Origin of the sequence: Tenacibaculum sp. SDUM215027, assembly GCF_050566205.1 — a bacterium.
Classification (GTDB): Bacteria; Bacteroidota; Bacteroidia; order Flavobacteriales; family Flavobacteriaceae; genus Polaribacter.
On record NZ_JBNXUE010000002.1, the window covers coordinates 1 to 57671 of the forward strand.

Here is a 57671-nt window from a genome sequence, read left to right on the forward strand (position 1 = left end):
CAAAGTTTAAATGGTGTGGCTCCTAATATTTTTAACCAAAAATGTCAACGAATTAGTTAACCTTTACAGAAATGACATCTTATTCTTGTCATTTTGAGTGGTAGCGAGAAACCGTAAGGTTCAGCGAAGCTAAATCTCACGAGGAGAGTAACGCTTTATCTTTCAATAACCAACTTCCTCCAAGTATCTTTCCATCCTTTGTTTGTAACCCTATTACAATACGTTGTTAAATCAAAATTAGGAGTAGGTTTTACCACGAGGTTAAATAAATCGTCTAAGCCATGTGGAGCAATAAATTCTATTTGATTGTTTGTGTTTAACTGAACAGCAATCGCAGTTGCTGTTTCGGGCCAGTAAGAAATAGCTTCGTAACAACTTTTATAAGGTGAATGACCATTTCGAAGATGCATCCTTGCTTGATTTTTAACCGACCAGTTTACAGAGGGGTTAATAGCTTTGAGTTGTTCTTCAAGCGCTAATTCACGTTCTTTAGTTAAGTTGTTTTCATCAAAATAAATAACATCAATGTCGTTTAAAGAAGTTCTTCTACTATTGTGTTTGTAATCCCAAATTTTGTTTCTCACAAAACCAGCACCAATCCAACAGTCGGGAAGGTGTAGGCCACGAACGGTTTCAAGAATATGTAGCATCCAAGCGTCGTTTTCAATAATGCTTATGAATTCAGTGGTAAAATCTGCTTTCATAAAACTTATTGGTATTGAGGGATATCTCTTAAAAACACATAGGTTTCTTTTTCTTTATCGAGCATACAAAAAAAGTGTTGCAGTCCGTTGGTTACGATGAGGTAATCGGCATCGAGCTTTAAGTTATACCTTGCAATCTGATCAAATGTATCTTGGGTAATTTTTATATGCGGAGCTTTGCATTCCACAATAATATTCGGATGTCCGTCCGAGGCAAAAACCACAATATCGGTACGCTTTTTTAGGTTGTTGATAACCAATTGTTTTTCAATAGCGATCAATGAAACAGGATAGTTTCTTTCTTGAATCAACCATTGCACAAAATGCTGACGTACCCATTCCTCGGGAGTTAAGACCATATATTTTTTTCTCAAATTATCAAAAATAAGCGTCTTATTTTCGTTACTTTTGAGCTTGAATGTATAGCTAGGAAGGTTGAGCTTTTGCATAACCCAAAAGTAAGAAAATTATAAGTTGTTTCTTCGTTGTTTACTGTGACAAAACATTATTGTCATCTCGAACTGAAGCAGTGCGGAATGTGAGAGATCTTAAACACAGGGGTTACTTCGTTGAATGAGATTTCTCAGTCGTAACCTCCTTCGGAGTGATATTATAGTAATTGTCATTCCGAACGACGAAGGAGAAACCGTCATTGCGAGTGGTAACGAAGCAATCTGTTTGTCGAGAAAGAGGTAGCCACGTCGTTTTCACTCCTCGCTATGACGTTTCAGTTACCGTCATTGCGAACGATAGTAAAGCAATCTTTTTCTCGAAGAAAAGAAGCCACACTCCTCGCTACAACATTTAAAATAACAACACCAAAAGAAGGCAGAAGAAAGACACATGAACGAAATTAAATCTATCATATCCGATATAAAAGGAGGGAACATCAAACCCATTTATTTTTTAATGGGGGAAGAACCGTATTACATCGATAAAATCTCAGATTATATTGAAGATAATGTGTTAGATGAATCTGAAAAAGGATTCAATCAAGTAGTCATGTATGGTCGTGATGTGTCGATAGAGGAAATTGTGTCGTCGGCAAAACGTTTTCCGATGATGGCAGAAAAGCAGGTGATTATTGTTAAAGAAGCACAAGATTTAAGCCGTTCGATTGATAAAATAGAGTCGTATGCTGCCAATCCACAACCGAGTACCGTATTGGTGTTTAATTACAAATACAAAAAGCTCGATAAACGTAAAAAGGCTTATAAAGCGATTGCCAAAAGCGGACTCATTTACGAAAGTAAAAAACTATATGATAATCAAGTAGCCGATTGGATTCGTCAGGTGTTGGGCGGAAAAAAGTTTAATATCGAACCGAAAGCTTCCCAAATGTTGGTAGAGTTTTTAGGAACCGACCTCAGCAAGATTAGCAACGAATTAGATAAACTGACTTCAGTATTGCCTGCGGAAACCATTATTACCGATAAGCATATTGAAGAAAACATAGGGATTTCTAAGGATTTTAACAATTTTGAGTTGCGTAAAGCAGTAGGACAGCGAGATGTGGTGAAAGCGAACAGGATTATCAATTATTTTGCGCAAAACCCAAAAAACAATCCGTTGGTAATGACCATTTCCTTACTAAATAGTTTTTTTACACAGTTATTAATGTACCACGGATTAAAAGACAAATCGAAAGCTTCGGTTGCTAAAAACTTAGGGGTAAACCCATATTTTGTGGACGACTACGTAAACGCAGCTCGTAACTACCCGATGCGAAAAGTATCTCAAATTATTGCCTTATTACGCGATGCTGATGTAAAAAGTAAAGGAGTAGGAGCCAACCAAACCCATGCCGATATTTTAAAAGAATTACTATTTAAGATTTTGCATTAATGATGTTTATCAATTAGGATCAAACCATTTTTTAGATTCTATCACATCTAAAAGATGATTAAAAGAAAACTGTCGTTTAACTCTGAAATACTTATAGTTTTTCTGTATTGTTTTTTTAAAACTAAATGTTTCATCACTAAAATATCGGTCGAAATCGAAAGAGGACATATCAATATTAAACTCACAAGCAAATTCTTTAAAAAAATGTTCAGCATCTAATCCATCAATTCCTACCTCTACATCAAAATTTAAATTGAAGTTTGTAATAAGGTAGCCTGTTTTTTCTTTTATAAAATTTGTAATCTTCATTTTCATTTAAAATCATTGTATAAAGAAGTTCCTCCTATTGATATTTGGATAACAGCTTTTTTGTAAGCGCTGTTTAACATTTGGCGCCCAATTGTAGTTGCTTGACTTGTATTCATTAAAACTCTCCACTTTAAACCATTAAATAGCCTAGGTACATTATTATGAACTTGAACCCAAAAACCAGCTGAATGTCTTGGGACAGTTTTAGATAAAGAGTAGCCCATTTCTATTGCTTTATTGGTAAAATAAGAAGAATTTTTAGAGGCTCCTCCAACTATGCGTGATTTTGGAACTTTTTGAAAAATCCTGAATATTGTTTTAGTAGCTTGCCCAAGAATTATTAAATCGAAAAAAATATTATTCTTTTCTATTCCTTTTTCTGCATACACAGTTGTTTGGTTTGTTAGTGGATTTGTTAAAATAACTCCATTCAAATCTTTTGAACTTAATTTTAGATAGTAATTTAATATATCATCTGTTTGATAATACATATTTTTTCTACAAATTAAATCTGTTTGTATTACATCAACAGCAACTAAATCATTATTAAAATTACCCAATAAAACAACGGTTTTTCCAGAGTATTGGCCAAATTTAAAATTTAAATATTGGATTTTACCTTCTCCAACCGAACTGACTTTTTCTAATATACCGTTAGATTTTACGTTCCATTCACCTTTTCCAAAAGTGATATTTTCTAACTTTGATTTTAGCATTTTATTATAATTGAAGATTAAAGTACCATACTTTTTTCTTACCAAAGAGTTACTTTAAATATTTGTTAATATTGTATTTGCTCTATACATTTTTAATGACAGCTAACTCGTTATACACCGATTTTAATTCTCTTATTCTGATGTTAGAATGTGATATAATGAAGTTTTAGCAATTTTAATCCCAAATATAGTAAAATAAATAAAGTGTTTAAGTAGAACTTTTAACAAGCTTATCCATAGTTCCACTAACTCTTTACTCAAAATTATTTGTATAATTATGATAGATTAATTAATGTCTGCGGAAAAGTGGGCTTGGTGTTACCAACCAAACTCATGCCGATATTTTAAAAGAGTTACTATTTAAGATTTTGCATTAACAGTGTTGTGTACAAATCTTATCATTAAAGAAGTAAAAAACTACGAGTAAAAATGTCGTAAAACGATATTTTACAAACAAAATTCTAATAAAGAGGCAATCAAATTAAGTTAGCTACTCTCTCTTTTCATAAGTAAACGTATCAAATAGACAACTGCTCTAATAAAAGGGCAAAAAAAGACGTACTACTTTGTGGCTTTTTAAGTACATAAAATTGTATGTATAAGTACAAGTTACGTACAAACAAAGTTGGTTGTTCTTAAAAGACAGTGTTTTACGGTAAAAAGCTTAAAAATCAATACACTAATTGTATAATTTTGAAGATATTTTATATCTTTAACTCAAAAAATTGTACCACCCCTAAAAAAAATCTATGAACATAAAAGCAAAGCTTTTTGTATGTGGTGAGGAACGAGAATTGCTTACTACTAACTTAAATTACAACAGACTTACTGATTGGAACGGTAAACCTACTTCTGCCTTAATGGGAGGAATTATCTCAGTAACTTTCGAATCACAAATGTATGATGACTCTTTTGCAGAGTGGATTAAAGCAGATAGAACTGAAAACCAAAAAATAGCATATCCTTTTGACTTATATCAATTAAGGGATGGTAAAATCGTTTTTTACGAAGATGATTTTGACGGATTAGAACTTTTTGAATATAACTTTCAAGATGGTACCCTTATAAATTATCATGAAAAATTTTGCAACCAAGAAGGTATGCAAGTTACCCTTACTATATCTCCTGCTATGCAAGACTATCGTTTTTTTAATAATAGTACAGATTGGAGAAGAAAAAGTCCTACTCGCTATATAAAACACTGGCAAGAAAGTTTTATACCGCCTATAAAAGATACTCCTTATAAAGCGAAAGAAGCTAATAAGTCAGAAAAAAAGCCTTTTAAAATAATAGTAGAGGCTGCTAGAAGCCGTGATATAAAAGACGGAGTTTTTGGTTTTGATAGCATTCCTAAAGAAACTATAGTAATATCGGGTTATGAAAAATTAAAGAAAGAATACAAACCTCTTTCAGAAAAAATTTTAGATGAAGAGTATATACCAAATTGGATAAGTATAAGAAAAAACCAAACAGTAGAATTAAAACTAGATTGGGATACTAAAAAGAAGGCTAAACAATATGAGAGCATAGCTTTTGAAGAACATCCAGACTTTAGTTTTGAACCTAAAAACTTAAAAGGCGTAAAAGAGGTAAAAATTACATGTAAAAACAACAATGCAATCCCTGCACAAATCCTTATAAAAGCAGATAATAAATTAACCGTTGGAGCTCTTAATATATACTACCCAAAACCTAAAGCGATAGACTTAGAATGGTGCTTTGTGGAGATTCAAGGGAATGGGAAAGATAAACGTAACTTGGAAAGAAAAATCAAAAAAGAAGACTTAGAGGCTTCTCTAAAAAAAGGATTAAACCCCGCTTTGATTGATGTTACTATTACAAATAATAGCCCTAAGATAGTAGATTTTACTGAATATTCGCAAAAGCTAAAAACACGAGGTTTCTTGAAAACACATCCTGTCGTAGAAGTTGGAAACTATATTGAAAGAAGTAGAAAACACGTTGTTTTACATTACATTGGTGAAACACATAGTAATCGAGATGTAAATAAAATAACAGTGTATTTTATCAATCAAAAGTGTATTAACGAAAAAGATATTAAACCTGATGGTAAATATAAAACATCGGGAGGAATATCACCCACAGGTGATGGAATAGCCTATTTGGTGTTAGACCCTGATGGAAAAATAGCTACAGAGAATATTATACACGAAGTAATGCATGCTTTAGGTCTAAGGCATACCTTTAATGAAGGTAAGGTTGATAAGACTAAAAGGGCTAAACACCAATTTAAAGACAATAAAACTGACAATTATATGGATTATGAAAACAACAAAAGACATACCTATAAGTGGCAGTGGGAGAAATTACACCAATATTCTAAACTAAAATAAGATGCGTTACTTTTTAATATTTTTTACACTTGTTTTATTTGCTAACTGTTCTTCTGTTCCTAAAGAGTATTTGATAAACGATGATACCTGTCATTATAATAATCCTATTTTTAAGATTTCTAAAGAAGAGTTAATAATTGATGAAAAAATTCTTAATCTTTTGCAAAAAGAAAAAAGAAGTATTGTTATAGTTGATGACGATGATTATAAAAACGAATATTGGTATTCTAAAGATGAGATAACAAACAAACAAACAAACAAACAAACAAACATAAATAAATATTTATACTATAATAACAAAGGAAAAATAAATTTTTCAGCTTTCACATATAATAATATTTATACATTAGGTAAAGAAACCAACTATGATAAACAAGGAAATATTACTAAAGTAATAGACTATGAAAAAGGTTATAATATTTGTTGGGCAGAGGCTATAGCAATAGTAAAAAAAATAGCAAAAAAAGAAATTGAAAAATATGAAATAACAGAGTTTTATGCTGTTCATAACAACTTAAATGAATTTCCAGAGGTAAAACCTATTTGGTATATTGGTTTATTAAAAGGAAATGAAAACTACAAGAATGAAGTTAACAAAAAAGGAACGCTTCGATTTCGTATAGACGGAATTACTGGAAAAGTATTAAAAAAATATAGAATTCAAAGTGGGTTTTAGTGTGAGACTCCTTACTCTTTATTATTAAATACACACTTAATAAATGGCAATGGGAAAAATTACACCAATATTGTAAACTAAAATAAGATGCGTTACTTTTTAATATTTTTTACACTTGTTTTATTTGCTAACTGTTCTTCTGTTCCTAAAGAGTATTTGATAAATGACGATATCTGTCATTATAGTGATCCAATTTTTAAGATTTCTAAAGAGGAGCTAATAATTGATGAAAAGATTCTTAATCTTTTACAAAAAGAAAAAAGAAGTATTGTTACAGTTGATGACGATGATTATAAAAACGAATATTGGTATTCTGAAGATGAAATAACAAACAAACAAACAAACAAACAAACGAACATAAATAAATATTTGTACTATAATAACAAAGGAAAAATAAACTTTTCAGCTTTCACATATAATAATATTTACACATTAGGAAAAGAAACAGACTATGATGAACAAGGAAATATTATTAAAGTAATCGACTATGAAAAAGGCTATAATATTTGTTGGGCTGAGGCTATTTCAATAGTAAAAAAAATAGCAAAAAAAGAAATTGAAAGATATGAAATAACTGGGTTTAATTTATCACATAATAATTTAAATGAGTTTCCTAAAGCAAAACCTGAGTGGCAGGTTACGTTAGATGGAAATGAAGAGTACGAGTTAAAAGACGTTAAGGTATATAGAATCGATGGAGTTACTGGTAAATTTTTAAGAACTACAAAAATTACAACTTCTTATGATTAAAGACTGTATTATTAAACAGAGTTATTCTAAAACTTAAAATAAGATGCGTTATTTTTTTATGTTTTTTACACTTGTTTTATTTGCTAATTGTTCTTCTGTTCCTAAAGAATATTTGACAGATGATGACACTTGTTACTATAACGACCCAGTTTTTAAGATTTCTAAAGAAGAAATGAAAATAAAAGTAGATAAGTATTATAATGAAAAAAATCCTATAGGTACTATAACTGTTTTAAATAATTCTTTTTTAAATAAAAGATATATAAGATGGGAAAAGAAAGGCTATATAACAAACAAACAAACAAACAAATAAAAATTGAAAAATGGCTAAGGTATAATCCTGAAGGGTATTTAAGTAGAGTCAAATTTCAATATTTAAATGGTAATTCAAATGTTTATAAAGAAACTCACTACGATAACCAAGGAAACATTACTAAAATAATCGACTACGAAAAAGGTTATAATATTTGTTGGGCAGAGGCTATTGCTATAGTAAAAAAAATAGCAAAAAAAGAAATTGAAAAATATGAAATAACTGGGTTTAATTTATCTCATAATAATTTAAATGAGTTTCCTAATGCAAAACCTGAGTGGCAAGTTACGTTAGATGGAAATGAAGAATACGAATTAAAAGACGTTAAGGTATATAGAATAGATGGAGTTACTGGTAAATTTTTGAGAATTACAAAAATTACTACTTCTTATGATTAAAGGCTGTATTATTAAACAGAGTTCTCCCCAAAATTTAAAATAAGATGCGTTACTTTTTAATGTTTTTTATACTTTTTTTATTTGCTAACTGTTCTTCTGTTCCTAAAGAATATTTGGTAAATGATGATGTATGTTACTACAATGACCCAATTTTTAAGATCTCTAAAGAAGAGTTATCTCTTGACAAAGAATTTCTTTTTTTATTAAAAAAAGATACCATAATGATTAATAATAAATCTTTTAAAAGTGAATTTAGGTATTCAAAAGATGAATACATAACAAACAAACAAATAAACAAATAAATATAGCTAAATATATAAGATACGATCATAGAGGTAAAATAAAATGGGTTGAGTTTAAGTATTTAAATGGTTATAAAAATATATTTAAAGACTTTGATTATAATGATAAAAGTGAAGTTTCTAAGATAATCGACTACGAAAAAGGCTATAACATTTGTTGGGCAGAGGCTATTGCAATAGTAAAAAAAATAGCTAAAAAGGACATTGAAAAATATGAAGTAACTGGGTTTAATTTATCACACAATAATTTAAATGAGTTTCCTAAAGCAAAACCTGAGTGGCAAGTTACGTTAGATGGAAATGAAGAATACAAGCTAAAGGATGTTAAGGTGTATAGAATAGATGGAGTTACTGGTAAATTTTTAAGAACTATAAAAATTACAACTTCTTATGATTAAAGGCTGTATTATTAAACAGAGTTCTCCCCAAAATTTAAAATAAGATGCGTTACTTTTTAATATTTTTTATACTTGTTTTATTTGCTAACTGTTTTTCTGTTCCTAAAGAATATTTGGTAAACGATGATGTATGTTACTACAATGACCCAATTTTTAATATAACTAAAGAGGAATTAATACTTAATTCAAAGACTTTAAAACAATTACAAAATAAAGAAGATGATTTGATTTTAATAGATGATGGAAAGTTTAAAAATAGGTATTATAAATTTTCAGATGGGGAAATCACAAACAAACAAACAAACAAACAACTGAATATAGGTAAATGGATTCGGTATAGAAAAAATGGCACTATTAAAAGAGTGAGGTTTATTTACCTGAATGGTACAAGAGATATAAAAGAAGAAATCCACTACGATAATCAAGGAAATATAACTAAAGTAATCGATTATGAAAAAGGTTATAATATTTGTTGGGCAGAGGCTATTGCAATAGTGAAAAAAATAGCTAAAAAGGACATTGAAAAATATGAAGTAACTGGGTTTAATTTATCACACAATAACTTAAATGAGTTTCCTAATGTAAAACCCGAGTGGCAAGTTACGTTAGATGGAAATGAAGAATACAAGCTAAAGGATGTTAAGGTGTATAGAATAGATGGAGTTACTGGTAAATTTTTAAGGACTACAAAAATTACAACTTCTTATGATTAAAGGCTCTATTATTAAACAGAGTTACCCTAAAATTTAAAATAAGATGCGTTACTTTTTAATATTTTTTACACTTGTTTTATTTGCTAACTGTTCTTCTGTTCCTAAAGAGTATTTGATAAACGATGATACCTGTCATTATAATGAACCTATTTTTAAGATTTCTGAAGAGAAGTTAATAATTGATGAAAAAATTCTTAATCTTTTACAAAAAGAAAAAAGAAGTATTGTTACAGTTGATGACGATGATTATAAAAACGAATATTGGTATTCTAAAGATGAGATAACAAACAAACAAACGAGCATAAATAAATATTTGTACTATAATAACAAAGGAAAAATAAATTTTTCAGCTTTCACATATAATAATATTTATACATTAGGGAAAGAAACCAACTATGATGAACAAGGAAATATTACTAAAGTAATCGACTATGAAAAAGGTTATAATATTTGTTGGGCAGAGGCTATTTCAATAGTAAAAAAAATAGCAAAAAAAGAAATTGAAAGATATGAAATATCAGAGTTTTATGTTGTTCATAACAACTTAAATGAATTTTCAGAGATAAAACCTATTTGGTATATTGGTTTATTAAAAGGAAATGAAAACTATAAGAATGAAGTTAACAAAAAAGGAACGCTTCGATTTAGTATAGACGGAATTACTGGAAAAGTATTAAAAAAATATAGAATTAAAAGTGGGTTTTAGTGTAAGGTCTTCTACTTTTTATTATTAAATATATTATACTTAATAAATGGCAGTGGGAAAAATTACAAGAATATTCTAAACTAAAATAAAAGTACAATATGCATATATCATTTCTAAAGACTCTTTTTAAATTCTATAATTCTAAGTCTAAAATCTCTTTGTTTAAAATAATGTTCTTGATTTTAATTATGTCTTCTTGTAAAAGTAGAATGATAAAAGCACAGGAGTTTTACACTACATGGGGAAATAATTCTATACCTATTTTAGAAGAAAAATTAAAGAGTCTCAACAAGATAGACCAAACAATATACGTCCTCTACGAAAGATTTCTTGATTCTGTAGGTAGTGGAAAAAACAGACTGTTGTCCAGTGTGAAATATTTAGTTATAGACCAATCTGTAAATGTTGCTATTTGTGATTCAATAATTAAAACAAAAGATAATTATGGAAGAGTTTTTTTTAAGCCTATAAACAAGAAAAAATCAAATAAATACATTCTTTATCCACGCTCTAGAAATACTGAGCGTACATTGCTTTATTATAATGAAGAGTATAAAAAAATAATAAATAAGAGAAAGCGATTTGCAACTGCGTCTGTTTATGGGTTAAAAAAGGATAAAGATGTTCTAGCTGTTTTTAGGGGGGTAGCTTATTACCCAAGTGGAAAAATCAAATATAAAAACTTACTATTTGAGCTTAAAAGTATAATTATAAGTAAGGACTTGAAAAGTGCTATTTTACAAATAGAGACTGATTTTGGGAGTGAACAAATTTACTTTAAGTTTGATAGCAAAAAGGATTTTTGGGTAGCTCAAGTATTTGATGAGTGGAGTGAAAATTAAATTTCTAAATCAATAGAAATACTAAATATAAAAACTTAAAAAAACACAAATTACATGGGAGAATTTTACAAAAAATTATTATGGATATATTAAAATATAATGAAGTATTTAAATATTATACTCACACTTCTATTAGTTTCATGTACAACAACTAAAGAAATTACTGTTACAAGTAAAGTGTCTAATAAACATAAAGTTATCGTTTGGTATGATAAAGAGCAGAAAGATATTTGGGCTTTTAGTGTTCCTATATATTTAGAAGTTGAAAATAAAAGTTTTCTAATACCAGGTGAGTTCATATCTCATAAATATATTTATGCAGATAAAAACAGTGGTACACATACATTTTTGTATGAGTTAGAAGCAAATGGAAAATTAAAAAAGAAAAAGAACTTCGGTAGAAAAAAAATAATACCTAGTACAAAGAAAAAATACATTATTTATTCTAAACATTTAATAACAAACAAGAAATATTCCGACCAAATATTGCACTCTTATAGAAATAGAGAGTTTAAAAGTGATTCTATAGTACTCGACTTTTTTAATGGATTTAAAAACAAATTACCGGATTTAGCTGAAAATATATTGGTAAAAGACAGTTTGTTCTTAAGTTTTAACAACGAGGATAAAAAAAGTAAACTATCTACAAAAAGAATTAAAGTACCTATTAAAATTAACTAATTAATGAAGTTAACTATTTACTTGTTAATTTATAATACTCTTAAAAAGTTTATTAACAGAGTAAGTAATTGTTTTTCTATAGATGAATTTTAATACCACGGATTAAAAGACAAATCGAAAGCTTCGGTTGCTAAAAACTTAGGAGTAAACCCTTATTTTGTGGAAGACTATGTAAACGCAGCTCGTAATTACCCGATGCGAAAAGTATCACAAATTATTGCCTTATTACGTGATGCCGATGTAAAAAGTAAAGGAGTAGGAGCCAACCAAACCCATGCCGATATTTTAAAAGAATTACTGTTCAAGATTTTGCATTAACGCTCTAGGTGTATGGCGTGTGAGGCACAGCCTCATGAGGAGCCATAATTGTGCCTCATTCGTTATAGCATCGATGAAAAAGCAGTAAGTCGAGTATCTTTAAAGTTCATCAAAACAATAAAAGATATGAACACTCAAATTACTGCCCCATCTAAATTATACATAGGAATTGACATACACAAGCGAAGTTGGAAAGTTCATTGTGCTACGGATTTATTTTCAGGCAAGACCTTTACTATGCCCCCAAAACCAGAGTTGTTGGAAAGTTATGTTAACAAACATTTTTCGGAGTATGAAGTTACCACCGCTTACGAAGCAGGATGCTGTGGTTATTATGCACATCGCAGTTTTGAGAGCTATGGATGGCGTTCATTGGTGGTAAACCCCTCAGACATTCACAGAAAGGGAAAAGAACGATTTACTAAGACTGATAAGATCGATGCTCAACTGATAGCAAGAGAGTTTAAAGATGGTCGTCTTGATGGTATCCATGTTCCCGAAGTAGATCGGGAGCAACTGCGAAGTCTTTTTAGGAGGCGCAATGACTTGGTCAAGGATTTTAGACGAATAAAAAGTGTTATAAAGATGCAGTTGCTCTACTTTGGAATAAAAGTACCAGAACCATACGATAATGACCATTGGAGTCATGGTTTTCGAGGCTGGTTAGATGATATGGTTTTTCAGTATCCTATAGCTAAAGCAAGTTTAGATAGTCGTATGCGTTATTTTCGGTTTGTAGATGAAGATTTACGTTTAGTTAGTAATCAGTTAAGGGCCTATTGTCGTAAGCATTATAAAAAGGATTATTACTTGTTGCACAGTATTCCTGGAATTGGGGGAATAGTTGCAAGTGGTATTATCTGTGAACTTGGCGATTTACGGAGATTCACCAGTATAAAACATTTGGCAGGTTACGTTGGTCTAGCTCCAGGAGTTCATCAAAGCGGCGATAACCAAAAACACAGAGGTATCACTATGCGAGCACACTGTTTGATGCGTAGCTATTTTATAGAGGCTTCTTGGCAAGCCATACGCACCGATCCCATAATGCAGGCTTATTATCGTAAGCATGTAGGTAAGAACGTAAAAAGTGTTATCGTTAAAGTAGCTCGTAAATTATTAAGTAGAACCCTAGCAGTAATAAAAACAGAAACACCTTATGTTATAGGTGTTGTAGAATAATATAAACCAATAACCAAGCTCACAAAAAGTAGAAAAACCTGTATCACAAAACACCGTAGGTGAACCTTATTAATAAGGTATCACACATTTATAGCAAGTGGCCAGGTTTATTATAATTTATAATCATACAGATGCTGGTGACCGTCAGATAAAAGAATGGATCACATATAGGATGCTGAGCAAGTTATTTAAAGGGCATTGGAATATTGATAATCCTATCGGAATTATCAACATTCCAACACCACAGAATCATCATTATGAGATAATTAAAGAATAAATATTAACTTTGGAGAACTAGGCTAGTGCTTTTCATAGGACACGGTGTTCTACGCAGTTTTTATTCAACATCAAAATGTTCTGCTATCAACTTACCATTACTATCAAACACATAAGTTTCAGGTAGACCTGCTAATTGATAAGAAATTGCACTACGATTTGAAACTTCAATTGGGTTGAAATTCAATCCTTTTTTTTCATTTAGTTTAATTACATCTCCATAAGAACAACCATAATATATTGGAACGAAATTCACTTTTTGTAACTTAAGTTTTTTTCGATTTGACTCAACCTGTTCAAGTTTCTCAACACAAGGCGCACACCATGTTGCCCAATAATAAATGACCGTTTTATCATAATCTTTAAAAATATCCGAATTTACAGTATTTCCGTCCGACAATTCGATAGGAATAAAATCAGAAATATAACTAATATCGTTTTGTGGTTCAAAGACAGTTTTATTAAGTTCTTTAAAACCTGTTTTATTTTCAATTGAATATGTTATCTCATTATGATTTAGTGTACTCGTTTGCTCTAAAAGAGATAATATAGGTCTTCTTTTAAAGGGTGATTTCACACCATAATAATCTATTCCTATTTCGTTGTAAATTCCATTACCATTCCAATCTATTAAATACCATTCTGTTTGATTAGCACGTAGTTTAATTCCGTTTTTATTTTCATACTGATATAAGTATTCATCTACAAAAATTGGTTCATTATCATAAACAGCAAATTCAAAACTTTCAGTAATATTCGGTTCTGGGTTTTTGCAAGAGATGAAAACTTGAAAAAATATAAATAGTATGATTAGTGCTTTTTGCATAATTGTGGGCAACGCTCTAGGTGTATGGCGTGTGAGGCACAGCCTCATGAGTAGCCATAATTGTGCCTCATTCGTTATACATTTTGTTGTTTATAGTTTCGTGTGTAGTTCACGAAGAAGGCTAAAGATACACAATATAGTTGTTAGAGGAGCAATTAACCTAGAGCGTTGGTAATAATTAGTAGAAAAGGAGTGTTTGTTAAAACACGGTTTCTACGTGCCGCAGGCAATTATTACCAACGTGTTTGTATATGGTTTGTTGCGTGTTTAAAGCACTAAAGTTAGTAAATAAAAACTGAATAGAAAATCCGAGAGGATTTTCGTAAGTAGGCTAGAACTAGCAATAAATTATATACGTCTTAAGTTAGCAATTCATTAAATTTAGAAATATAAATCAGAAATAAAAAAGCGTAGAGTAAGGTTATGATATACGTTGAAACCTAGATTTCGTCAACATTGATAATCCCTACGCTTTTACTACTTCGAATTCGTTCAGTTCTATGAGACCAAGATCTCGTTTTCAAGTTGTTGAATTGTTGGTAGTGTTTTCTTTCCAATCCTTTTTTCTTATGAGTAAAAATAAACAATTTTTAGGAATCGATGTTAGTAAAGAAGTCTTAGATGTGTATGATAATCAAGGCAATTGGAGTCAATTTACAAATGATGCATCAGGCTTTAAAGAGCTGTTGTTAATCACAAGCAGCTTAACTCATTGTATAATGGAAGCAACAGGATATTATCATGTACGATTAGCCTATTTTTTATTAGAAAAAGGAATTTTGGTATCGGTGGAAAATCCGTTGAAGGTAAAACGATTTATTCAAATGAATTTATCAAAAGTAAAGACGGATATAAAGTTTTGGAAAATTTACTTGTTTTTTACCTCAGTTCTTTGTTAGCATTAGTTTTTTATTTTTTCTACAAAATTATTGCTTATCCAGCCTCTCAATTTTTGATTTTTAAAATCATAGTTTATTGGATTATTACATTGCGTATTGTTTAAACTATTGCTGTCAATTTCAACAAACAGCCAAATCCGTTCTTCTTTAATAACTTCTGCTAAAACCTTTGTATAACAGTCTTTTTTTAATTTTCCAATAATATTAGTATTTGTTTCACACGCAAACATAGATTCATCTTCATCATATTTTCTAATATTTGGTGAAAACCTAACGTTATAATTGTTGTTAAGAACTTTTACTTTATAAGTAGATGATAAATATGAATTAGGTTCTAAAAGTTCGTAATTATCATTAAAAATCACATAATTTTCTTTAAGAAGTATTTTATCCAAATTAAAATTAAAAACTCTATTAGAAGTAAAAGGACTTTCTCCACAGCAATGATTTTGTTTTATTACTAAATTCTTGTTTCTCTCATTATATAAATTGTAATTATAACAAAACTCTGATATTACTCTTTCTAATTTTTGATTAACATTTAAGTAAACTTCTATGCATTTCGGTTCAGCACATTGATACAGGTATATATAATCTAAATCATTATCGTTATCCAAGTCTATTTCAAGTTTCTGAAAATCAGACATACTATTTGATTTAATATTCTTTTCTATTATTTCTATTTGTGTTTTCAACTCATTCTGTGAAAAGCTAAAAGAAATAATGAAAAATAAAAGAATTGTAATTGTTTGTCTCATTGTTGATTCAAATTAATGCTAACGTGATTGTGTATGATTTCGTTGCATGTTACAGCAACTAAATTAGTAAACTAAAACGAACCAGAGGAAATTCCGAAGGAATTTCCAAGTAGGCTAGAACTAGCAATGAATTATACACGGTGTTAGCTGTAGTTTTTATTTCAATTCCTCAAATTTGAATATTTTCGATGTTTTGTAATTCTCTTCTTTTTTAAATAAACCTGTTTTATATTTTTTCATATTAATTATTTCAAAAGTATTATTGTTAAGTATTGGCCCTTTAAGTTCAAATAAAGTATAATTTCCATCAGCAATTGGTTTAAAATAATTAATGTAAATTGAATCATTCTTAATTTTATACAATGCAGAAGGGAAAGTTTTTTTTCTAGTCTCGTTATTTAACAGTCTATATCTTTTCGGGTTATAGTTATTTAAGAATTGTGCGTGAGCTGAATCTTTAGAATTAGTTCCTTTCACAAGATTTGGTGTATCATATACTGAATGATGTAATCCATCCCAACGAGTCGTAAGATTTACATTCCCAGTTCCGTTTTTATATAAAACAATAAAATTATAGTAAACTATTTTCAGACTATCATTTGGATAAAAAGCTCCGTTATAAGTTTTTCGTTTGTAATTATATTTATGAAAAGTACTGTCTTGAAAATAATAATATCCATTAATTTTTAATTGACTACTTCTATCTGAAAAATTGTCTAACTTTTTGTAAATTCTTTTCCCATAATAAGAATGACAAGAATATAAGAAAGTAGTTATGATAATTAAAAAAAGAATATTTTTTTTCATAATTCAGATTAACTATTACTATTACTTAATTCAATTTTCATTAGCTTATTTTGGATTCGTTGATAATTACAGCTAACGTGTTTGTGTATGGTTAGTTGCGTGTTTCAGCAACTAATTTAGTAAACAAAAACGAACGCGAGAAAATTCCGAAGGAATTTTCCAAATAAGCAACGACCAAAGCAATTAATTATACACGGTGTTAGGTGCAGCTTTACTTTTTCTTAAACCAGCTTTCTGGCATTTCACTTTTGAACCATTTGGTTTTACCATTTTCAAATTTTGGAAAAGAATGAAGTTCGGTTTGATATATTTCTTCAAGACCTTCGCTAGTTATTTTTAGGATTCTATAAATCTGATTTACGAACGGTTGTTTTTTATCTTTTGGTCTTTGAAATCTGACAAGTATTAACCAATCTTGTCTTCGCGATTCTATAAATAGATTCACACCATAATATTCAAAATCTTGTCTAAATCTGATTGGTCCTAAAAGTATTGATTGTTTTGGTTTAACGGTGTCCGCTTGAAAATCTAAGTTTTTTAAGTATGTTTTGCTTTTCTGCACATCGCTTTTAGGAAACCTACTTTTAATATTTAATCCTGAGGAAGATAAATCTGTCCATAGAAACACTGGTTCAGCATTTAAGAAATCTTTAGATTCAAATGCTTTTATTTTAACATTGTCGAAAGTATAATCACCATTGTTGAAAATTGGCATAAATAAATCTAAAACATAGCCATTCTTTTGTACTCCATCTTGGTATAAAGTAACAGAAGAATTTCTTAAATCCAAAAATCCGTCACCACCAGTATTTAAATTCCTTACCTCTTGTAATAGTTTAGAATTTTCAACTCCTAATTCCTTGTTTTTCTCAGAGAGATCTTCTATTCTTTTTCTGGACTTGTCAGAGCTCTCTCTGTAACTAATTGTAATATATCCCGTAATTAATGTTCCTAAAATAATTAATCCTAAACCAATCATTGATATTGTTTTTCTTGAAATTTGCATTTTATAAATATAAGCTTATTGTTTTCCTTAGTTGCACCTAACGGTCTTGTATATGGCTCGTAGCGTGCAAAATAGCTTTTATTTTTCGGTTGAGCACAAGCCAGATTTTTAAATTTTACTATTTATCTTTTTTATTGGAAATCGTCAAATTTAAAAATTTGGCGACTTCCAAATATGCCTTAACTTTGATTAAGCAACTACCAAGCTATGAGCTATATACGTTGTTACCACACGTTTTTTTTCGCTGCTTGTTTTAGTTTCTTTTTCGTTCGTGTGTTCTTTATTGTTTTGTCAATTTTTTCTTTAAACTCCGTAATATTTTCTAAATCGGATTTAAGTTGCTCTACTTTTTCTTTAAGTTCTTTTTGCCAATCATATTCAAATTTTTCATTTAAAATCTGATTAAAATATTCGTCTGATTTTTTCGGCTCGTTATTCAGTCCGCAAATAATTGCTCGATGATAATTTCCCCAAAGATTGTCACTCGCAAACTCGTGTTTTATAATAATATTTTCAGCGTTTTTTAAGTCCGCCATTTTATCCCTCATTTCAAGTGTCCGTTTAAGAGCTTTTTCCACTAATGATTCTATTTCGGATTGAAACTGCTTTTCGTTTCTAAAATCAATAAATTCCGATTCACGATTTCCGATATCAAATGAAAAATATTCCTGTTCGTACCAATGAAAATTTATTCCAACATTTAAGCAGGTTCCTTGTCTGTTTTTAAATGGTTGAAATTCTATAATTGTTGTAAACCAATATTGGTCATCTAACCAAGTCCGAGATTGACCTTTACGTTCAATTCCGTATTCTTTGAAAATTCCGCGAGCAACTTTATTTATTATTTTCGAATGTTCTGGTAGTGCCATTAGTTTTTTTTCAAATGTGTGGTAACTCGTTATATACCAAACTTTAGTTGTTTTATCCCGGTAAAAACATGGGATATCATATAGCTTAGCAATTTTTATATGTTATCAAATATATAAAAACCAATGCTTTACCTAAAATAAAGTTATCAACGAGTTACTGTTATTTAATTATACAATTCTTGCGAACCTAAAAAAAGACAAACATATATTCTTACGGAAACCCATAAGCTTAATTATTTAGATAATAAAAGTTGTTTTAGCTACTATAAAAGCTTGAGTGGGTCGCTAATATCACGGCGTGCTCCGTTGACACCGCGGCACGGGTCGCTAATATCACGGCATGCTCCGTTGACACCACGGCACGGGTCGCTAATATTACGGCATGCTCCGAAGACACCGCGGCATGGGGCGCTGATATCACGGCATGCTCCGAAGACACTACGGCATGCTCCGAAGACACCGCGGCATGCTCCGTTGATACCATGGCATGGGTCGCTGATATCACGGTATGCTCCGAAGACACCACGGCATGGGTCGCTAATACTACGGCAATAGATAAATTAATAGCATTCATAAAAAAGTTGACAACGGTGCTTGCCGTAGCCTCAAATCCCAACAGATTTCATAAAAGCTCTCGGTGTAAGTATTAAAAGAGCTTAAGAAAAAGTTACCAACCAATACTTAAAAGTAGAATTTTGTTAGTTGTAGTATGAGTAAGCAGGTGTACAAACAAATGAACGAACAAAATTCTATGTTGTATTGGGAACATTACTAGCCTTTTATAGTTTGTTAAGAGTATCTAGAACAAAGTTTGAAAAACTAAAAGGATTTTTAGGTTAGTTCACTGTTGCGTATTCGATTTTTCTAATGTCTATTATCGCATAAAATTAATATAGGTAACTCATCCTTATCTAAAAAGTGAATTTGAGGGCATCCAAAAGATTCCCATATAAATCCAAAAGTTACGGGTGGTTTGTTTTTAAACAACCGTCCTATATATTGAAGACTTTCATTATACTGTGGTTTTTCTTCTTTTATTTCAAGAGGTGCCTTACTGCTAGACTCCCCTTCTGATTGATAAATATGATAAGAATCTTTTGTATCAAAATTTTTGAATATTAAATCAGACCAGTTATTATACCTATTTTTCATTTTAACAAAAGAACGTATGTTTTCATATTTAGAGGTGTACTTTTTGTAAACTGTATCATTTATCCAACTTTTAGAAATTAATTTGTTTTTGATGTTGTTATTAATCATTTCTAAACTCATTTCTTCAAAAACAAGTGGTTTCAATCCTTTCTCAATAAAAGGATTTTCTTTTCCAATTATAGCAAATCCATCATGGTTTGATTTACCTAAATTAAAACCAATTTGATAATCCCATTGGTTATAATTTTCTTCTTTATATTCTTCTTCTATTTGTGAGTATAAACTAATACAAGCAATTAAAGGTGTTTTTTTAACGAGGTGCTTTTTAACCAATCCAGAGGCAATGTTATAAATAAAAATAGTATCCTTTTCAGAATAATTCATTCTTTTAAGGAATTCAATTCGCTGCTTTTTATTAAAATGTATAGTGTCTTTTAGTAAATCTTTTTCATGGATAAAATTTTCAGGCATATTAAAGCTCTCAGAAACATTAACAAAAGCTTGTCGTATATCTAATTTATTAGAAGGTTTAAGCTTTAATTTAGAATAAGCATCAGCATAATATAATTTTATATTTGAAAAGGAAGGTTCGCTATTTGATACATAATGGCTAAAAATAAAAACAGTATCTTTTTCGTGTTTTACTGCAACCCAAGTTCCTTTTACCTCTTCATAATTATCAATTATTTTTTGTGTTTGCTCAGTATCAAAAAGATATTCAACTTTTTCTCTCCAAGAAAATTTACCTAAAATATTTCCATTTGGAAAATCTCTATAATTCAATCCAGAGGGAGCAATAACATATTTGTATTCAAAATGTTTAGATGTTTCTTTTTTCTTTATAACTGAATCCTTAGATAATTCTGTTAATTCAATCTTGCTTTCCGTAGCACGTTTTTTACAACTAAAAACAAAAAGGGTACTAGATAAAAGTAGTACTAATTGTAAATAAAATTTCATTCTTGTATTAGTATTAATATAGGTTATAATAAGATGACTATAATTATTTATGAAAATTATTGCACATAGCTTTTTATCTTCCTAGTTATTTTTTTCTATGTTTAGTATTCTTTTTATATTTTCTTTTTCAATCTCAGTCAAAAAAGAATCTACATTTTGGTGATATCCTGAATACCATTTTTGTTTAATGAAATATTCAGACAATTTTTTTGTCTTAAACTCATAATGATATCTAGCAAAGATTTCATTTCGCATAATTTTAAGTTCTTCTTTATCCATTTTGTTTAGATAATTAAGGCTTATAATTGTGGTCTTGGTATTAAAATAGTTTCCTATTTCATCGAATTTGGAATAGCTTCCTATTTCATAGTCTCCTTTATTTCCTGTTTGTACAGGTGGATTAACTAATTTTAATCCTTTATATTTCTTATTAGCAACCTCAAAAAACACAAATTCGCCATTAGATTGATCTGAATAAAATTGGTTTCCTTTGATTTTTACATTGGTGAAGTTTTTATATGATTTAGTCCAGTCAATTATTTTTGAATTTTTAATTGTCCAATTTCCTTTTTCTAACTGAGCGCAAACCATATCATTAAAAATAAATAAATGTAAAGACGATTCTGCTTCTGATTCACCAAAAAAATATACACCTGAATAGTTTTTGACATTTTCTTCTTCCCAAGCTCTTAAAGATATATTTTCTTCTTCTATCATAACTTGAGTTCCAAAAACTTGTGCTTTAACAGTTGTAATTGAAAAAAACAGAATTAATATAGTAGTTTCTATTTTCATGTTTTTTATAGCGTGTTGGTGGTAGTTTTATTCTCGTTTATTAAGGTATAAATGCCCCACACCCTTCTAAAGAGACTCCTGTTTGTTTGGCAAGAATAAACATATTCCCTGTTTTACCTTGTAATTCTGCTAAAGTCCACTTCTTTTTTATGTCAGCCTCAATATTCCAACCTTTCAGGAAAATCAGAGTTTTGGTTTTCTCAATTCTATGAGGTATACTTTCGTCTGATAATACTTTAGATAGAAGTTCAGTATTTTCTTTACGTGTAGAGTAGAAGTGAAAATTCACAACTAACTCAGTCTGAGAATCTATTCCGTTTTCTTCCCAAATTCGCCACATTTTTTCATTTCGTTCAAAATGGGCATTCAGTTCATGTTCATTACTCATTTTTGTTGTTATCAAATTTTCGTCAACCAGTTATATACCAAACTTAGTTTCTATTACCTTAACATTAGTAAGGAATATAGTGAAGTTTTAGCTATTTTTGTTTCAAATATAGTAAAATCAATAAAGTGTCTAAGTAAAACGTTTAATAAGTTTATACCCAATTTTTGTTAATTTCTCCGTCTGTAAATTAAAGAAGGAGTAAATTTAAAAAACATGTATACAATAATATTATTTTATTTTTTCTATAGCTTTTCTAACTTCCAATATGTCAGGTTGATGTTTTTTACATTCTTGGATAGCTTCTGGTAGTTTGTCCTCAATAAATTTGTTGTAATCTTTACAAGATTTAAAAATGTTAAACTCCTTATTTTTAAAATCCCAAACAATACCTTTTCCTTTTATAAGGTCACTAGCAATAGCACCACCAATAGCCCCAAAATTTACAGCAGTTCCCATAGCCCATTGGTTCACTAACTCAGCTTCGGTATATAAGTAATTCTCTCCGCCTATAATAGTCCTGACAAACATGTTGTGGTAGTTGGTGCTTTGAGCTCTATCTGTTTTGTTTCTGTTTTTTAAAATAGCTTTTATTTGAAAGTATAAATGCCCTTTATAGGAAATTGCAAAGACATTTCTCACCTTTTTATTATTATCAGAGTAATAAAAATAACAATCGTGAATAATACTATCCATAACTTTTTTATTAAAGTTCTTCATTACAACAGTTTTAAAAGAACTAGGCTTTTTACTAATAAAATCTTTTTTAGAAGTATAAATTCCTTCAGGGTAATTAGGGGTATATAAAGAATTAACCTCAGTAGTTGTTTCTGAAAGTAACTTATTGCTGTTTTCAGAGGTGTCATTTTGACCAAAAATTATGTTTGAAAGTAGTAAGGCGAAGATTAAGGTCTTTATTTTCATGCTTTTTTTGTTTTAGAGTCTCAAATATAACAAAATCAATAAACTATCTAAGTGAAAGTTTTTCACAAACTTATACACCATTTTTGCTAATTTCGCCGCTTAAAATATTTTGTATGATTACGGTAGATCAATTAACGGTTGAGTTTAGTGGTAACGCCCTGTTTAGCGACGTTTCGTTTGTAATAAACGAGAACGATAAAATTGCCTTAATGGGTAAAAATGGCGCAGGAAAATCCACCATGATGAAAATTATAGCAGGAGTTTCTAAACCAACTAAAGGAGGCGTTCGTAGTCCGAAAGATACCGTAATCGCTTACTTACCTCAGCACTTGTTAATGGAAGATAACTGCACGGTAAAAGAAGAAGCATCCAAAGCATTTGCATCTATTTTTACCATGAAAGCAGAAATGGACGACCTCAACAAACAATTAGAAACCCGTACTGATTACGAATCGGACGACTATATGAAAATCATTGAGCGTGTTTCGGATTTAGGGGAGAAGTACTATGCCTTAGAAGAAATAAACTACGAAGCAGAAGTAGAAAAAGCTTTAAAAGGGTTAGGGTTTAAACAAGAAGATTTTGAAAGAGCCACCTCAGAGTTTAGTGGAGGTTGGCGTATGCGTATAGAGTTGGCGAAAATCTTACTGCAAAAACCCGACTTAATTTTGTTAGATGAGCCTACCAACCACGTAGATATCGAGTCGGTAATTTGGTTAGAAAACTTCTTATTAAACAAAGCCAAGGCGGTAGTAGTAATATCGCACGATAAAGCATTTATCGATAATATTACCAACAGAACCATTGAGGTAACCATGGGAACCATTCACGATTACAAAGCGAACTACTCACACTATTTAGAGTTGCGTAAAGAACGTCGTGCACATCAGTTAAAAGCCTATCAAGAACAACAAAAATTTATTGCCGATACCAAAGCGTTTATCGAGCGTTTTAAAGGAACCTATTCAAAAACGAATCAAGTAGCTTCGCGTGAACGAATGTTAGAAAAATTAGTTCCTGTAGAAATAGACGAGGTAGATACATCAGCCTTAAAACTACGTTTTCCACCGTCACCACGTTCGGGAGATTACCCTGTGAAAGTGGAAGGATTGACAAAACAATACGGAGACTTAACAGTATTTAAAGACGCAAGTTTTTCCATAGCTCGTGGCGAAAAAGTATCGTTTGTAGGAAGAAACGGAGAAGGAAAATCGACCATGATTAAAGCAATTATGGGAGAAATTGACTTTGAAGGTGAATGTGGTTTAGGACACAACGCCAAAGTGGGATACTTTGCACAGAATCAAGCGTCGTTGTTAGATTCTGAATTGACGATTTTCCAAACCGTAGATGAGGTTGCTGAAGGTGATGTTCGAACGCAAATCAAAAATATATTAGGACGTTTTATGTTCTCGGGAGATGATTTAGAAAAGAAAGTAAAAGTACTTTCTGGAGGAGAGAAAACCCGTTTAGCAATGGTAAAGTTGTTGTTAGAGCCTGTAAACGTATTGATATTAGATGAGCCTACGAACCACTTAGATTTAAAATCAAAAGAAGTAATTAAAGAAGCCTTATTACACTTCGACGGAACGTTGATTTTAGTATCGCACGACCGTGATTTCTTACAAGGTTTGTCTCAAAAGGTATTTGAGTTTAAAGACCAACGCGTTATCGAACACTTTGAAACGATTGATGCATTCTTAGAACGTAATAACATCAAAGCGTTAAAGGAAATTGATTTGTAAAAACGTCATTGCGAGTGAAACGAAGCAATCTGTTTGTTGTGTACCGAGAAAAAGATTGCCACGTCGTTGTCACTCCTCGCAATGACGATAGTCCTTATTTTACCATAGGTTTATAAGCATCACAGTTTTCATAAATCACCCAAAGGTTAATAGCAAATAGTGCTATAGCCATAGGAAGTCCGGAAGGAGCTTGAAAAATGTGTGTAAGCATAATTCCTATCATTACAGGAAAAATAACTACAGCTCCTAAGGCTCTGGTCTTTGGAATAATGAATAGAATACCTCCTAAAATTTCAGCAATACCTACTAAGGGCATTAGCCAACCAATTTCCATCATAGCGGTCATAGTACTCATCATTTTTTCGGGTAAATCTTCAGGCATTGGCATGTAGTTTAAGAATTTGTTTAATCCTGAATTAATAAACATTAATCCGAAAAGTAGACTTAATACAAATAGAATTTTTTGTTTCATAGTAGTTAGTTTGGGGTTAGTGATTTGTTTTTTAGTTTTTTAAATATATGAAAATATAAAATTGATAACAAAATGAAAGTGAGTATCTTACATTGTTGAGATCTCTCACATTCCGCGTTGCTCCAGTTCGAGATGACAGAATGTTTGGTCATTGCGAGTGAAACGAAGTAATCTGTTAGTCGACGGAGAGATTACTTCAGTCGTAACCTCCTTCGTAATGACGTCTTGTTTATTGTCATTTCGACCAGAGGGAGAAATCTTATTCATATGAGTAGTTCCTATTGTTTAGATCTCTCACATTCCGCGTTGCTTCAGTTCGAGATGACAGAATGTTTCGTCATTGCGAGTGGAACCAAGCAATCTATTAGTCGAGAGTAAGATTACTTCAGTCGTACCTCCTTCGAAATGACGAGTAGAGGAGAAGGTCTAGTTCACCCCGCAACACTTCTTGTATTTCACACCGCTATCACAAGGACAAGGATCGTTTCTGGAAATATCCAAACGTTTTAAATGTAAGTTCAGGTCATCCATATCTTGTTTAAAGATTTGCTCCAGTAACGCATAAAGCTCAGGATGTTTTCTGGCTAATAACTTCGGACGTTCAAAAAAGTATTCGCTTGCAACCGAGAAAAACTCCGCTTTGTTAGTCCCACCATACGGATTGATATCGGAAGCATCGTTGTATATTTCTTCAATTTTTTTGTTGATTAAGTCTACCCACGGAATACTGTATTGCTTTTCTAATAATACATGTGGTACTCCGTCAATATTACCATCTAGTTTATCAATTAAATGTACAAACTCATGGATGGCAGTATTCTTTTTATCAGTTTCATTTTCAAAACCTAAATGTAAAGCAGGTTTAGATAAAATCATTTTTCCTTCTAAATACCCGTTACCTACCATTCCTAAAATTCTTCGGTTGTTTCCTTCGGTTTCAAAATGCTCGTTAAACATGGCAGGGTATAAAATGATTTCTTTGATGTTAGGATAGCGCCATTCAGGAAAATTAAAAATAGGAATTACAGCACTAGAAGCTATCAGTAATTTGTCAGTAATTGTAACCGTAACATCAACACCAATAACCTCATGATTTAATAGGAATTCAAAAACTTTAAACTCGAATAATTCTTTTTCATCAGGAGTGAGTGCGTTGTAAAAAGCAACTTTTTTAGTTAAAATAATTTTCCACTTATCAGGGAATGGAGTTGTTGGTTGTTTCCACTTAGTTGTTGAGGAATTTTTTTTGAATACAAGAAAAATACCTACTAGTATAATTATAGAAATGTATGCCATTTAAAATAGAGTTGCGACTACTAGTAATTTTTTTCAAATATATAAAAATAGGGTAGAGTGGGGATGCTTTGTTATGATGTCATTTCAACCAGAGGGAGAAACCGAAAGGTTCAGCGGAGCTAAATCTCTTTAAGATGGGTAACTTGTATTGTTGAGGTTTTTTGTCGTTTATAAAATCACTCTGTCAGAATGACGTTTTGTTTTGTCATTGAAATTAATTCACGTTATTCTGATGATAGGAGGAATCTCATGAGATGGGTAATTCCTATTGTTGAGATTTCTCACACTTCGCTATCGCTCTGTTCGAAATGACCAATTTTGATTCATGAGGTTATGTTACTTTTCATTTCGACTTCGTTCAGTGTCAGTTCGAGTAATTTTGTGCAATGTAGAGGAACAAAATAGTATCGAGAACCTCGTTATTATCGAATACTTCTCGATACAAAATTCCCTTCACTATGTTTCATGAATTTCACTCGAAGTGACAGTTAGTTGTTAATTTTTGATTTGTTTTCTAAGGACGTTTTTGTAACCATTATTGCGAGGAGGTAGGACGAAGCAATCTTTTTCTTGTTTACTTGTCACCTCGAATGGATATGAGAGGTCTTAATGTTATGAGTAACACACATTCATGAGGTTTAGCTCCACTGAACCTCACGGTTTTTCAGTCGCTTATAAAATCGTTTCTTCGAAATGACCGTTTTAGCATAGTTTATAAAAGCAAAAACCTCATCTTTTCTGATGAGGTTTTTGAGTTTGTATGAATTTTACTTCTAAGCTTCCGCTTCCATGTAATCTTCAATAGGATTACAAGAACAAATTAAGTTACGATCACCGAAAGCATCGTCTACACGACGTACAGAAGGCCAAAACTTATTGTCTGCAATATAATCTAAAGGAAATGCTGCTTGCTTACGAGAATATGGTAAATCCCATTCATCAGCAGTTAACATTTCTTGCGTATGAGGTGCGTTTTTAAGCGGGTTGTTAGGAGTTTCCTTGCTTGCTTCAGCAATCTCTTTTCTAATAGAGATTAAGGCATCACAAAAACGATCTAACTCAGTTACACCTTCAGACTCGGTAGGCTCTACCATAATTGTTCCCGCTACAGGGAAAGATACGGTAGGTGCGTGGAATCCGTAGTCCATTAAACGCTTCGCAATATCAGTAACTTCAATTCCGTTTTGTTTAAACTCACGACAGTCTAAAATCATTTCGTGTGCTGCACGGTTCATTTCTCCTGTATATAAAGTGCTATAATGCCCGCTTAAACGCTCTTTAATATAGTTTGCGTTTAAAATTGCATTCTTAGTAGAGTTTGTTAACCCGTCAGCACCTAACATAGTAATGTATCCGTAAGAAATTAAACATACCAATGCTGAACCCCAAGGAGCAGCTGAAATAGCAGTAATGGCATTGTCACCACCAGTTGCTATTACTGGATTGGTTGGTAAAAACGGAACTAATTGTGGAGCCACACAAATTGGTCCAACACCTGGTCCACCACCACCGTGAGGAATCGCAAATGTTTTGTGTAAGTTTAAGTGACAAACATCTGCACCAATAGTTGCAGGATTTGTTAATCCTACCTGTGCGTTCATATTTGCACCGTCCATATATACTTGTCCACCATTATCATGAATAATTTGCGTAATCTCTTTAATAGCCTTTTCATATACTCCATGAGTAGATGGGTAGGTTACCATTAAAGCAGCTAAATTATCGGCATGTTTTTCAGCTTTAGCACGTAAATCTTCTACGTCGATGTTTCCTCTTTCATCCGTTTTGGTAACTACCACTTTCATACCCGCCATAACAGCAGATGCTGGGTTAGTTCCGTGAGCAGATGCAGGAATTAAACAGATGTTTCTGTTGGTGTCTCCATTTGCTTCGTGATATGCTCTAATAGTCATTAATCCAGCAAATTCTCCTTGTGCACCAGAGTTAGGTTGTAAAGAAGTACCTGCAAAACCAGTAACTACGTTTAATTGCTTTTCAAGGTTATCTAACATGATTTGATATCCTTCAGCTTGGTTTAATGGTGCAAATGGGTGAATATTTCCCCATTGAGGGTTACTCAACGGTAACATTTCAGAAGCAGCATTTAACTTCATGGTACAAGACCCTAAAGAGATCATTGAGTGATTTAATGCTAAATCTTTACGTTCTAATTTTTTAATATAACGCATCATATCAGTTTCTGATTGATACGTGTTGAATATATCGTTATCTAAGAAAGAAGTTGCTCTTTTTACATCTGCAGGAATTACATCTGTAGTAGTAAATTCAGTAACCAAAATATCTTTGATATTGAATGCTTGTTCGAAACAATCAACAATTTCGTTGATTTCTTTTAATCCAACGGTTTCGTTTACAGAGATTGAAATATGGTTTTCATCAATGTAGTTAAAATTGATTCCGTTTGCTTCAGCTACTGGACGTAATTTGTCTGCTTCAACTTCAACTAAAATAGTATCAAAATAAGCACTATTCTTTTGTTTGAATCCTAAATCGGTTAAAGCTTTTGCTAAGGTTATAGTGCTTGTGTATACACGATCTGCAATGTATTGTAAACCATCTTTACCGTGGTATACAGCATACATACCTGCCATAACAGCTAATAATACCTGTGCAGTACAAATGTTTGAAGTTGCTTTTTCACGTTTAATGTGTTGTTCACGTGTTTGTAATGCCATACGTAAAGCACGACTACCGTCAACATCTTTTGTAACTCCAATAATACGACCAGGAATACTACGCTTGTAAGCTTCTTTCGTTGCAAAATATCCAGCGTGAGGCCCTCCATATCCTAAAGGAATACCAAAACGTTGTGTAGTACCTACAACAACATCAGCACCAAATTCAGCAGGAGCTTTTAATTTTACTAATGATAAAATATCAGCAGCAACAGCTACTTTAATATTGTTTGCGTTACAATTAGCTACGAAATCGGTGTAATCATACACTTGTCCATGCTTTCCAGGGTATTGTACGATAGCACCGTAGAATTCTTCAGAAAAATCAAATTCTTCATGATTACCAACTACTAATTCAATTCCGATAGGAATAGCACGTGTTTGTAAAACCGATAAGGTTTGTGGTAAAATTTCTTCTGAAACAAAGAACTTGTTTACGTTTGCTTTCTTTTGTGCGCGTTCACGAATGTCAAATAATAACGCCATGGCTTCGGCAGCTGCAGTACTTTCGTCTAATAATGAAGCATTGGCTAATTCCATTCCTGTTAAATCACAAATCATAGTTTGATAATTTAACAAGGCTTCTAAACGCCCTTGCGCTATTTCAGCTTGGTAAGGGGTATAAGCAGTATACCATCCCGGGTTTTCTAAAATATTACGTTGTATAACGCTAGGTATAATAGCTTCGTGATATCCTAAACCGATATAACTTTTAAAAACGTTGTTTTTTGCACCTAATTCGTTAATGTGATTTAGGTATTCATATTCGCTCATAGCAGGGGCTAAATCTAACTCTTTATGTAAGCGGATATCGTCGGGGATAGTTTCGTAAATCAATTGGTCTAAACTCTCTATGCCAATTGTTTGAAGCATTTGATCCTGATCTTTAACACGAGGACCTATATGCCTTAGTTGAAATGAATTTGTGTTCATTATTGTGTTGTTGTTTTTCGTGCCTCAAAAATAGTGAAATTGGTTGATTTGATACTACATATTTTTTTGTTAAAAGCAATATTTTATTAACCAAAACAGCTGGTTATAAACAGAAAAGTTATTTTTGTTGAATGAAGCTTTTAAAAAAAGTACTCGATTTTTATATAAACTCTAGTATTCATGTAGCCTTATCTGTGTTTTCTTTGTTTAGAATTACAGAGCTATACTTTGGTTTTTCGTATGATGAATCACTTGGTTTTTTTGTGTTTTTTGCGACAATTACTGGGTATAACTTTGTTAAATATGCAGGAGTAGCGAAACTACATCATCGAAGTTTGACTAAAAATTTACAAATTATTCAAATATTTTCACTGATTTGTTTCTTGTTGATGTGTTATTACGCATGGTTACTTCCGTTAAGGACGTTATTGTTTTTTATGCCTTTTGGTTTGTTAACTTTCTTGTATGCAGTGCCTTTTTTAAGTGGATTTCAAAAAAACTTACGAAGCATTGGTTATTTAAAAATAGTAGTGGTGGCTTTGGTATGGGCAGGAACCACGGTATTATTACCAGTATACGCGAGTGAAACTTCTTTTACAAGTGAAGTGTACCTATCTGCGATACAACGGTTTTTATTAGTGGTGATATTAATTCTCCCTTTTGATATTAGAGATGTACAATATGATGCTATCTCTTTACAAACCATTCCTAAAAAAATAGGTATAGAAAACACTAAAAAGTTTGGTGCTGTTTTGTTAGGGTTGTGTTTGGTGTTGGAGTTTATTATTAGTCCTAATACTCATTTTCGAACTGTTTTTTTAGTATTGTTTTCTGTACTTTTAGTTTTATTAATGAGATCAAAAGTAAATCAATCTAAATATTATAGTTCTTTCTGGGTAGAAGCTATACCCGCTTTTTGGTGGTTGTTCTTATTGATTTAAAATTGAAGCTTTTTAAAGGTGTAAAACCTTAAAAAGTAATAGCTTTTAAGAAGTGTGTTTTCTTTATTTAAAAACTGAAACTTAAGGGGTTCGTAATATGTGTTTTTAAGAAAACCTTTGTACATTCGTTGGCTTAACAACACAACAACAAAAACATAAATAAGTAACATGAATTTAGTAAAACGAAATTTCGTTTTCGATTTCGATAGCACACTAACCAGTGTGGAAGCATTAGATGTTTTAGCTGAAATCACTTTAAAAGGAAATCAAAAAAAGGAAGAGATTATTCAAGAAGTAATCCATATTACAAATCAAGGAATTGATGGTGAAGTATCCTTTACTGAATCCTTAGAAAAACGCATTCAGTTATTAAGTGCTAAAAAGTCAGATTTACCTTTGTTAATAGAAGAGTTAAGGCAAAAAGTATCTCCTTCTATAGAAAGAAATAAAGAATTTTTTGAAAGCTTTTCTGATGATATTTATGTGATTTCAGCTGGGTTTAAAGAATTTATTGATCCTATAGTTGCTGAATATAACATTCCTTCAGAAAGAGTATTTGCAAATACTTTTGAGTTTGATAACGATGGAGTTATTGTTGGATTTGACACGGAAAACCCATTATCTAAACATAATGGTAAGATAGATTGTTTAAAATCCTTAAATTTAGAAGGTGAAGTACAAGTTATTGGTGATGGGTATAGTGATGCAGTTACCAAAGAAGCAGGTGTTGCCGATACTTTTTTTGCATATACAGAGAATGTATCAAGAGATAAAACGATTGCAAACGCCGATCATATTACGCCGAATTTAGATGAATTTTTATACGTTAACAAATTGCCTAGAAACTTATCATATCCAAAGAACAGAATTAAGATATTATTATTAGAAAACGTACACTCTGATGCTTTTACAAAGTTAACAGGTGATGGATTTTCAGTAGAAACTGTATCAAGAAGTTTATCAGAAGATGAATTGATTGAAAAATTAAAAGATGTTCATGTGTTAGGAATCCGTTCTAAAACACAAGTAACTCGTAAAGTTATTGAAGCTGCCGAAAAGTTAATGGTAGTTTCTGCTTTTTGTATAGGTACGAAGCAGATTGATTTAGAGGCTTGTAAAGAGGGTGGAGTAGTAGTTTTTAATGCACCATATAGTAATACGCGTTCGGTAGTAGAATTAGCTATTGGAGAGATTATAATGTTAATGCGTAGTGTGTTTCAAAGAAGTACAGAAATCCATAACGGTCAATGGAATAAAACAGCGCAAGGATCAAGAGAAGTCCGCGGTAAAAAGCTAGGGATTGTTGGGTATGGAAACATTGGTAAGCAATTATCTGTATTAGCAGAAGCTTTAGGTATGGATGTTTACTATTATGATGTAGAAGATAAATTATCTTTAGGGAATGCCACAAAAATAGATACATTAAATGAATTATTGAATATTTCAGATGTAGTTACGTTACATGTTGATGATAATTCAGCGAATAAAAACTACATAGGAAAAGAGGAAATAGCACAAATGAAAAATGGTGCACACTTGGTGAACTTATCTCGTGGTTTTGTAGTAGATATTGAAGCTTTAGTTGATGGTTTGAAATCTGGTAAGATTGCTGGAGCTGCAGTGGATGTTTATCCTGAAGAGCCAAGAAAAAATGGTGATTTTTATACGGAATTAAAAGGACTGGATAATGTGATTTTAACTCCACATGTAGGTGGTAGTACTGAAGAAGCTCAAAAAGATATTGCTGATTTTGTTCCGAATAAGATTATGGCGTATATCAATTCTGGAAATACGGTTGATGCAGTAAACTTCCCAAATATTCGCTTACCAAAACATAAAAATGCACATCGTTTTTTACATATTCATAAAAATGTGCCTGGTATAATGGCGAAAATTAACAAGGTGTTAGCTAAATATGAGTTGAATATTACGGGGCAATACTTATCTACTGATGAAAAGGTAGGATATGTAATTACTGATGTTGATAAAGAATACAATCAAGAAGTGATAACAAAACTGAAAAAGGTAGAAGGAACGATTAAGTTTAGAGTATTGTACTAAATCGTGTCTTAAACAAATTATATTATTCAAGGTCTGCATTTTAATGTAGACCTTTTTTTATTTGAAATTACTTCCTTAAAGTAAAAAAATACACCCAAGCAATAAAAAAGAGTTGTAAAGGAATTCTAAACCATAAGTAAGTAATCCCTTTTCCGTCATAATTTCCTGTTTGGTAATTCAAGTTTTCTAAGCTAGCTTTTATATTGGTTGGTAGTATGAGTAGTAAAAATAAAATAAGAATCCAACCTGTAATTTTCACATAGTTTGGTAATAATAAACCAATAGCCAACATAATTTCTAGTACTCCTGTTAGCGTTACGATAGATGATCTTAAGGGGATAAAATTCGGAATCATTTTACTCATGCCTTCCGTAAAAACAAAATGTCCTAAAGCAGTAAATAATAGCATAGTACACATTGCTATTCTACCAGAAAGCGAATAGTTTATGGTTTTAAAAAAAAGTTTTTGAACACCTACTGTAACTAGGAAGGTAAGTAGTAAAATAAATAACGGTTTCATAGATAAAAAAGTTTTATTCAAAATTGAATAAACTTTCGAATGTAAACAATGAACTTAAGTTAAGAAATTCGTTTTCTAATTCTGCTGAGTGCTTGAGGGGTTATACCAATATATGACGCTATATATTTTAAAGGAATTTGTTGAATTAGCTCAGGTCTTTCATGAAAAAGATTGAGGTATCTTTCTTCTGGAGTGTTGCTCAATAATGAAAGTTCTCGTTTTGATTTTAGTAAGAATAAATTTTCTGCATTTTTTCGTCCAATTTCATTGCCAATAGAGGTGTTTTTATAGATGTCTTCCAAATCATCAAACGATAATCTCCATAACGAGGTAGGAGCTAAGGTTTCTATACTATACCCACAAGAGGTTTGTGTTAAGAAAGAATCGTAAGCACTTATAAAACTGTTTTTAAAAACAAAACCAAAAGTTACATCATTTTCAATTTTTGGGATAAACAACCGTAAAATTCCGTTTTCAACAAATGAAAGGTAGTTTTCAGTGGCTCCTTTAGATAAAACAATTTCCTTTTTTTGAAAAGTTTGATGTTGAAGCTTAGAAGAAAAGTAATGCCATTCTTGATCGTTTAAAAAAGAAAAAGTTTCAAAATATTTCCTGATTTGTTCCATGTTATAAGTTTTCGAAGCTTTGTAAAGATTGCTCTATTTCTGTTGCGCCCTTTTGTAAAATAGTAATATAATTTTGAACATTTTCCATTCTAAATCTACTAGAAGGTCCAGATGCGCTCATTCCAGCAATAACCTTTCCTTTTTTATTGTAAATGGGCATTGCTATACATACCAAACCAAGCTCGGACTCTTCAATATCTAAAGCAAATTTTTGTTGCTGAATTAATTGTAATTCTTTTTTGAGTTTTGAAGCTGAGGTAATCGTATTCTTTGTGAATGATCGTAGCGTAACAGAACTAAAAAATGTTTCTTGTGTCTCCAACGAAGAAAAGGCTAATAATAACTTCCCTATGGCGCTACAATTAACAGGAGCATAAGAACCAATAGAGGTACTTATTTTTAGTCCTTGTAAACTATCAGCTTTGTTGATATGAAAAACTTGGTGGTCTTTTAAAATACCTAGTAAAACAGTTTCCTGAATATCTAAAGCTGCTTTTTGTATTGGGATATTGGTTAAGTTTCTAAGTGATTTGTACAATGAAACTCGGTTGCCTAACTCAAATAATTTACTCCCTAATTGATATTTTTCATTATTGTTTTGATGTACCACATTCAATAAAACTAACGTGCTTAATAACCTATAGGTTGTGCTTTTGTTGTAACCAGTTTTAAGTGCTAATTCACGCACACCCCATTCTTTTTTATCATCGGTAAAAGCATCTAAAAGAGTAAAAGCTTTGATGATAGATTGATTTAAATTTTTGGAATCTGTATTCATTTTTTCTAAAAATTATTGACTAATATAATAAAAATATGTAGATTTATAAAACACTGTTTCATTAAATGAAACACTTTGATTTTTATTTTGAACTAAAAATAAAGTATCTTTAGTGTTTTTAGAAGTAAAAAAACATGCATAAAACAACACTTGATTACGCGCAACAATTAGATAAAGAAGATAAACTAGCTCATGTAAGAGATAGGTTTCATATTCCTAAAGATAAAGACGGGAATGATTGGTTGTATTTTACAGGGAATTCTCTTGGATTACAACCTAAGCAAACCCAACAATATATTCAACAAGAATTAGATGATTGGGCAAAATTTGGGGTAGAAGGGCACTTTGAAGCGCAGAATCCTTGGATGCCATATCACGAGTTTCTAACCAATTCAATGGCGAAAATAGTAGGAGCAAAACCACTAGAAGTGGTGGTGATGAATACATTAACGACGAACTTACACTTGTTAATGGTATCGTTTTATCAACCTACAAAAACCAAGTATAAAATAGTAATTGAAAGTGATGCATTTCCTTCAGATAGATACGCAGTGCAATCGCAATTAAACTTCCACGGGTTTGATACTGAGGAAGGATTGATTGAATGGAAGCCTCGTGAAGGAGAAGAATTATTACGAATAGAAGACTTAGAGAAAATAGTTGATGAACAAGGTGATGAAATCGCGTTGCTACTGATTGGTGGTGTAAACTATTATACAGGACAATATTTAGATATCAAGCGAATTGCTGAAATAGGGCATGCGAAAAACTGTATGGTCGGAATAGATTTAGCACACGGAGCAGGAAATATTTCTCCAGAATTGCACGATAGCGGAGTAGATTTTGCAGCTTGGTGTACTTATAAGTATCTAAACTCAGGACCTGGAAGTTTAGGTGGTTTATTTGTGCATGAAAAACATGCGCACAATAAAGACCTGCCGCGTTTTGCAGGATGGTGGAATCATAATAAAGAAACTCGTTTTAACATGCGTCAACCATTCGATGTAATGGCAGGAGGAGAAGGTTGGCAGTTGAGTAATCCGCCAATTTTATCAATGGCAGCGATTAGAGCTTCATTAGATATGTTTGAAGAAGTAGGGGTGGAAGCATTGAGAGCAAAATCAGAAAAACTAACAGGATATTTTGAATATTTAATCAATCAAATTGATACGGATAGAATTAAAATCATCACTCCTTCAAATCCAAAAGAAAGAGGTTGTCAATTATCTATTCAGGTAAAAAATGCTGATAAGTCGTTGCATCAAAAGTTAACAGAGAACAATGTGATTACCGACTGGAGAGAACCTGATGTAATTCGTTGTGCTCCTGTGCCAATGTATAACAGTTTTGAAGATGTGTTTAGAATGGTTGAAATATTAAAAGAATTACTGTAATGAGTAAAAAAGACAACATAGTAATTATAGGAGCTGGTTTATGCGGAAGTTTACTAGCACTTCGTTTAGCGCAAAGAGGATATAAAGTAGAAATGTATGAAAGTCGTCCAGATTTACGAACAACAGACATTTCCGCAGGAAGGTCAATCAATTTAGCCTTGTCTGATCGAGGATTCAAAGCGCTACGTTTATGTGGTGTAGAAGAAAAGGCTCGTGAGATTTGTATTCCGATGTACGGACGCTTAATGCACGACAGAGAAGGAAATACCTTTGCGTCTAATTATTCAGGTAGAGAAGGAGAGTATATCAACTCTATTTCAAGAGGTGATTTAAATGGAATTTTATTGACCGAAGCAGAGAAGCACGAGAATGTAACAATACATTTTAATACAGAGTGTACTTCGGTAGATATTGAAAATACTGTAGCACATTTTAAAGATTACAATACCAAAGAAGAGTTTTCAGTAGATGGAGATGTGATTTTTGGGACAGATGGAGCAGGATCTGCATTAAGAAAAAGCTACTATTTAGAAAGAAAATTCTTGTTCAGCTATTCACAAAACTTTTTATCTCACGGATATAAAGAATTAGAAATTCCTGCAGATAAGTTAGGAAATCACCAGATAAGTAGAGACCATTTACATATTTGGCCTCGTGGAGAGTATATGTTAATCGCGTTGCCTAATTTAGATGGAAGTTTTACGGTAACCTTATTTTTAAGCTATGATGAAGGAAAATACAACTTCAATAATTTAACTTCTGAAGAAAAAATAACTGAATTTTTTGAAAAAGAATTTTCAGATGCGTTGGCTTTAATACCAAGTATAAAAGACGAATTTTTAAACAACCCAACGGGAGCTTTAGGAACGGTAAAATGTTCACCTTGGCATTATCAAAACAAAACCTTGTTAATGGGAGATGCAGCACATGCGATTGTTCCTTTTTATGGACAAGGAATGAATGCGTCGTTTGAAGATGTAACTGTATTTGATACAATTTTAGATGCGCACAAAGGAGATTGGCAAGCTACTTTTAAAGCCTACGAAAAAGCACGTAAAGAAGATACCGATGCGATTGCCGATTTAGCAATCGATAACTTTTATGAAATGCGGGATCATGTAGCGAATCCATTATTTAAGCAAAAGAGAAAGTTAGAGATGGATTTAGAAAAAACGTTTCCAACTGAATATTTTTCAAAGTACTCTATGGTGACTTTTAATGAAGAAATACCATATGCAGAAGCGATGAAAAAAGGACGCGCACAAGACAAAGCCTTGTTAAATATGGTAGCACATAACGATTTAGATACAATAACCGATTTAAATGAGGTATTGAAAAAAGTACAAGAAGAAACCAATGAGATTTTAGAAGAAGATAAAATAGCTGGATTTAAGTAATGGTTTATTCTAATTCTCTTTTTAATTTAAAAAGTTCTTGTTCTAAAAAAGAAAGTTTGTTTTCTATGGGGGTGTTAAAATCAGGAACTCTGTTAAAAAACACGTATTGTATTTTCCATAATTCTTTTATGTCTTTAAGAGGAAATACCTTGTCGGGTACATTTTTATGATCTGCACATAGTGTTATAGAGTCATCATTAATATGAAGCCTACGTAGTATTAGTTCGTTTTTTACAAGAGTAAGAGTAAGTTCTCCGTTTTTTAAGTTCTTTATAATATTGTTTGGTATAAATTCACCTATTACTATGTCTTTAGGGTATAATCCGTTGTCGTGATTAGCCATTTCTAAATTTGTAATGGTGTAAGCTCTAAGTTTTTTTTGTGAGTTAATAGGGAGTTGAATTTTAGATAAATCATCAATAAAAGAAGTTTTATTGTAATGTTCAAGATACTGTATAGCTACTTTTTCAGTGATACAAGGAATTTTAGTGGTGGTTTCTTTGGAGGTTTTTTCTGTTTCTAGAGTTAGGTTCTCTTTAAATTGGAGTAAATTATTAACAGTAAGTTCTGAAGTTAGTAGGTTATCTATAGGAATGCTAAAATAATTAGCAATTTTTATAATAGTGTCAATTTTTGGTTCACTTCTTCCTTCTTCATAAGCCCCCAGTGTAGCTCTTTTTAGGTCGAAAAGTTCTGCAAAAGCTTGTTGACTTAAACGTTTTACACTTCTAATTTTCTTTATGTTTTTACCAAAGAATGACATGTTTTGCTAATTTTGTTTGCTAAATGTTTTTATTTTTGTATATTTGAGCAAACAATATTAGCTAATTATTTTTGTTTTTGCTAATTTTTTTAGTTTAAAAATTAGTAGGGAATATTTTAAATTAAAAATTATTGAATTTATGTTATTAATAATGTTATGTTGGGTGTCTTTGATTTTAGAAACTTTTTGTAATATTATCGCTTAAAAAAAATGCTATATTAACTAATCAAACTGCTTAAAAATGAACACATATTTTAGTAAAGTAAAGGTTTTTTTACTGGAGTTAAATTTCAATATTGTAAAAGAAAATCAAGAAGAAGGTATTTTCGTTGTTGAAAAAGAAAACGAAGGGATAAAAAACTTAATTATTGGGGTTGCAAATCCAATTATAATTTTTGAACAATATATCTTTAAAATTAAAGAGCCTAATCAAGAAGTTTTTAAAAGCTTGTTGCAAAAGAATAGAGATATAATTCATGGAGCTTTTGTCTTAGATGAAAGTGGTGAACGTGTTATTTTTAGAGACACACTTCAGTTAGAGAATTTGGACGCTAATGAGTTTGAAGCAAGTTTAAACTCGCTTAGTTTACTCTTGAGCGAATACTCAGATCACATTATTAATTTTTCAAAATATTAAAAAAAATAGATATGAATTTTTTTAGAAGACTTTTTAAAATAGGGCAATCAGAAGCAAATTCTGCAATAGATAAAATGGAAGACCCTATTAAAATGACAGAACAAGGAATCAGAGATTTAAAATTAAATCTCGAAAAAAGTTTAGAGTCACTGGCACAAGTAAAAGCATTGGCTATTCGAGCTAAAAACGATGTAGAAGAGTTAACTTTTAAAAGTCAAGATTATGAGCAAAAAGCGATATTAATTTTGAAAAAAGGACAAAATGGAGATATGGAACTTTCTGAGGCAGACAGACTAGCGAAGGAAGCTTTAATGAAAAAAGAAGAAATGAACCATAAAATATTAATGGTGAAAAAAGAAGAGTTTCAATTCAATGATTCAGTGAGTAAATTAGAGTATAATATTCAGGAAATTAAACAGAATATTAGCAAATGGGAAAATGAGTTGAAAACATTAAAAGCTAGAGTTAAAGTTTCTAAAGCAACAAAGAATTTGAATAAACAAATGGCTGATGTTGATAGTACAAGCACAGTTTCTATGTTAGAACGCATGAAAGAGAAAGTAAAACAAGAAGAGGCTCTAGCTGAAGCATATGGGGAAATAGCGAAATCTTCTAAATCAATAGATCAGGAATTATCGGAAGCGGCAGACGTTACTGAAACTTCGGCTGAAGAAAGTTTATTGAAATTGAAAGAAAGATTAGGGTTAAACGATAAAGACGCATAAAATTGAACACTTTTACCGATATTATATTTTCATCTGTAAACTTACCTTTAACAATTTTAGTGATTATACTACTATTGTATTGGGTGGTAACTATGATTTCTGGAATTGATTTCGATTTAGATATAGACGTAGATATTGATGCAGATTTCGATATAGATACAGATTCAGGTATTGAAGGAGGAAATGCAGATTTTCATGATGTTTCAAATGCAGAAGTAAATAAAGAGGATGTATTAGGAAAAAAAAGAAAACCACTAAAATGGTGGCAAATTTTTCTGATTTATTTCAACTTTGTAGGGCTGCCTTTTATGTTCACATTTACATGTTGGATTTTTATCTGGTGGATTTGTACAGTATTTTCTACTGTTTTAACAGGTAGTATAAATAATAGCTTTGGTTTTGTACTAATGTTGATAGGTTTTTTACCGTCGCTATTCATCAATAAAATATTCACAACACCTTTTAAAAGTTTTTTTAAGAACTTGAATCAACATGGAGATTTACCGATAGAAATAGTAGGTAGAGTAGGTGTTTCTTTATCTAATATTAAAGAAAAAAAATTAGGTTCAGCTGAAGTAAAAGCTGAAGGGACTCATTTGTCAATAAATATTAAATCATTAGACGGGAGTCCAATACAATTTAGAGAGCAAATCTTGATTATAAAACAAAGTCAGGATAAGTCTTTTTATTACGCACAATCATATATAAATTAAAAACAAAATTTTTTAAAAAAAAAGAACTATGACAAACAGTTTATTACAGGTTATTGGAGTAGGAGTAGGATTAATTCTATTTCTTATTATTCTATACTTTGCTATAATAGCAATGTTCTACAAAAAGGTACCACAAGGACAAGCTTTGATACGAACAGGTTTTGGAGGAACTAAAGTAGCTACAGATAAAGGGATGTATGTGATACCTGTATTTCACAGAGTAGAAATTATGGATGTATCTGTAAAAAAAATCCAAATAGAACGTTTAGGTAATGATGGATTACTTTGTAGAGACAATATGCGAGCAGATATTAAAGTTGCCTTTTTTGTGAGAGTAAATAATGAAGTAGATTTTATTAAAAAAGTAGCACAAACTATAGGTTGCGATAGAGCATCAGATATTTCAACATTAGAAGATTTATTTGAAGCTAAGTTTTCTGAGGCGTTAAAAACTGTTGGTAAAAAGTTTGATTTTACTGATTTATACGAAGCTCGTAGAGAGTTTAGGGACGAAATTGTAGATATTATTGGAACCGATTTAAATGGATACACGCTTGAAGATTGCGCAATTGATTACTTAGAGCAAACATCTGTATCTTATTTAAAAGCAGATAATATTTTAGATGCTGAAGGGATTAAGAAAATTACTGAATTAACGGCTGTACAAAACATCAAAGCAAACCTAATCAAAAGAGATGAAGAAAAAACGATTAGAAAGCAAGATGTAGAAGCTCGAGAAGCTATTCTGGAACTAGATAAACAGTTAGCAGAGAAAGAAGAGCAACAAAAACGTGAAATAGCTAATGTTAAAGCTCGTGAAGAAGCTGAAATATTAAAAGTTAACCAAGAAGAGTTATTAAAGTCTGAGTCGGCAAGAATAGTAACAGAAGAGAAAGTACAAGTTGCAGAAGAAAATAAACAAAGACAAGTTATTGTAGCAGCTAAGAACAAATTACGTACTGATGTTGTTGAAACTGAAAGAGTAGAAAAAGACAGAATGTTAGAGGCTACTGAGCGAGAGCGAATTGTTACATTAGCTCAAATTGAAAAAGAAAAAGTAGTTGAGGTAGAAAAAAAGAACATACAAGATGTTATTCGTGATCGTGTTACTTTAGAAAAAGGAGTGGTTGAAGAACAAGAGAATATGAAAGATATTCAGGCGTTTAAAACAGCAGAAAGAGAAAAACAAGTTGCTATTACATTGGCAGAAGCAAAAGCCCAAGAAGATTTAATTAAAACAATTAAAGAAGCTGAAGCACAGAAGGAAGCTGCAAAACAAAAAGCTGAAGAAATTAACATTGAAGCACAGGCGAATAAAGAAGCAAGTGAAAAAGAAGCAGAGGCTCGTAAGACATTAGCAGATGCAAAAGCAAAAGAAGAAGCTACTTTAGGAATGTCAGAGGCACAAGTAATGCATGCCAAAGCAGATGCTAGTGAGCGATTTGGTTCTATGGAAGCCTTAATTATTGAGAAGAAAGCAAAAGCTGAGGCTGTAGGAGTTGAGGCAAAAGCAGAAGCGTTAAGAAAAGAAGGAATGGCTGAAGCGGAAGTTATAAGAGAAAAAGCCTTAGCAGATGCAGCAGGAATCGAAGAGAAAGCAGCAGCAATGAAAAAGCTAGATGGTGTAGGTAAAGAGCATGAAGAATTTAAACTGCGATTAGAAAAAGACTTAAAGGTAGATTTAGCACATATTAATATTCAAAAAGATATTGCAGATGCTCAAGCCGATGTTATTAGTCAAGCATTAAAATCTGCTAAGATTGATATAGTAGGTGGAGAAACAATGTTCTTTGAGCAAATCATGGGACAAATCACCAAGGCAAAAGGACTGGACAAGATGATTGAAAACAGTAGTAATTTGCAAGAAGTAAAAGACGCTATACTAAGTAGTGATGATGTAAAAGGAAATTTAATGGAACGTGTAAGAGATTTTGCAGTGAAATATGGAATTTCTTCTGAGGATATTAAAAATTTAACAATTGCTAATTTGTTAATGAGTTTAAAAGATAGAGCAACATCTGCTGATGATCAAACACTCTTAGGAAACCTTTTTAGTTTAGCAAAAGGATTAGATATTTCTAATAAAAAGATGAGTTAAAATAATATTTTTCCGAGTATTGATTTTTCAATGCTCGGAATTTACTTTAAGTGTTTTAATATTAATTTTAAACTCGTAATTTTTTTGCATGAAAAATCAACAACTTGATGGCGGAACCTATGAGATTATCCAGAATCGTCTTCAAAAACAAAAAAAAGAGCTACTAGATAGGTTACAAAGATTAAACGAAGAAAGAAAGCTTGTATTTGGTACAGTTGAAACAAAGCTTATAGCAAATGATAGAATTAACACAGAAAACAACTGTATTGCTAGAGATATAGTTTCTTTAGGAAACACCTCAATCTTTGGGTACAATGTTCATTTTGGACTAAGAACAGTTATCGAATTATCAGATGTTTTTAGTGCATATGAGTTTAATGAAAATCGATTTCAACCTAAACCACTAGATTTTCTTCATAACGAAACCTTTATAACAGACTTTACTAACTTATATAAGTATTATCGAAATACCATTTTTGCAAAATTTGCAATTATCGATAATTACCTTCATATGGTTTTTCAATTAAGTGAAAATAAAACAGATGTAAAGACTTTTAAATGGTTAATAAAAGAAAATGAATTAGTATATGTTGATAATAGAAGTGAACATGAATACAAGTTTCCAAAGCAACATGAATTTAATTGGCGGGAAGTAACCAGAGATATGCACCGTTATGGTACGTATTCTCATATTTCTATTTTAGATAAAGTTTTTGTAGAAACTATTGGAGGTGACCTAACTATCAAGATAGAAGATAATACTGATGAAGGGAAGGGAATTCTTGAAGAACCAGTAGAACATATTGATCAAACATTGGATGACGGTCAGTTTCGTTACGCTGATTTAGGAAACCTTATTTTGCTTGAAATAAAACCATTTCAAGAAGAAGCACGTTATTTTATTTATAACCACAAATTACAAGAAGTTCAAAAAGTTGATAGTATTAAAGACTGTGCAGTATTATTGCCAGATGATCAAGGTCTTATTTTTCCTGACGGATATTATTTACAAACAGGTCAGTATAAACTTTTTCAAAACAATACTAAAGATGTAAAGTTTCAAGAGAAAATAGTTTCTCCTAACGGAGAAGATTTTCTATATGTATTTTATGCAACAATAAGAGGACTTTACATACTAATGTCTTATAATATTATCGAGCAAGAGGTAAAAACACCTATTGTTTGTAATGGCTTTACAATTTTGAAGGATGGAGAGTTGTGTTATTTTAAAACAGAAAATGAACAAACAAAACATCATGTTGTTCAAATTTGGCAAACCCCTTATCTAAAAACAGACAACATTCCTTCATCACATGAAGACACTTTGTTGTATAAGATTGGTAATAAGGATATTGTTAAAGCAATGGCAGAATGCCATGAATTAATAACTCTTTTAAATAAAGAAGATAGTTATGCTGGCTTGTACAATGACATAGCTAAGAAATCAAATGATATTAATAGTAGTTATTATTGGATAAACGAACCTGAAACAGAACAATTAAGTATACCTGTTGCAGAAATTAAAGATGCTGCCAATGCTGCGATTGATGAATTTGAAAAAGTAACTCAGTTAAAGCAACAAGCAGCAAAAGAAGGTAAGGTTATTCAAGAAAAATCGAATGTACTTTTAAGTAAGATTAAAAGTACATCGTTTAAAACAATAGAAGATTTTGTTGAATTACTAAATGAGTTACGAGTATTAAGAGGGCAGGTTATTAGCTTAAAAGATGTTCGTTATATAGCAATTGATGTATTAGAAAAAATTGAAAGTTCTATTGAAGAACAAAGCACTATTATATCAAAAAGATGTGTAGAATTTTTATTGAATGATCAAGCTTTAAAGCCATATCATAATCGTGTTCAAGAAAAACAAGAACAATTAACATCTATTAAAAAAGTAATAGATGCTAAGAAGCTTGAAAAAGAAGTAGACAAAATAACAGCAGACTTAGAACTTCTAATTGATATTGTAACAAACTTAGAGATTGAAGATACTTCACAGTCAACCAAAATTATTGATAATATTTCTTTAATTTTTGCAACATTAAATCAATTAAAATCAGGAATAAAAAATGCTATTAAGTCTTTAGGGAATAAAGAGGCTAAAGCGGATTTTGCTGCTCAATTAAAATTGATAGATCAAAGTATTATAAATTACATTGATATGGCTACTACGCCAGAAAAATGTGATGAATTCCTAACAAAAATAGCAATTCAATTAGAAGAATTAGAAGGTAAATTTGCCGATTTTGAAGAATTTATTTCTTTAATTCTTGAGAAGAGAGAAGAAGTACATAATGCTTTTGATGCTCGAAAAAGTACAATACTAGAAAAAAGAAACAAAAAAATAGAAGCATTAAGCTCTGCTTCTGAAAGAATTTTAAAAAGTATAGCAAAAAAGGCACAAAGTTTCCCATCGGTAGAAGATATAAATGGGTATTTTGCTGCTGATTTAATGATTAATAAAGTTAGAGATATTGTTAATCAATTAAAAGAATTAGAATCAGTAGGTAAAGCGGAAGCTATAGAAACGCAGCTTAAAGTAGCTAAGGAAGATGCGTTAAGAAAATTAAAAGATAAACAAGAGCTATACGAAGATGGAGAAAATGTAATCCGTTTAGGAAAACACAAATTTGGGGTTAATAAACAACCACTTGATTTATCAATAGTTTATAAAGACCAAACATTACATTATCACTTAATAGGAACAAATTTCTATCAAGAAATTCAAGACGAAACCTTATTGAAATCTGAGAAGTATTGGGATCAAGAATTAATTTCTGAGAACAACTCAGTTTATAGGTCTTCTTATTTAGCATATAAACTGTTTGCTTCTTATTCAACAGAAGAACTATTAAAACTTAATGAACAAGATTTATTAACGCTGGTTCAAAATGAAAGTGGAAGCTTGTTTGCAGAAGGATATGTAAAAGGAGTACACGATATTGACGCATTTAAAATATTACATATCCTCGTTCATAAGCACCACGAATTAGGTTTGTTAACATATACATCAAATATTAGAGGGTTTGCTCAATATTTTTGGAATTCTTTACCTAAAGAAAGTCAAGATTATTACAATTTTTCTATTAAAGCTTCAGGAGAAGTTTTACGATTCTTTCCTGAAAGTAAAGAATATGATTTTTTAATAGATAAATTATACCAAGAAATAATTGTTTTTTCAGAAGAAACTTCATTGTTTTCTAAAAAATTAGGAAAAGCAATAGCTAACTATTTATTTAGTCAATTAAATAATACTAATTCATTTGTAATTAGTGCTATTGCACTAGGAATAAAAGAAGATTTTATAAAGCAATTAACAAAGCAGGATGCATTAAATGTGTTTAATAGCAATCTTGAAAAAACTGCAAATTATACAGCAAAAATTCAATTAACTAAACAATGGGTTAGCTCTTTTATAGCATCTATAAATGGGAATAAAAATTATATACATGAAATAATTTCGTTATTACTGTTTAATCATGAACCTAACACAGCTTTACATACGAATCCTAAACAAACAATTAAAGGGTTAAAAGGTGATCATCCTACTATTATTGAAGGAGAATTTTATTTTAATTATCATGAATTTATTAAAAAGTTAGAAGTTTTTTCAAAAGAAGATGTTCCTAATTTTACAGCCTATAAAGAAGCTAAGCATTTATTGGTAGAAAACTTAAAAGAGGCTTTAAAATTAAATGAATTTAAGCCGAGAGTATTGTCATCTTTTGTTAGGAATAAATTAATAGATGAGGTTTATTTTCCTCTGATAGGTGATAATTTATCTAAGCAACTAGGAACAGTTGGAGATAATAAGCGTACCGATAGAATGGGAATGTTACTTTTAATATCACCACCTGGTTATGGAAAAACTACATTAATGGAGTACGTAGCTAATAGGTTGGGGTTAATCTTCATGAAAATTAACGGACCAGCAATAGGTCATGAAGTAACCTCGGTAGACCCAGAAGCAGCGACAAATTCAGCATCAAGAGAAGAACTCAAAAAATTAAACTTAGCATTCGAAATGGGTGATAATGTAATGTTGTATTTAGATGATATTCAGCACTGCAACCCTGAGTTTTTACAAAAGTTTATTTCTCTTTCAGATGGAACAAGGAAAATAGAAGGAGTATACAAAGGTAAGCCTAAAACGTACGATTTAAGAGGAAAGAAGTTTTGTGTAATTATGGCAGGTAACCCGTATACTGAAAGCGGAGATAAGTTTCAAATACCTGATATGTTAGCAAACAGAGCCGATATATATAATTTAGGAGATATTATAGGGGATACAGCTCATTTATTTGAACTTAGTTTAATAGAAAACTCATTAACATCAAACCCAATATTACATCAATTAAGTAGTAAGTACTTTGAAGATGTTTATGCATTGATAAATAGAGTTGAAAACAATACTCAAGAGGATGAGTTGAAAGGAAATCATACCAAACAAGAAATTCAAGATTATATTTCGGTTTTAGAAAAAGTAATAATTATAAGAAATACAATATTAAAAGTAAACAAAGCTTACATTGAATCTGCTGCGAAGGAAGATGAATACAGAACAGAACCATCTTTTAAGCTACAGGGCTCGTATCGTGATATGAATAAGTTAGTAGCTAAAGTAGTACCAATAATGAATGATGTTGAGTTGAAAAGATTGGTTTTATCTCATTACGAAAGTGAGTCACAAACATTAACTTCTTCTGCTGAGGCAAACTTATTAAAATACAAGGAATTGATAGGAGGACTATCAGAAAATGAAACAAACCGTTGGAATGGTATAAAAGAAATTTTTGCTAAGAATAATAAGTTAAAAGGCTTTGGAGGTAATAATGAAATGGCTCAAATATTAAATCAAATGATGTCATTTTCAGATAATTTAGAAGGAATTAAAGAAGTTTTAAGAAAAGGATTAGAAGATTAAAATGAACACAATTATTATTTTGCTAAGAGGTATTAATGTTTCAGGGAAAAATAAAATCCCTATGAAAGAATTAAAAGCTCTATTAGAAGAACTTGATTATAGCGATGTGAAAACCTATATTCAAAGTGGAAATATTGTGTTAAAAACGGAAGAGGATTTAAGAGAGGTAGAAAAAAGAATACATACAAAAATTAAAGAAAAATATGGCTATGAAGTTGCTGTATTGGCAAAAGAGATAAAAGAGGTAATAGAAATACTTCAAAATAACCCTTATAATCATTTGCCAGAAAAACAGCAATATTTTACCTTTTTATTTAAAGGTGTTAAAGTAGAAGAGTTAGAAGTGGATGCGAAAGAAGATGAGTTTACGATTTTAAAAGATATAGTTTATGTGAATGCAGTAGGAGGATACGGAAAGACAAAATTGACAAATAATTTTTTTGAAAGAAAGTTAAAAGTTTCCGCAACTACTCGTAACTTTAAAACCACAAATCATTTAGTAGAACTAGCTAAATCATAAAAAACGCTTTCGATCAGGGAGAAATCTTACAAGAAAAGCACTTGGAAGTTAAAAAACACAAAAAATGGACAGTAAAGTAATCAAAGGAAAGGCAGTACCAAGAGGAAAATTTCCGCATGTAAAACAAGTAGGAGATTTTATTTATGTGTCAGGAACCAGTTCACGTAGACCTGATAATTCTTTTGAAGGAGTTGAGGTAGATGAATTCGGAACTACCAACTTAGATATTAAGAAACAAACCCGAGCGGTGATTGAAAACATCCGAGATATTTTACAAGAAGTAGGCGCAGATTTGTCAGATATTGTTGATGTAACGTCATTCTTAGTAAATATGAATGATTTTGGAGGGTATAATCAAGTGTATGCAGAATATTTCGACTATAACGGACCTACCAGAACAACGGTGGCAGTACATCAATTGCCACATCCTCACTTATTGATTGAAATTAAAGTGGTAGCATATAAGAAACAGGAATAAAGAACCAAGACGAAAGAGGTTTTTCTCTTTTTTCTTTAATCTGTGAATGAAATGAACATTAAAAACTACATAAACGGAGAACTGGTAGCGCCAGTAGCTAATAATTATATCGATAATTATAATCCATCAATTGGAGAGGTCTACGGGCAAATTCCTAATTCAACTAAGGAAGACGTAGCATTAGCATATAAAGCAGCTAAGGAAGCTTTTCCGTCTTGGTCAAATACGACGTTGAATGAACGTAGAAGGATTCTTTCTAAAATAGCGAGTTTGATTCAAGAAAAACTTCCTGAATTAGCAGAAGCAGAGGCTAAGGATAATGGAAAGCCCTTAAGTCTAGCTACTGCAATCGATATTCCGAGAGCATCGTCAAATTTTCAATATTTTGCAGATGCGATTACGCAATTTTCTTCGGAAGCTCATGAGAGCGTTGGGTTAGGGGCAATGAATTTTACCTTGCGTCAACCTATTGGTGTAGTGGGGTGTATTTCTCCGTGGAATTTACCACTTTATTTATTCACGTGGAAGATTGCTCCGGCAATAGCAGCGGGAAATTGTGTGGTAGCAAAACCTAGTGAAGTTACACCAATGACTGCCTATTTACTAGGAGAAATTTGTAACGAAGCAGGTTTGCCTAAAGGAGTATTAAATATTGTTCACGGATTAGGAACTACCACAGGGCAAGCCATTATTGAACATCCAGATATCAAAGCGATTTCATTTACAGGAGGGACCACTACAGGAGCACATATAGCTCGTACAGCAGCACCTATGTTTAAGAAATTGTCGTTAGAGTTAGGAGGAAAAAATCCAAATATCATTTTTGCTGATTGTGATTATGATAAGATGTTAGAAACCACAGTCCGTTCTTCATTTGCGAATCAAGGACAGATTTGTTTGTGTGGAAGTAGAATTTTTGTAGAAGAAAGTATCTATGAGCAATTCAAAAAAGATTTCGTTCAGAAAGTATCACAGTTAAAAATAGGAAATCCGTTTGAAGCCGATACAAATATTGGAGCATTGGTATCGAAACCACACTTAGAAAAGGTAAAATCGTATATAGATATTGCTGAAGAAGAAGGCGGCAAAATTCTCTATGGAGGAAATAAAGTAGAGGTGAAGGGAAGTGAGAATGGATATTATTTACAACCTACCATTATTGAAGTTTCAGATAACCGATGTAGATTAAATCAAGAAGAAATTTTTGGACCTGTAGTAACCTTGATGTCTTTTAAAACTGAGGAAGAAGCTTTACAGCTAGCAAACGATGTAGTGTATGGTTTGTCATCAACACTTTGGACAAACAATCTGACCAGAACCATGCGAATGTCTAAAGAATTGCACACAGGAATTGTTTGGGTAAATACCTGGTTGTTGCGTGATTTAAGAACACCTTTTGGAGGTCAGAAGGCAAGTGGAGTAGGGCGCGAAGGAGGTTTTGAAGCGTTACGTTTTTTTACAGAACCGAAAAATATATGTATAAAATATGAATAAGGAAATACGACAAAAAATAATTGCTATCTGTGAAGAGAAGATTGCTGAAAAAGGAGAAAATGTAGGGCTTTCGTTTTATGCATTTTTCAAAAATAAGAATGATAATCCGAAAGTACTGATGGAAGTGGCTACTTGGTGGATTCAAACGCATCAATTAGATCATTTTGAGAAAGCAGTTAAGATTAAACAAATGATTCAGAATAACGAATAAAGATGAATTTAGAGATACAACATAAAAATGCCTTGGTATGTGGTAGTACACAAGGAATAGGAAAAGCATCAGCTATACAATTAGCAGAAGAAGGAGTAAATGTAACCTTGGTAGCTAGAAATGAGGAAAAATTAAAAGCAGTTTTAGCTGAGTTACCAAACAACAATCAAAAGCATGGATATTTGGTAGCCGATTTTTCAAAACCAGAAGAATTAAAAGAAAAGTTAGCAGCAACTGATTTACAGTTCCATATTCTAGTAAATAATACGGGAGGTCCAGCTGGAGGTCCAGTATTTAATGCTAAAATAGAAGAATTTGAAAGAGCTTTTACAATGCACTTAAAATGTAATCATGTGTTGGTACAAGCTGTGGTTCCTTTTATGAAAGAACAAAATTATGGTAGGATTATTAATGTAATTTCTACTTCGGTAAAACAACCATTAGATGGCTTAGGAGTATCAAACACCATTCGTGGTGCTGTAGCTAATTGGAGCAAAACCTTGGCAAATGAATTAGGACAATTCGGAATTACTGTAAACAATGTATTACCAGGAGCCACTGGTACTGAAAGGTTGACTGAAATTATTAATAATAAAGCAGCAAAAACAGGAAAGACAATTGAAGAAGTTGCAGAGACCATGAAAAATGCTTCTCCAGCAAAACGTTTTGCGAAACCTGAAGAAATTGCCAATGCAGTAGTGTTTTTAGCAAGTGAGAAAGCGAGTTTTATCAACGGAATAAATGTTCCTGTTGATGGTGGTAGAACAAAGTCTTTATAAAAGAATCCAGCATAAAGACTTTTAGAAACAAGACTATTTAAGTACCTTTAAAACAATCTTGAATTTGATGTCTAAAAGTTTAAAAATCTAAATAAAATGAGCAAGTTAGTACAACCTTTGAATTTCAAAAAATGGATAGATGAAAACCGTCATTTACTAAAACCGCCTGTAGGAAATAAGCAAGTATGGGACAATGGTGAGTATATCGTAATGGTTGTTGGAGGGCCTAACAATCGTAAAGATTATCACTACAATGAAACACCGGAATTCTTCTATCAATTAGAAGGAGATATGGTGCTGAAAATTATTGATGACAAAGGTAAAATGATTGATGTTGAAATTAATGAAGGAGATATTTATTTATTACCAGGAAAAGTTCCGCATTCACCGCAGCGAAAAGCAAACACAGTAGGTTTGGTTATTGAATATCCACGTGATGAGGGAATGATGGATGCTTTAGAATGGTACTGCGAAAATTGTGGACATCAATTGTATAGAGAAGAGTTTGCTTTAGATAATATTGAAACCGATATGCCAATAATTTTTGACAAGTATTATTCTGATACAAAAAAATGTACTTGTGATAAATGTGGAACAGTAATGGAAGCTCCTAATAAAGCATAGATATCTTAATAGAAAAGAAAATGACAAAACGCAAACTACGAATAAACGGACATTCACATTTACTGCCTTATCCAGAGCAGATTCCTCAGTTTATGAAAGATAAAGGAATTTTTTGGGTAGATAAGGATAGAAAGTTCATGTTGCAAAAAGATTGGAGTCGACCCGTAACAGACTCTAGTTTCTTTTTGGATGAAAAACTTGAATGGATGGACCATTTTAAAATTGACCATGCAGTTGTTTTGAATCTATCTCAATTATACGGAAACGGATTACGCTTAGAAGAAATGAAGCAAGCGTTACGTTTTCAAAATGATTTTAATGCACGTGTTCAACATGATAACCCAGGTAAGTTTACTTGTGGTTTTGTGGTACATCCAGGATTTGTTCGTGGAGCTTTATGGGAAATTGAGCGTTGTGTAGAGGTGTTAGGTATGCGTTTGTTGTGTTTACCAACACACTATATGGATACGATTGGAACTTGGCGTTGTATTTTTGATGAAGAAAATGAACCGATTTTTGAGTTGGCAGATAAATATAATTTAGCGGTTGAAATTCATCCGTATGATGGTGAAAAATTTATCAAACTACAAAATACTTCGTGGCGTTTCCATTTAATTTGGATGTTGGCACAGTGTGCAGATGCATATCACTTTTTAACATTGAATGGATATTATGAGAAGTATCCAAATATGCGAGTTTGTTTTGCTCATGGAGGTCAGTTAGCTCAAATGAATTTAGGACGCCGTATTCAAGGGTTTGACGGAAGACCTGATTTATTTGAGGGAAAAAGCCATCCAAGAAAAGCGGTAGGAAGTAAAAATATTTTCTTTGATACGTTGGTTCACGATACAGGATCTTTAGATTTGTTGATTAAAAACCAAGGTTCAAAACAAGTATTGATAGGGTTAGATGATCCATACCCGTTAGGAGAAATGGAAAGCGAAATTCAATCATCATACCCAGGGAAAATTCTTGATTTAGCTATTGACAGAGAAATTATTACTGAACAGGAGAAGGATGAAATGTGGGAAGATAATGTATTACAATGGTTATTTGGGGATGATAAAAAAGCAAAAAAAGATTTAGTTTCTAAAATCTTACAATAAATGGCTGAAGTAACACAGTTTCATAACTTATTACATACGTGTATTTCTTTTATTGGAGCTGTGTTGTTATTGGCAATATACTATAACATAAGGAAGCGGTTTAAAGAAGTTTTAGAAGAGGGAAACTCAATAAAAAGGGTTGATAAGGGCTTGCTTTACTTTAGCTTTGGAATGTTAGTGTGGGTTATTTCTGGTATTTGGGCACTCTCAGTAAATTACTTCACTTTTGAAAATACAATCACCCATCAAGTTGGAGTTAATATCCTATCAACAGTAAATAATTTATTTTGGTTGATGGCATTATATTATGTCTATGATGCACCCAAGTTTATTTACAGAAATGAAAAGAATGTAAAAATTATAGCACTTATAATTGTTGTTGTGGCTTCAATAACTTTGTTGTTCTCCTCTTTATATGGTAATAATTTCTATTATGGAGTAAAAATAGCAGCACTTCCTGATGTATTATTAACAACCTTTTTATGTTTCTTAATGGGAGTTTCCTTTTATAGGACTTTTATGTATAGAGATTTAAAATTAGTAGCTTTTATATCAGTTACAGTAATTGTTTTATTATTTGTATCTCAATTATCAGACGTTTTTATTGGTTTTGATAATGAGTTTACAAATCAACTAATAAGAGTTATAGCAAAAACATCGTTAGTGTCAGTTTTTTTAGTGTTAGCTACAAGCTGGGTAATACAATTAGCACATACGCCAAAACCCAATGAAATGAAAATTCAGTTTTTAGATTGGTCATTAATAAAACTAACCATTCCGTCTAAAGGAATAGTGAATGTTAAAATAGATTTTGGGTCAAAAACAACACAGTATAAAAACCTATTAGCGTTTGCCTATAGAAGAAAATTCTTAGATGCAGAAAAACAATCAATCATAGTAAATTCAGGAGGAGATATCAAAAGTCAAACATACGTTACAAGAATTATAGATAATATAAATTCAATTTTGAACCTAGAAGAAGAAAAATTAGAACGTAAAGATCTAATTACATTTATAGGTGAAAGTAAATACCGTTTGCGAATTCTTCCAGAGCATATAGTTATCGATGAAGCTTTGTTAGAGGAATATAAACTACAGTTATAAACTATTTAGTTTACCTAATAGCTTTATAAGTTTTCCTTTGGTTTTGGAATATTCATACTGATTTTCAATTTCTTTTAATTTACTTTCAATTAATTTTATTTCTCTGTAATTAATTAAGAAAATAGAACTTTCTCCCAAAGAAAATTTGCGCTCTTCACTTTTTACAATTGTATTGTAGTCGCTTACAAGATTTTTTAAAATATCATTTTGTTTTTTATATGATGTAATTTCTTGCTCAGTAGCAGTTATTTTGTTTTTTAAAGAGACTTTGGTTGATACAATTTCAAAGTCGATATCTTGTAGCTTTAATTTAGCAAGTTTTAAATCACCTCTTGATTTACGTAAAAAAAGAGGAATACTAACTTGAAGAGAATTTTTATAATTAGCAGTGCTAAAAGCATCAAAATTATCCACTTTTGAAGCAAGGAAATTATATTGAAAATCTACTTTAGGTAATAAGTTGTTTACTTTTAATTGTTTATTTATTTCTAAGTTTCTTTTCTTTAATTCCAGTAATTTTAATTTAGGGTGATTTTCAAACTCATCATCAAATAAGGTAGTTATTGAAGTGTTTAAAATAGTATCAATATTAGAAAAAGTAGTACTATCAGGAACTATTTCTTCTTTTACTTCCATAGGAATATTGTTTCCTATCCATAAGTAATTAGAGAGTTCTAGCTTAGATTTAATATATTTGACTTTCGCTTTTTCTAAGTCTAAATTTCTGTTTTTTAAATTAATATTAGCTTCTAAAGTGTCAATTGCAGGCTTGTCTCCTGCTCTAAAGCTTTTCTTTACGTTTTTTAACCTGATACCTGCATTAGTACAATAATCTCTATAAATATTATAACTTTGGTAGTACTGTAACCAGTTTAAGTATGTGTTAATTGCTTCAAATAAAATATCGTTAACTAGTAATTGCTGCTCTAATTTACCTTGTTGCGTGTATAGTTTAGCTTGTTTTAAAGTAGCCATTCTTTTATTAATGAATAAGTTTTTGGCCAAAGAAACTGATACACCAACATTGTATAATCCATTTTCAGGAGTGTTATGTTCAGGGTTTAAATACTGACCAGAGTTATTTTCATAACTACCTTTTAACTCTATTCCATACCAAGTTGGTATTTTAAAGGTTGAATTTAGCTTTTTGTAGTAATCTTTTCCTTTAAACTCCTTTCTGTCATAATCTACTTCTATTTTAGGATCAAAACCACCTCTAGCTTTTAATAGTTTAGCCTCATTGGTACTAGTAATAAGTTCAGCTTGCTTTATAACAGGATGATGTTTTTTTACATACCCTAAATACTCTTCTAAACTAAGTTGAGTACTTATATTGTTTTGAGCTGTTGTTACAACACTTAGTAATAAAAAAAGGATGTATAACCTTTTCATTTAGTTGTCTTTTTTAATTGTTAGATAGTCAGTGTGGTATTTTGACTTGTTTTTATTTGCTAAGAAGTTTATTACTCCTCTTTTTTAGTTTTTTTTGTCACCTCCTTTGTTACCTGGTTGATAAAAGTTGGGAGGGAAGCTATTAATCTGTCTCCATAACTCAAACCATATCGGTACATTTTCTAATAAGGCAATAGTTTTAGCACCAGAACCTACTCTAATGGCTTCTGGCCATGGTTCCTGTTTATTATTTGGTACAATTAAAACACGATACTTTCCATTGTTGCTAATAAAATTTTCGATGGCTACAATTTTAGCACTATACGTTCCGTACGATACATTAGGCCAACCACTAAAAACCATTGCTGGCCAACCATCAAACTGAACTCGAACTTCTTCACCAACATGTATTAATGGTAAGTCGATAGGTTGTATATACATTTCAACTGCTAAATCGTAATTTGCAGGCATAATGTTTACTAATTGCTCACCTTCCTTAAAAGTTTCTCCAATACCAGATTTTATAGTTTTGTTAATGTACCCATCTTGCGGAGCAGTAATGAATAACAAAGAACTTCGCTTACTATAATTAGCTAAACTAGTTTCTAATTTTGAAACCTGAACATCAGCTTCATAAGCACCAGATTGTGCACTATACAAGCTGCTTTCTGTTTTAGATAATTTATCAGCATAAGAAGCTTGTGTGCTACTAATAGCTAATTGAGCATTGATAATATTATTTTTAGAAGTAAAAAATTTATTCTCTTGAGAAATTAATTTAGCGGATAGTTCTTGAAGTTTAGCACTTTTTTCTTCAACATCTTTTACAGCTTTTAGTCCCTCTTTTTCTAGGGTAGAAGTTCTATCAAATTGAGTTTGAGCGATTTTCTGTTTTATTTTAATAGCTTCAAAATCAATACTGTCACTTTTTGCTTTTAAATAAGCTTGTTTTAATTTGTTTTTCGCTTGTTCTAGTTTGAGTTTACGCTCTTTTTTAATAGCTATAATTTGATTTTCTAAAGCATTAATTTTATTGTTATATGCTTTAGCAGATAGTGTTTTAGAATTTAACTGTTTACCAGTTCTTTCAGCAAGTTTAGTGTCAAAATAGCTACTTTTTATTTCTGAAATCCTTAAAATAGTATCTCCTTTCTTTACAAAATCTCCCTCTTGTACAAACCATTCTTCTATACGTCCAGGTATTTGAGATTGTAGTGTTTGTGGACGTTGATTAGGTTTTAACGTAGTAACATGTCCTTCGCTGGATACATTTTGAGTCCAAGGTAAAAACAAGATAATAATCAAGATAACGGAAAAGACTAGTAAAAACCTTTTAAATAATTTGTGGTACTCTTTTGTAAAAATGTCTTTTCCAGATTTGAATTTTGTGATATCTATTTGATCTGAAATGGTGTTTTTTGATATATTTAACATGATTACCTAGGATTTAAAGTTAGTTATACTACCTTTTTCAAGGGTAATTTGTTTGTTGCACTTCTTTTTCCAGTGTTCATTACGGCTTACAATAATTAAACTCCATGGTTGAGAAACATCAGTAATGAAATCAATTATCTTTTCAGCTTCATCTTTTTCAAACAAATCAAGCGGATCTTCCAAAATGAGAAGTTTTGGTTTTTTAATGATTGCTCTAGAAAGAATAATTTTTTTAGCTACTGTATAAGCAATAAGTTTCCCTTCAGGTTTTAAATAAGTGTCTAAACCTTTAGGTTGCTGTTTTAGAAACTCTGTTAGTCCTGTAATTTTAAAAATACTGTATATTTCCTCGTCAGTGATAGATGAATCTCCAAAGGTTATATTTTCTCTAATAGTTCCTTCAAAAGGAGTTTCTTCAGAAAGAGACAACCCTAAGTTAGCTCTATAATTATTAGTAAAAATGCCTTTTAATGATAAATCGTTTGCAAAAATATCTCCAGAAGTAGGTTCAATTAAACCAGAAATTAATTGAATTAAACTAGATTTTCCTGAGTTACTACTTCCTTGAATCAAAATCCTATCGTTAGGATTTATTTCAAAAGAAACGTTATTTATTACTGGTTTTGACCTATTATTTACAACATATGAAACATCTTGAAGTTCAATTTTAAAAGGTTTATCTTTATTGATACTACTACCTTCTTGTATTTCTATTGGTTTATCAATAACTTCTCCTAATTTCTCTATTGAAGTAAGTACATCGTAAAAAGATTCAAGTCCTAATATTAATTTCTCCACTGAATTCATAATAAGGATGATAATAATTTCAGCAGCGACAAACTGACCAATATTCATTTGCTGTGTAAGTACTAAAAAACCACCTATAAGTAATAAGCCAGCAGTAATAATTACTTTAAAACTTATCATTTGAATGTACTGCATA

General features: G+C 31.3%; 55 protein-coding genes and 1 pseudogene (1 of these 56 running past the window's edge). 33 read left to right on the forward strand and 23 right to left on the reverse strand.

Annotated elements, in window-relative coordinates; genetic code table 11:
- Positions 1-155 precede the first annotated feature (155 nt).
- Both ACQYZ7_RS06055 and ACQYZ7_RS06060 read right to left on the reverse strand, forming a co-directional pair.
- Positions 156-704 carry a nucleotidyltransferase family protein gene (locus tag ACQYZ7_RS06055; RefSeq protein ID WP_430728880.1) on the reverse strand — a complete coding sequence of 183 codons (549 nt, stop codon included), beginning with the start codon at positions 702-704 and terminating at the stop codon, positions 156-158.
- A gap of 5 nt (positions 705-709) precedes the next feature.
- Complete coding sequence (locus ACQYZ7_RS06060; RefSeq protein ID WP_125344441.1) at positions 710-1153, reverse strand: type I restriction enzyme HsdR N-terminal domain-containing protein; 444 nt, start codon at positions 1151-1153, stop codon at positions 710-712.
- 394 nt (positions 1154-1547) lie between these two features.
- Here ACQYZ7_RS06060 and holA point away from each other — a divergent pair, with 394 nt between their 5' ends.
- Positions 1548-2549: a DNA polymerase III subunit delta gene (gene holA / locus ACQYZ7_RS06065; RefSeq protein WP_430728881.1), complete on the forward strand. Its 1002-nt coding sequence runs from the start codon at positions 1548-1550 to the stop codon at positions 2547-2549.
- A gap of 9 nt (positions 2550-2558) precedes the next feature.
- Here the strand turns inward: holA and ACQYZ7_RS06070 are convergent, their stop codons facing one another.
- Positions 2559-2858: a DUF1493 family protein gene (locus tag ACQYZ7_RS06070; RefSeq protein WP_430728882.1), complete on the reverse strand. Its 300-nt coding sequence runs from the start codon at positions 2856-2858 to the stop codon at positions 2559-2561.
- Positions 2859-2860: 2 nt separating this feature from the next.
- Entirely contained in the window at positions 2861-3574 is a 714-nt protein-coding gene (locus tag ACQYZ7_RS06075) for a hypothetical protein (protein WP_430728883.1), read from the reverse strand.
- Positions 3575-4323: 749 nt separating this feature from the next.
- Here ACQYZ7_RS06075 and tssD point away from each other — a divergent pair.
- The 13 genes and pseudogenes from tssD (at position 4324) to ACQYZ7_RS06140 (ending at position 13484) form a co-directional block, all read left to right on the forward strand.
- Positions 4324-5928, forward strand: coding sequence for a type VI secretion system tube protein TssD (gene tssD, locus ACQYZ7_RS06080; RefSeq protein ID WP_430728884.1), 1605 nt, complete (start codon positions 4324-4326; stop codon positions 5926-5928).
- A gap of 1 nt (position 5929) precedes the next feature.
- Positions 5930-6604 (forward strand): hypothetical protein, encoded by a 675-nt coding sequence (locus ACQYZ7_RS06085; protein WP_430728885.1) that lies wholly within the window; start codon positions 5930-5932, stop codon positions 6602-6604.
- 87 nt (positions 6605-6691) lie between these two features.
- The gene (locus ACQYZ7_RS06090) at positions 6692-7354 is read left to right on the forward strand and encodes a hypothetical protein (protein ID WP_430728886.1); all 663 of its coding nucleotides are present in this window, start codon (positions 6692-6694) and stop codon (positions 7352-7354) included.
- Positions 7355-7397: 43 nt separating this feature from the next.
- The gene (locus tag ACQYZ7_RS06095) at positions 7398-7667 is read left to right on the forward strand and encodes a hypothetical protein (RefSeq protein ID WP_430728887.1); all 270 of its coding nucleotides are present in this window, start codon (positions 7398-7400) and stop codon (positions 7665-7667) included.
- The gene (locus tag ACQYZ7_RS06100) at positions 7622-8065 is read left to right on the forward strand and encodes a hypothetical protein (protein ID WP_430728888.1); all 444 of its coding nucleotides are present in this window, start codon (positions 7622-7624) and stop codon (positions 8063-8065) included. The genes ACQYZ7_RS06095 and ACQYZ7_RS06100 overlap by 46 nt, the downstream gene beginning before the upstream one ends.
- A gap of 44 nt (positions 8066-8109) precedes the next feature.
- A complete protein-coding gene (locus ACQYZ7_RS06105; protein WP_430728889.1) occupies positions 8110-8367 on the forward strand; it encodes a hypothetical protein in 258 nt (85 codons plus the stop codon).
- Positions 8368-8809: 442 nt separating this feature from the next.
- A complete protein-coding gene (locus ACQYZ7_RS06110; protein ID WP_430728890.1) occupies positions 8810-9478 on the forward strand; it encodes a hypothetical protein in 669 nt (222 codons plus the stop codon).
- A gap of 43 nt (positions 9479-9521) precedes the next feature.
- Positions 9522-10184 carry a hypothetical protein gene (locus ACQYZ7_RS06115; RefSeq protein WP_430728891.1) on the forward strand — a complete coding sequence of 221 codons (663 nt, stop codon included), beginning with the start codon at positions 9522-9524 and terminating at the stop codon, positions 10182-10184.
- A 170-nt stretch (positions 10185-10354) separates the two neighbouring features.
- Positions 10355-11026, forward strand: a complete 672-nt coding sequence (locus tag ACQYZ7_RS06120; RefSeq protein WP_430728892.1) for a hypothetical protein — start codon at positions 10355-10357, stop codon at positions 11024-11026.
- 99 nt (positions 11027-11125) lie between these two features.
- A complete protein-coding gene (locus ACQYZ7_RS06125; protein WP_430728893.1) occupies positions 11126-11707 on the forward strand; it encodes a hypothetical protein in 582 nt (193 codons plus the stop codon).
- A gap of 93 nt (positions 11708-11800) precedes the next feature.
- A pseudogene (locus ACQYZ7_RS06130) lies at positions 11801-12025 on the forward strand (DNA polymerase III subunit delta); the annotation flags it as partial.
- A gap of 126 nt (positions 12026-12151) precedes the next feature.
- Complete coding sequence (locus tag ACQYZ7_RS06135; RefSeq protein ID WP_430728894.1) at positions 12152-13207, forward strand: IS110 family transposase; 1056 nt, start codon at positions 12152-12154, stop codon at positions 13205-13207.
- 97 nt (positions 13208-13304) lie between these two features.
- On the forward strand, positions 13305-13484 hold the full coding sequence (locus ACQYZ7_RS06140) for a hypothetical protein (RefSeq protein WP_430728895.1): 180 nt from the start codon (positions 13305-13307) through the stop codon (positions 13482-13484).
- A 60-nt stretch (positions 13485-13544) separates the two neighbouring features.
- Here the strand turns inward: ACQYZ7_RS06140 and ACQYZ7_RS06145 are convergent, their stop codons facing one another.
- Positions 13545-14309, reverse strand: coding sequence for a TlpA family protein disulfide reductase (locus ACQYZ7_RS06145; protein WP_430728896.1), 765 nt, complete (start codon positions 14307-14309; stop codon positions 13545-13547).
- A 569-nt stretch (positions 14310-14878) separates the two neighbouring features.
- Here ACQYZ7_RS06145 and ACQYZ7_RS06150 point away from each other — a divergent pair.
- Positions 14879-15208: an IS110 family transposase gene (locus ACQYZ7_RS06150; protein ID WP_430728897.1), complete on the forward strand. Its 330-nt coding sequence runs from the start codon at positions 14879-14881 to the stop codon at positions 15206-15208.
- A 2-nt stretch (positions 15209-15210) separates the two neighbouring features.
- Here ACQYZ7_RS06150 and ACQYZ7_RS06155 read toward each other — a convergent pair whose 3' ends face one another.
- The 8 genes from ACQYZ7_RS06155 to ACQYZ7_RS06190 form a co-directional block, all read right to left on the reverse strand.
- Positions 15211-15966, reverse strand: coding sequence for a hypothetical protein (locus tag ACQYZ7_RS06155; RefSeq protein ID WP_430728898.1), 756 nt, complete (start codon positions 15964-15966; stop codon positions 15211-15213).
- A gap of 156 nt (positions 15967-16122) precedes the next feature.
- Complete coding sequence (locus ACQYZ7_RS06160; RefSeq protein ID WP_430728899.1) at positions 16123-16773, reverse strand: hypothetical protein; 651 nt, start codon at positions 16771-16773, stop codon at positions 16123-16125.
- A 211-nt stretch (positions 16774-16984) separates the two neighbouring features.
- Entirely contained in the window at positions 16985-17779 is a 795-nt protein-coding gene (locus tag ACQYZ7_RS06165; protein ID WP_430728900.1) for a bZIP transcription factor, read from the reverse strand.
- A 224-nt stretch (positions 17780-18003) separates the two neighbouring features.
- A complete protein-coding gene (locus tag ACQYZ7_RS06170) occupies positions 18004-18648 on the reverse strand; it encodes a hypothetical protein (RefSeq protein ID WP_430728901.1) in 645 nt (214 codons plus the stop codon).
- Between the two features lie 864 nt (positions 18649-19512).
- On the reverse strand, positions 19513-20760 hold the full coding sequence (locus ACQYZ7_RS06175) for a hypothetical protein (RefSeq protein ID WP_430728902.1): 1248 nt from the start codon (positions 20758-20760) through the stop codon (positions 19513-19515).
- Between the two features lie 81 nt (positions 20761-20841).
- Positions 20842-21555, reverse strand: a complete 714-nt coding sequence (locus ACQYZ7_RS06180; protein WP_430728903.1) for a YARHG domain-containing protein — start codon at positions 21553-21555, stop codon at positions 20842-20844.
- Positions 21556-21595: 40 nt separating this feature from the next.
- Positions 21596-21943 (reverse strand): ribonuclease E inhibitor RraB, encoded by a 348-nt coding sequence (locus tag ACQYZ7_RS06185; RefSeq protein ID WP_430728904.1) that lies wholly within the window; start codon positions 21941-21943, stop codon positions 21596-21598.
- A 228-nt stretch (positions 21944-22171) separates the two neighbouring features.
- Positions 22172-22864, reverse strand: a complete 693-nt coding sequence (locus ACQYZ7_RS06190) for a hypothetical protein (RefSeq protein ID WP_430728905.1) — start codon at positions 22862-22864, stop codon at positions 22172-22174.
- Positions 22865-22977: 113 nt separating this feature from the next.
- Between ACQYZ7_RS06190 and ACQYZ7_RS06195 the strand changes: the two genes are divergently transcribed.
- On the forward strand, positions 22978-24609 hold the full coding sequence (locus ACQYZ7_RS06195) for an ABC-F family ATP-binding cassette domain-containing protein (RefSeq protein ID WP_430728906.1): 1632 nt from the start codon (positions 22978-22980) through the stop codon (positions 24607-24609).
- 94 nt (positions 24610-24703) lie between these two features.
- Here the strand turns inward: ACQYZ7_RS06195 and ACQYZ7_RS06200 are convergent, their stop codons facing one another.
- The 3 genes from ACQYZ7_RS06200 to gcvP form a co-directional block, all read right to left on the reverse strand.
- The gene (locus ACQYZ7_RS06200) at positions 24704-25081 is read right to left on the reverse strand and encodes a DoxX family protein (RefSeq protein ID WP_430728907.1); all 378 of its coding nucleotides are present in this window, start codon (positions 25079-25081) and stop codon (positions 24704-24706) included.
- 426 nt (positions 25082-25507) lie between these two features.
- Positions 25508-26377, reverse strand: a complete 870-nt coding sequence (locus ACQYZ7_RS06205) for a zinc-dependent peptidase (RefSeq protein WP_430728908.1) — start codon at positions 26375-26377, stop codon at positions 25508-25510.
- Positions 26378-27150: 773 nt separating this feature from the next.
- Positions 27151-30006: an aminomethyl-transferring glycine dehydrogenase gene (gene gcvP / locus ACQYZ7_RS06210; protein WP_430728909.1), complete on the reverse strand. Its 2856-nt coding sequence runs from the start codon at positions 30004-30006 to the stop codon at positions 27151-27153.
- Between the two features lie 131 nt (positions 30007-30137).
- Between gcvP and ACQYZ7_RS06215 the strand changes: the two genes are divergently transcribed.
- Positions 30138-30947, forward strand: coding sequence for a hypothetical protein (locus ACQYZ7_RS06215; RefSeq protein WP_430728910.1), 810 nt, complete (start codon positions 30138-30140; stop codon positions 30945-30947).
- Positions 30948-31115: 168 nt separating this feature from the next.
- Positions 31116-33008 carry a phosphoglycerate dehydrogenase gene (serA, locus tag ACQYZ7_RS06220; protein WP_430728911.1) on the forward strand — a complete coding sequence of 631 codons (1893 nt, stop codon included), beginning with the start codon at positions 31116-31118 and terminating at the stop codon, positions 33006-33008.
- A 67-nt stretch (positions 33009-33075) separates the two neighbouring features.
- Here the strand turns inward: serA and ACQYZ7_RS06225 are convergent, their stop codons facing one another.
- The 3 genes from ACQYZ7_RS06225 to ACQYZ7_RS06235 are packed head-to-tail and all read right to left on the reverse strand — an operon-like array spanning position 33076 to position 34932.
- Positions 33076-33528, reverse strand: a complete 453-nt coding sequence (locus ACQYZ7_RS06225) for a DoxX family protein (protein ID WP_430728912.1) — start codon at positions 33526-33528, stop codon at positions 33076-33078.
- A 59-nt stretch (positions 33529-33587) separates the two neighbouring features.
- Positions 33588-34154 (reverse strand): Crp/Fnr family transcriptional regulator, encoded by a 567-nt coding sequence (locus ACQYZ7_RS06230; RefSeq protein ID WP_430728913.1) that lies wholly within the window; start codon positions 34152-34154, stop codon positions 33588-33590.
- Position 34155: 1 nt separating this feature from the next.
- Positions 34156-34932: an IclR family transcriptional regulator gene (locus ACQYZ7_RS06235; RefSeq protein ID WP_430728914.1), complete on the reverse strand. Its 777-nt coding sequence runs from the start codon at positions 34930-34932 to the stop codon at positions 34156-34158.
- A 134-nt stretch (positions 34933-35066) separates the two neighbouring features.
- On the opposite strand from ACQYZ7_RS06235, the gene kynU reads away from it, so the two are divergent.
- Positions 35067-36326 (forward strand): kynureninase, encoded by a 1260-nt coding sequence (gene kynU / locus ACQYZ7_RS06240; RefSeq protein WP_430728915.1) that lies wholly within the window; start codon positions 35067-35069, stop codon positions 36324-36326.
- The gene (locus ACQYZ7_RS06245; RefSeq protein WP_430728916.1) at positions 36326-37723 is read left to right on the forward strand and encodes an FAD-dependent oxidoreductase; all 1398 of its coding nucleotides are present in this window, start codon (positions 36326-36328) and stop codon (positions 37721-37723) included. The genes kynU and ACQYZ7_RS06245 overlap by 1 nt, the downstream gene beginning before the upstream one ends.
- Before the next feature lie 4 nt (positions 37724-37727).
- Here the strand turns inward: ACQYZ7_RS06245 and ACQYZ7_RS06250 are convergent, their stop codons facing one another.
- Positions 37728-38486, reverse strand: a complete 759-nt coding sequence (locus ACQYZ7_RS06250; protein WP_430728917.1) for a helix-turn-helix domain-containing protein — start codon at positions 38484-38486, stop codon at positions 37728-37730.
- 241 nt (positions 38487-38727) lie between these two features.
- Between ACQYZ7_RS06250 and ACQYZ7_RS06255 the strand changes: the two genes are divergently transcribed.
- The 13 genes from ACQYZ7_RS06255 (at position 38728) to ACQYZ7_RS06315 (ending at position 53902) form a co-directional block, all read left to right on the forward strand.
- Positions 38728-39123, forward strand: coding sequence for a molecular chaperone Tir (locus tag ACQYZ7_RS06255; RefSeq protein ID WP_430728918.1), 396 nt, complete (start codon positions 38728-38730; stop codon positions 39121-39123).
- An 11-nt stretch (positions 39124-39134) separates the two neighbouring features.
- Positions 39135-39848 carry a PspA/IM30 family protein gene (locus ACQYZ7_RS06260; protein WP_430728919.1) on the forward strand — a complete coding sequence of 238 codons (714 nt, stop codon included), beginning with the start codon at positions 39135-39137 and terminating at the stop codon, positions 39846-39848.
- A 2-nt stretch (positions 39849-39850) separates the two neighbouring features.
- Positions 39851-40561 (forward strand): hypothetical protein, encoded by a 711-nt coding sequence (locus ACQYZ7_RS06265; RefSeq protein WP_430728920.1) that lies wholly within the window; start codon positions 39851-39853, stop codon positions 40559-40561.
- A 28-nt stretch (positions 40562-40589) separates the two neighbouring features.
- The gene (locus tag ACQYZ7_RS06270; RefSeq protein WP_430728921.1) at positions 40590-42659 is read left to right on the forward strand and encodes a flotillin family protein; all 2070 of its coding nucleotides are present in this window, start codon (positions 40590-40592) and stop codon (positions 42657-42659) included.
- A gap of 88 nt (positions 42660-42747) precedes the next feature.
- A complete protein-coding gene (locus ACQYZ7_RS06275) occupies positions 42748-47586 on the forward strand; it encodes a DNA repair ATPase (RefSeq protein ID WP_430728922.1) in 4839 nt (1612 codons plus the stop codon).
- Between the two features lies 1 nt (position 47587).
- Entirely contained in the window at positions 47588-48106 is a 519-nt protein-coding gene (locus tag ACQYZ7_RS06280) for a DUF1697 domain-containing protein (protein ID WP_430728923.1), read from the forward strand.
- A gap of 64 nt (positions 48107-48170) precedes the next feature.
- On the forward strand, positions 48171-48584 hold the full coding sequence (locus ACQYZ7_RS06285; protein WP_430728924.1) for a RidA family protein: 414 nt from the start codon (positions 48171-48173) through the stop codon (positions 48582-48584).
- A 51-nt stretch (positions 48585-48635) separates the two neighbouring features.
- Complete coding sequence (locus tag ACQYZ7_RS06290) at positions 48636-50078, forward strand: aldehyde dehydrogenase (RefSeq protein WP_430728925.1); 1443 nt, start codon at positions 48636-48638, stop codon at positions 50076-50078.
- Positions 50071-50289: a DUF6500 family protein gene (locus tag ACQYZ7_RS06295; RefSeq protein ID WP_430728926.1), complete on the forward strand. Its 219-nt coding sequence runs from the start codon at positions 50071-50073 to the stop codon at positions 50287-50289. The genes ACQYZ7_RS06290 and ACQYZ7_RS06295 overlap by 8 nt, the downstream gene beginning before the upstream one ends.
- Positions 50290-50291: 2 nt before the next feature.
- Positions 50292-51068: an SDR family oxidoreductase gene (locus ACQYZ7_RS06300; RefSeq protein WP_430728927.1), complete on the forward strand. Its 777-nt coding sequence runs from the start codon at positions 50292-50294 to the stop codon at positions 51066-51068.
- A 96-nt stretch (positions 51069-51164) separates the two neighbouring features.
- Positions 51165-51692, forward strand: a complete 528-nt coding sequence (locus ACQYZ7_RS06305) for a 3-hydroxyanthranilate 3,4-dioxygenase (RefSeq protein ID WP_430728928.1) — start codon at positions 51165-51167, stop codon at positions 51690-51692.
- A gap of 20 nt (positions 51693-51712) precedes the next feature.
- Positions 51713-52798 (forward strand): amidohydrolase family protein, encoded by a 1086-nt coding sequence (locus ACQYZ7_RS06310; RefSeq protein WP_430728929.1) that lies wholly within the window; start codon positions 51713-51715, stop codon positions 52796-52798.
- On the forward strand, positions 52799-53902 hold the full coding sequence (locus ACQYZ7_RS06315) for a hypothetical protein (protein WP_430728930.1): 1104 nt from the start codon (positions 52799-52801) through the stop codon (positions 53900-53902).
- On the opposite strand, the gene ACQYZ7_RS06320 is transcribed toward ACQYZ7_RS06315, so the two are convergent.
- The 3 genes from ACQYZ7_RS06320 to ACQYZ7_RS06330 all read right to left on the reverse strand — a co-directional run.
- On the reverse strand, positions 53897-55294 hold the full coding sequence (locus tag ACQYZ7_RS06320) for a TolC family protein (protein WP_430728931.1): 1398 nt from the start codon (positions 55292-55294) through the stop codon (positions 53897-53899). The genes ACQYZ7_RS06315 and ACQYZ7_RS06320 overlap by 6 nt on opposite strands.
- An 84-nt stretch (positions 55295-55378) precedes the next feature.
- The gene (locus ACQYZ7_RS06325) at positions 55379-56728 is read right to left on the reverse strand and encodes an HlyD family secretion protein (protein WP_430728932.1); all 1350 of its coding nucleotides are present in this window, start codon (positions 56726-56728) and stop codon (positions 55379-55381) included.
- A gap of 6 nt (positions 56729-56734) precedes the next feature.
- Positions 56735-57671, reverse strand: the 3' portion of a protein-coding gene (locus ACQYZ7_RS06330) for a peptidase domain-containing ABC transporter (RefSeq protein ID WP_430728933.1). It continues 734 nt past the right edge of the window; 937 of the gene's 1671 nt are visible here — the last part of the coding sequence; its start codon lies beyond the right edge, outside the window; it ends in the stop codon at positions 56735-56737.

Bases quoted from the DNA above. Each gene is read 5' to 3' on its own strand.
- ACQYZ7_RS06055 (WP_430728880.1), bottom strand. From the start codon at position 704: ATGAAAGCAGATTTTACCACTGAATTCATAAGCATTATTGAAAACGAC.
- ACQYZ7_RS06060 (WP_125344441.1), bottom strand. From the start codon at position 1,153: ATGCAAAAGCTCAACCTTCCTAGCTATACATTCAAGCTCAAAAGTAAC.
- holA (WP_430728881.1), top strand. From the start codon at position 1,548: ATGAACGAAATTAAATCTATCATATCCGATATAAAAGGAGGGAACATC.
- ACQYZ7_RS06070 (WP_430728882.1), bottom strand. From the start codon at position 2,858: ATGAAGATTACAAATTTTATAAAAGAAAAAACAGGCTACCTTATTACA.
- ACQYZ7_RS06075 (WP_430728883.1), bottom strand. From the start codon at position 3,574: ATGCTAAAATCAAAGTTAGAAAATATCACTTTTGGAAAAGGTGAATGG.
- tssD (WP_430728884.1), top strand. From the start codon at position 4,324: ATGAACATAAAAGCAAAGCTTTTTGTATGTGGTGAGGAACGAGAATTG.
- ACQYZ7_RS06085 (WP_430728885.1), top strand. From the start codon at position 5,930: ATGCGTTACTTTTTAATATTTTTTACACTTGTTTTATTTGCTAACTGT.
- ACQYZ7_RS06090 (WP_430728886.1), top strand. From the start codon at position 6,692: ATGCGTTACTTTTTAATATTTTTTACACTTGTTTTATTTGCTAACTGT.
- ACQYZ7_RS06095 (WP_430728887.1), top strand. From the start codon at position 7,398: ATGCGTTATTTTTTTATGTTTTTTACACTTGTTTTATTTGCTAATTGT.
- ACQYZ7_RS06100 (WP_430728888.1), top strand. From the start codon at position 7,622: ATGGGAAAAGAAAGGCTATATAACAAACAAACAAACAAACAAATAAAA.
- ACQYZ7_RS06105 (WP_430728889.1), top strand. From the start codon at position 8,110: ATGCGTTACTTTTTAATGTTTTTTATACTTTTTTTATTTGCTAACTGT.
- ACQYZ7_RS06110 (WP_430728890.1), top strand. From the start codon at position 8,810: ATGCGTTACTTTTTAATATTTTTTATACTTGTTTTATTTGCTAACTGT.
- ACQYZ7_RS06115 (WP_430728891.1), top strand. From the start codon at position 9,522: ATGCGTTACTTTTTAATATTTTTTACACTTGTTTTATTTGCTAACTGT.
- ACQYZ7_RS06120 (WP_430728892.1), top strand. From the start codon at position 10,355: ATGTTCTTGATTTTAATTATGTCTTCTTGTAAAAGTAGAATGATAAAA.
- ACQYZ7_RS06125 (WP_430728893.1), top strand. From the start codon at position 11,126: ATGAAGTATTTAAATATTATACTCACACTTCTATTAGTTTCATGTACA.
- ACQYZ7_RS06135 (WP_430728894.1), top strand. From the start codon at position 12,152: ATGAACACTCAAATTACTGCCCCATCTAAATTATACATAGGAATTGAC.
- ACQYZ7_RS06145 (WP_430728896.1), bottom strand. From the start codon at position 14,309: ATGCAAAAAGCACTAATCATACTATTTATATTTTTTCAAGTTTTCATC.
- ACQYZ7_RS06150 (WP_430728897.1), top strand. From the start codon at position 14,879: ATGAGTAAAAATAAACAATTTTTAGGAATCGATGTTAGTAAAGAAGTC.
- ACQYZ7_RS06155 (WP_430728898.1), bottom strand. From the start codon at position 15,966: ATGAGACAAACAATTACAATTCTTTTATTTTTCATTATTTCTTTTAGC.
- ACQYZ7_RS06160 (WP_430728899.1), bottom strand. From the start codon at position 16,773: ATGAAAAAAAATATTCTTTTTTTAATTATCATAACTACTTTCTTATAT.
- ACQYZ7_RS06165 (WP_430728900.1), bottom strand. From the start codon at position 17,779: ATGCAAATTTCAAGAAAAACAATATCAATGATTGGTTTAGGATTAATT.
- ACQYZ7_RS06170 (WP_430728901.1), bottom strand. From the start codon at position 18,648: ATGGCACTACCAGAACATTCGAAAATAATAAATAAAGTTGCTCGCGGA.
- ACQYZ7_RS06175 (WP_430728902.1), bottom strand. From the start codon at position 20,760: ATGAAATTTTATTTACAATTAGTACTACTTTTATCTAGTACCCTTTTT.
- ACQYZ7_RS06180 (WP_430728903.1), bottom strand. From the start codon at position 21,555: ATGAAAATAGAAACTACTATATTAATTCTGTTTTTTTCAATTACAACT.
- ACQYZ7_RS06185 (WP_430728904.1), bottom strand. From the start codon at position 21,943: ATGAGTAATGAACATGAACTGAATGCCCATTTTGAACGAAATGAAAAA.
- ACQYZ7_RS06190 (WP_430728905.1), bottom strand. From the start codon at position 22,864: ATGAAAATAAAGACCTTAATCTTCGCCTTACTACTTTCAAACATAATT.
- ACQYZ7_RS06195 (WP_430728906.1), top strand. From the start codon at position 22,978: ATGATTACGGTAGATCAATTAACGGTTGAGTTTAGTGGTAACGCCCTG.
- ACQYZ7_RS06200 (WP_430728907.1), bottom strand. From the start codon at position 25,081: ATGAAACAAAAAATTCTATTTGTATTAAGTCTACTTTTCGGATTAATG.
- ACQYZ7_RS06205 (WP_430728908.1), bottom strand. From the start codon at position 26,377: ATGGCATACATTTCTATAATTATACTAGTAGGTATTTTTCTTGTATTC.
- gcvP (WP_430728909.1), bottom strand. From the start codon at position 30,006: ATGAACACAAATTCATTTCAACTAAGGCATATAGGTCCTCGTGTTAAA.
- ACQYZ7_RS06215 (WP_430728910.1), top strand. From the start codon at position 30,138: ATGAAGCTTTTAAAAAAAGTACTCGATTTTTATATAAACTCTAGTATT.
- serA (WP_430728911.1), top strand. From the start codon at position 31,116: ATGAATTTAGTAAAACGAAATTTCGTTTTCGATTTCGATAGCACACTA.
- ACQYZ7_RS06225 (WP_430728912.1), bottom strand. From the start codon at position 33,528: ATGAAACCGTTATTTATTTTACTACTTACCTTCCTAGTTACAGTAGGT.
- ACQYZ7_RS06230 (WP_430728913.1), bottom strand. From the start codon at position 34,154: ATGGAACAAATCAGGAAATATTTTGAAACTTTTTCTTTTTTAAACGAT.
- ACQYZ7_RS06235 (WP_430728914.1), bottom strand. From the start codon at position 34,932: ATGAATACAGATTCCAAAAATTTAAATCAATCTATCATCAAAGCTTTT.
- kynU (WP_430728915.1), top strand. From the start codon at position 35,067: ATGCATAAAACAACACTTGATTACGCGCAACAATTAGATAAAGAAGAT.
- ACQYZ7_RS06245 (WP_430728916.1), top strand. From the start codon at position 36,326: ATGAGTAAAAAAGACAACATAGTAATTATAGGAGCTGGTTTATGCGGA.
- ACQYZ7_RS06250 (WP_430728917.1), bottom strand. From the start codon at position 38,486: ATGTCATTCTTTGGTAAAAACATAAAGAAAATTAGAAGTGTAAAACGT.
- ACQYZ7_RS06255 (WP_430728918.1), top strand. From the start codon at position 38,728: ATGAACACATATTTTAGTAAAGTAAAGGTTTTTTTACTGGAGTTAAAT.
- ACQYZ7_RS06260 (WP_430728919.1), top strand. From the start codon at position 39,135: ATGAATTTTTTTAGAAGACTTTTTAAAATAGGGCAATCAGAAGCAAAT.
- ACQYZ7_RS06270 (WP_430728921.1), top strand. From the start codon at position 40,590: ATGACAAACAGTTTATTACAGGTTATTGGAGTAGGAGTAGGATTAATT.
- ACQYZ7_RS06275 (WP_430728922.1), top strand. From the start codon at position 42,748: ATGAAAAATCAACAACTTGATGGCGGAACCTATGAGATTATCCAGAAT.
- ACQYZ7_RS06280 (WP_430728923.1), top strand. From the start codon at position 47,588: ATGAACACAATTATTATTTTGCTAAGAGGTATTAATGTTTCAGGGAAA.
- ACQYZ7_RS06285 (WP_430728924.1), top strand. From the start codon at position 48,171: ATGGACAGTAAAGTAATCAAAGGAAAGGCAGTACCAAGAGGAAAATTT.
- ACQYZ7_RS06290 (WP_430728925.1), top strand. From the start codon at position 48,636: ATGAACATTAAAAACTACATAAACGGAGAACTGGTAGCGCCAGTAGCT.
- ACQYZ7_RS06295 (WP_430728926.1), top strand. From the start codon at position 50,071: ATGAATAAGGAAATACGACAAAAAATAATTGCTATCTGTGAAGAGAAG.
- ACQYZ7_RS06300 (WP_430728927.1), top strand. From the start codon at position 50,292: ATGAATTTAGAGATACAACATAAAAATGCCTTGGTATGTGGTAGTACA.
- ACQYZ7_RS06305 (WP_430728928.1), top strand. From the start codon at position 51,165: ATGAGCAAGTTAGTACAACCTTTGAATTTCAAAAAATGGATAGATGAA.
- ACQYZ7_RS06310 (WP_430728929.1), top strand. From the start codon at position 51,713: ATGACAAAACGCAAACTACGAATAAACGGACATTCACATTTACTGCCT.
- ACQYZ7_RS06315 (WP_430728930.1), top strand. From the start codon at position 52,799: ATGGCTGAAGTAACACAGTTTCATAACTTATTACATACGTGTATTTCT.
- ACQYZ7_RS06320 (WP_430728931.1), bottom strand. From the start codon at position 55,294: ATGAAAAGGTTATACATCCTTTTTTTATTACTAAGTGTTGTAACAACA.
- ACQYZ7_RS06325 (WP_430728932.1), bottom strand. From the start codon at position 56,728: ATGTTAAATATATCAAAAAACACCATTTCAGATCAAATAGATATCACA.